The organism is Luteipulveratus halotolerans (assembly GCF_001247745.1).
In the GTDB taxonomy this organism is placed as follows: Bacteria; Actinomycetota; Actinomycetes; order Actinomycetales; family Dermatophilaceae; genus Luteipulveratus; species Luteipulveratus halotolerans.
In genome coordinates this window covers 1-54,651 of record NZ_LAIR01000001.1, presented here as the reverse complement: position 1 = coordinate 54,651, position 54,651 = coordinate 1, and the positions used below count along the sequence as shown (strand labels likewise).

Annotated in this window: 62 protein-coding genes (1 of these 62 only partly in view); 33 read left to right on the top strand and 29 right to left on the bottom strand. The window is 69.7% G+C overall.

Annotated features, from left to right (window positions below; translation table 11 throughout):
* The 4 genes from VV01_RS23095 to VV01_RS00295 all read left to right on the top strand — a co-directional run.
* Window positions 1–42: the final stretch of a hypothetical protein gene (locus tag VV01_RS23095; RefSeq protein WP_050668105.1), read on the top strand. It extends 633 nt beyond the left edge of the window; the window shows 42 of its 675 coding nt (coding positions 634–675); its start codon lies beyond the left edge, outside the window; it ends in the stop codon at window positions 40–42.
* Complete coding sequence (locus VV01_RS00305; protein ID WP_050668104.1) at window positions 39–803, top strand: lysophospholipid acyltransferase family protein; 765 nt, start codon at window positions 39–41, stop codon at window positions 801–803. The genes VV01_RS23095 and VV01_RS00305 overlap by 4 nt, the downstream gene beginning before the upstream one ends.
* A gap of 34 nt (window positions 804–837) precedes the next feature.
* Window positions 838–1,326 carry a hypothetical protein gene (locus VV01_RS00300; protein ID WP_050668103.1) on the top strand — a complete coding sequence of 163 codons (489 nt, stop codon included), beginning with the start codon at window positions 838–840 and terminating at the stop codon, window positions 1,324–1,326.
* A gap of 121 nt (window positions 1,327–1,447) precedes the next feature.
* A complete protein-coding gene (locus VV01_RS00295) occupies window positions 1,448–2,488 on the top strand; it encodes a zeta toxin family protein (protein WP_050668102.1) in 1,041 nt (346 codons plus the stop codon).
* A gap of 49 nt (window positions 2,489–2,537) precedes the next feature.
* Here the strand turns inward: VV01_RS00295 and VV01_RS23090 are convergent, their stop codons facing one another.
* Entirely contained in the window at window positions 2,538–2,870 is a 333-nt protein-coding gene (locus tag VV01_RS23090) for a hypothetical protein (RefSeq protein ID WP_157508660.1), read from the bottom strand.
* Window positions 2,871–3,329: 459 nt separating this feature from the next.
* Here VV01_RS23090 and mobC (VV01_RS23695) point away from each other — a divergent pair, with 459 nt between their 5' ends.
* Together mobC (VV01_RS23695) and VV01_RS00285 are read left to right on the top strand one after the other, a co-directional pair.
* Window positions 3,330–3,674, top strand: a complete 345-nt coding sequence (mobC, locus tag VV01_RS23695) for a plasmid mobilization relaxosome protein MobC (protein WP_197274959.1) — start codon at window positions 3,330–3,332, stop codon at window positions 3,672–3,674.
* Between the two features lie 29 nt (window positions 3,675–3,703).
* The gene (locus VV01_RS00285) at window positions 3,704–5,419 is read left to right on the top strand and encodes a relaxase/mobilization nuclease domain-containing protein (RefSeq protein ID WP_157508671.1); all 1,716 of its coding nucleotides are present in this window, start codon (window positions 3,704–3,706) and stop codon (window positions 5,417–5,419) included.
* Here VV01_RS00285 and VV01_RS00280 read toward each other — a convergent pair.
* The 17 genes from VV01_RS00280 to VV01_RS00200 all read right to left on the bottom strand — a co-directional run bounded on the left by VV01_RS00280 (window position 5,416) and on the right by VV01_RS00200 (window position 24,856).
* On the bottom strand, window positions 5,416–6,273 hold the full coding sequence (locus tag VV01_RS00280; RefSeq protein ID WP_157508670.1) for a hypothetical protein: 858 nt from the start codon (window positions 6,271–6,273) through the stop codon (window positions 5,416–5,418). The two genes, VV01_RS00285 and VV01_RS00280, sit on opposite strands and share 4 nt — an antisense overlap.
* A 32-nt stretch (window positions 6,274–6,305) precedes the next feature.
* Complete coding sequence (locus tag VV01_RS00275; protein WP_050668097.1) at window positions 6,306–6,953, bottom strand: thermonuclease family protein; 648 nt, start codon at window positions 6,951–6,953, stop codon at window positions 6,306–6,308.
* Window positions 6,954–7,068: 115 nt separating this feature from the next.
* Entirely contained in the window at window positions 7,069–7,275 is a 207-nt protein-coding gene (locus tag VV01_RS00270; RefSeq protein ID WP_050668096.1) for a hypothetical protein, read from the bottom strand.
* Entirely contained in the window at window positions 7,272–11,114 is a 3,843-nt protein-coding gene (locus VV01_RS00265) for a toprim domain-containing protein (RefSeq protein ID WP_050668146.1), read from the bottom strand. Before VV01_RS00265 ends, VV01_RS00270 begins: the two co-directional genes overlap by 4 nt.
* 29 nt (window positions 11,115–11,143) lie before the next feature.
* Window positions 11,144–11,911, bottom strand: coding sequence for a DUF4913 domain-containing protein (locus VV01_RS00260; RefSeq protein ID WP_050668145.1), 768 nt, complete (start codon window positions 11,909–11,911; stop codon window positions 11,144–11,146).
* Window positions 11,908–13,710 (bottom strand): type IV secretory system conjugative DNA transfer family protein, encoded by a 1,803-nt coding sequence (locus VV01_RS00255; RefSeq protein WP_050668144.1) that lies wholly within the window; start codon window positions 13,708–13,710, stop codon window positions 11,908–11,910. Before VV01_RS00255 ends, VV01_RS00260 begins: the two co-directional genes overlap by 4 nt.
* Entirely contained in the window at window positions 13,707–13,931 is a 225-nt protein-coding gene (locus VV01_RS00250; RefSeq protein ID WP_050668143.1) for a hypothetical protein, read from the bottom strand. The genes VV01_RS00255 and VV01_RS00250 overlap by 4 nt, the downstream gene beginning before the upstream one ends.
* Window positions 13,928–15,580, bottom strand: a complete 1,653-nt coding sequence (locus VV01_RS00245) for a hypothetical protein (protein ID WP_071606235.1) — start codon at window positions 15,578–15,580, stop codon at window positions 13,928–13,930. Before VV01_RS00245 ends, VV01_RS00250 begins: the two co-directional genes overlap by 4 nt.
* Before the next feature lie 12 nt (window positions 15,581–15,592).
* A complete protein-coding gene (locus VV01_RS00240; RefSeq protein WP_050668141.1) occupies window positions 15,593–17,116 on the bottom strand; it encodes an SCO6880 family protein in 1,524 nt (507 codons plus the stop codon).
* Window positions 17,113–18,807 carry a hypothetical protein gene (locus VV01_RS00235; protein WP_050668140.1) on the bottom strand — a complete coding sequence of 565 codons (1,695 nt, stop codon included), beginning with the start codon at window positions 18,805–18,807 and terminating at the stop codon, window positions 17,113–17,115. The genes VV01_RS00240 and VV01_RS00235 overlap by 4 nt, the downstream gene beginning before the upstream one ends.
* Window positions 18,804–19,583, bottom strand: a complete 780-nt coding sequence (locus tag VV01_RS00230; protein WP_050668139.1) for a hypothetical protein — start codon at window positions 19,581–19,583, stop codon at window positions 18,804–18,806. The genes VV01_RS00235 and VV01_RS00230 overlap by 4 nt, the downstream gene beginning before the upstream one ends.
* Window positions 19,584–19,640: 57 nt before the next feature.
* Entirely contained in the window at window positions 19,641–19,937 is a 297-nt protein-coding gene (locus VV01_RS00225) for a hypothetical protein (protein WP_050668138.1), read from the bottom strand.
* Window positions 19,938–19,950: 13 nt separating this feature from the next.
* Window positions 19,951–20,634 (bottom strand): DUF6668 family protein, encoded by a 684-nt coding sequence (locus VV01_RS00220; protein ID WP_157508669.1) that lies wholly within the window; start codon window positions 20,632–20,634, stop codon window positions 19,951–19,953.
* Window positions 20,634–21,038, bottom strand: a complete 405-nt coding sequence (locus VV01_RS24200; protein ID WP_157508668.1) for a hypothetical protein — start codon at window positions 21,036–21,038, stop codon at window positions 20,634–20,636. The genes VV01_RS00220 and VV01_RS24200 overlap by 1 nt, the downstream gene beginning before the upstream one ends.
* A 281-nt stretch (window positions 21,039–21,319) precedes the next feature.
* Window positions 21,320–22,393: a peptidoglycan DD-metalloendopeptidase family protein gene (locus tag VV01_RS00210; RefSeq protein WP_050668135.1), complete on the bottom strand. Its 1,074-nt coding sequence runs from the start codon at window positions 22,391–22,393 to the stop codon at window positions 21,320–21,322.
* Window positions 22,390–23,514: a hypothetical protein gene (locus tag VV01_RS00205; protein WP_157508667.1), complete on the bottom strand. Its 1,125-nt coding sequence runs from the start codon at window positions 23,512–23,514 to the stop codon at window positions 22,390–22,392. The genes VV01_RS00210 and VV01_RS00205 overlap by 4 nt, the downstream gene beginning before the upstream one ends.
* A gap of 583 nt (window positions 23,515–24,097) precedes the next feature.
* The gene (locus VV01_RS00200; RefSeq protein WP_050668133.1) at window positions 24,098–24,856 is read right to left on the bottom strand and encodes a hypothetical protein; all 759 of its coding nucleotides are present in this window, start codon (window positions 24,854–24,856) and stop codon (window positions 24,098–24,100) included.
* A 163-nt stretch (window positions 24,857–25,019) separates the two neighbouring features.
* Between VV01_RS00200 and VV01_RS00195 the strand changes: the two genes are divergently transcribed.
* Window positions 25,020–25,316, top strand: coding sequence for a hypothetical protein (locus tag VV01_RS00195; protein ID WP_050668132.1), 297 nt, complete (start codon window positions 25,020–25,022; stop codon window positions 25,314–25,316).
* 589 nt (window positions 25,317–25,905) lie between these two features.
* Complete coding sequence (locus tag VV01_RS00190; protein ID WP_050668131.1) at window positions 25,906–26,292, top strand: helix-turn-helix domain-containing protein; 387 nt, start codon at window positions 25,906–25,908, stop codon at window positions 26,290–26,292.
* On the opposite strand, the gene VV01_RS00185 is transcribed toward VV01_RS00190, so the two are convergent.
* From VV01_RS00185 to VV01_RS23080, 3 genes are read right to left on the bottom strand one after another with little or no spacing between them, the layout of a single operon-like run.
* Window positions 26,230–27,474: an MFS transporter gene (locus tag VV01_RS00185; protein ID WP_157508666.1), complete on the bottom strand. Its 1,245-nt coding sequence runs from the start codon at window positions 27,472–27,474 to the stop codon at window positions 26,230–26,232. The two genes, VV01_RS00190 and VV01_RS00185, sit on opposite strands and share 63 nt — an antisense overlap.
* Window positions 27,471–28,124, bottom strand: coding sequence for an ArsR/SmtB family transcription factor (locus tag VV01_RS00180; protein WP_050668129.1), 654 nt, complete (start codon window positions 28,122–28,124; stop codon window positions 27,471–27,473). The genes VV01_RS00185 and VV01_RS00180 overlap by 4 nt, the downstream gene beginning before the upstream one ends.
* Window positions 28,121–28,270, bottom strand: coding sequence for a hypothetical protein (locus VV01_RS23080; protein ID WP_157508665.1), 150 nt, complete (start codon window positions 28,268–28,270; stop codon window positions 28,121–28,123). The genes VV01_RS00180 and VV01_RS23080 overlap by 4 nt, the downstream gene beginning before the upstream one ends.
* Before the next feature lie 656 nt (window positions 28,271–28,926).
* On the opposite strand from VV01_RS23080, the gene VV01_RS00175 reads away from it, so the two are divergent.
* From VV01_RS00175 to VV01_RS00165, 3 genes are all read left to right on the top strand, one after another.
* Window positions 28,927–30,204: a hypothetical protein gene (locus tag VV01_RS00175; protein WP_050668128.1), complete on the top strand. Its 1,278-nt coding sequence runs from the start codon at window positions 28,927–28,929 to the stop codon at window positions 30,202–30,204.
* Between the two features lie 245 nt (window positions 30,205–30,449).
* The gene (locus tag VV01_RS00170) at window positions 30,450–30,878 is read left to right on the top strand and encodes a helix-turn-helix domain-containing protein (protein WP_157508664.1); all 429 of its coding nucleotides are present in this window, start codon (window positions 30,450–30,452) and stop codon (window positions 30,876–30,878) included.
* A gap of 674 nt (window positions 30,879–31,552) precedes the next feature.
* The gene (locus VV01_RS00165; protein ID WP_157508663.1) at window positions 31,553–31,765 is read left to right on the top strand and encodes a hypothetical protein; all 213 of its coding nucleotides are present in this window, start codon (window positions 31,553–31,555) and stop codon (window positions 31,763–31,765) included.
* A gap of 213 nt (window positions 31,766–31,978) precedes the next feature.
* On the opposite strand, the gene VV01_RS00160 is transcribed toward VV01_RS00165, so the two are convergent.
* Complete coding sequence (locus tag VV01_RS00160; RefSeq protein WP_050668125.1) at window positions 31,979–32,410, bottom strand: hypothetical protein; 432 nt, start codon at window positions 32,408–32,410, stop codon at window positions 31,979–31,981.
* Window positions 32,411–32,461: 51 nt separating this feature from the next.
* Here VV01_RS00160 and VV01_RS23075 point away from each other — a divergent pair, with 51 nt between their 5' ends.
* Complete coding sequence (locus VV01_RS23075; RefSeq protein WP_157508662.1) at window positions 32,462–32,608, top strand: hypothetical protein; 147 nt, start codon at window positions 32,462–32,464, stop codon at window positions 32,606–32,608.
* A gap of 69 nt (window positions 32,609–32,677) precedes the next feature.
* Here VV01_RS23075 and VV01_RS00150 read toward each other — a convergent pair whose 3' ends face one another.
* Together VV01_RS00150 and VV01_RS00145 are read right to left on the bottom strand one after the other, a co-directional pair.
* Entirely contained in the window at window positions 32,678–33,322 is a 645-nt protein-coding gene (locus VV01_RS00150) for a hypothetical protein (RefSeq protein WP_050668123.1), read from the bottom strand.
* A gap of 1 nt (window position 33,323) precedes the next feature.
* A complete protein-coding gene (locus VV01_RS00145; protein WP_050668122.1) occupies window positions 33,324–34,094 on the bottom strand; it encodes a ParA family protein in 771 nt (256 codons plus the stop codon).
* A 401-nt stretch (window positions 34,095–34,495) separates the two neighbouring features.
* On the opposite strand from VV01_RS00145, the gene VV01_RS00140 reads away from it, so the two are divergent.
* The 19 genes from VV01_RS00140 to VV01_RS00045 all read left to right on the top strand — a co-directional run bounded on the left by VV01_RS00140 (window position 34,496) and on the right by VV01_RS00045 (window position 47,790).
* Window positions 34,496–34,732 carry a hypothetical protein gene (locus tag VV01_RS00140; protein ID WP_050668121.1) on the top strand — a complete coding sequence of 79 codons (237 nt, stop codon included), beginning with the start codon at window positions 34,496–34,498 and terminating at the stop codon, window positions 34,730–34,732.
* 13 nt (window positions 34,733–34,745) lie between these two features.
* Window positions 34,746–35,009: a hypothetical protein gene (locus tag VV01_RS00135; protein ID WP_050668120.1), complete on the top strand. Its 264-nt coding sequence runs from the start codon at window positions 34,746–34,748 to the stop codon at window positions 35,007–35,009.
* A 35-nt stretch (window positions 35,010–35,044) separates the two neighbouring features.
* The gene (locus tag VV01_RS00130; protein WP_050668119.1) at window positions 35,045–35,272 is read left to right on the top strand and encodes a hypothetical protein; all 228 of its coding nucleotides are present in this window, start codon (window positions 35,045–35,047) and stop codon (window positions 35,270–35,272) included.
* A gap of 401 nt (window positions 35,273–35,673) precedes the next feature.
* Window positions 35,674–37,017, top strand: a complete 1,344-nt coding sequence (locus VV01_RS00125) for a ParB/RepB/Spo0J family partition protein (RefSeq protein ID WP_050668118.1) — start codon at window positions 35,674–35,676, stop codon at window positions 37,015–37,017.
* 141 nt (window positions 37,018–37,158) lie between these two features.
* Window positions 37,159–37,596, top strand: coding sequence for a DUF6573 family protein (locus VV01_RS00120; RefSeq protein WP_050668117.1), 438 nt, complete (start codon window positions 37,159–37,161; stop codon window positions 37,594–37,596).
* A 376-nt stretch (window positions 37,597–37,972) separates the two neighbouring features.
* Window positions 37,973–38,245, top strand: coding sequence for a hypothetical protein (locus tag VV01_RS00115; RefSeq protein WP_050668116.1), 273 nt, complete (start codon window positions 37,973–37,975; stop codon window positions 38,243–38,245).
* Between the two features lie 37 nt (window positions 38,246–38,282).
* Window positions 38,283–38,561, top strand: a complete 279-nt coding sequence (locus tag VV01_RS00110) for a hypothetical protein (RefSeq protein ID WP_050668115.1) — start codon at window positions 38,283–38,285, stop codon at window positions 38,559–38,561.
* Between the two features lie 38 nt (window positions 38,562–38,599).
* A complete protein-coding gene (locus tag VV01_RS00105) occupies window positions 38,600–39,520 on the top strand; it encodes a DUF3560 domain-containing protein (protein WP_050668114.1) in 921 nt (306 codons plus the stop codon).
* 78 nt (window positions 39,521–39,598) lie between these two features.
* Window positions 39,599–40,516: a DUF4192 family protein gene (locus tag VV01_RS00100; protein ID WP_050668113.1), complete on the top strand. Its 918-nt coding sequence runs from the start codon at window positions 39,599–39,601 to the stop codon at window positions 40,514–40,516.
* Window positions 40,517–40,888: 372 nt separating this feature from the next.
* A complete protein-coding gene (locus VV01_RS00095) occupies window positions 40,889–41,320 on the top strand; it encodes a single-stranded DNA-binding protein (RefSeq protein WP_050668112.1) in 432 nt (143 codons plus the stop codon).
* Window positions 41,321–41,352: 32 nt separating this feature from the next.
* Window positions 41,353–41,880, top strand: a complete 528-nt coding sequence (locus tag VV01_RS00090; protein WP_157508661.1) for a hypothetical protein — start codon at window positions 41,353–41,355, stop codon at window positions 41,878–41,880.
* A 425-nt stretch (window positions 41,881–42,305) separates the two neighbouring features.
* Window positions 42,306–43,139 (top strand): hypothetical protein, encoded by an 834-nt coding sequence (locus VV01_RS23685; RefSeq protein WP_050668109.1) that lies wholly within the window; start codon window positions 42,306–42,308, stop codon window positions 43,137–43,139.
* Between the two features lie 142 nt (window positions 43,140–43,281).
* The gene (locus tag VV01_RS00075) at window positions 43,282–43,875 is read left to right on the top strand and encodes a helix-turn-helix domain-containing protein (protein ID WP_231635120.1); all 594 of its coding nucleotides are present in this window, start codon (window positions 43,282–43,284) and stop codon (window positions 43,873–43,875) included.
* A gap of 96 nt (window positions 43,876–43,971) precedes the next feature.
* Window positions 43,972–44,229: a hypothetical protein gene (locus tag VV01_RS00070; protein ID WP_050668107.1), complete on the top strand. Its 258-nt coding sequence runs from the start codon at window positions 43,972–43,974 to the stop codon at window positions 44,227–44,229.
* 72 nt (window positions 44,230–44,301) lie between these two features.
* Window positions 44,302–44,673 carry a hypothetical protein gene (locus VV01_RS00065; protein WP_050668106.1) on the top strand — a complete coding sequence of 124 codons (372 nt, stop codon included), beginning with the start codon at window positions 44,302–44,304 and terminating at the stop codon, window positions 44,671–44,673.
* The gene (locus VV01_RS23065) at window positions 44,670–45,344 is read left to right on the top strand and encodes a hypothetical protein (protein WP_050668105.1); all 675 of its coding nucleotides are present in this window, start codon (window positions 44,670–44,672) and stop codon (window positions 45,342–45,344) included. Before VV01_RS00065 ends, VV01_RS23065 begins: the two co-directional genes overlap by 4 nt.
* Entirely contained in the window at window positions 45,341–46,105 is a 765-nt protein-coding gene (locus VV01_RS00055) for a lysophospholipid acyltransferase family protein (protein ID WP_050668104.1), read from the top strand. Before VV01_RS23065 ends, VV01_RS00055 begins: the two co-directional genes overlap by 4 nt.
* 34 nt (window positions 46,106–46,139) lie before the next feature.
* Window positions 46,140–46,628: a hypothetical protein gene (locus VV01_RS00050; RefSeq protein ID WP_050668103.1), complete on the top strand. Its 489-nt coding sequence runs from the start codon at window positions 46,140–46,142 to the stop codon at window positions 46,626–46,628.
* 121 nt (window positions 46,629–46,749) lie between these two features.
* Complete coding sequence (locus tag VV01_RS00045; RefSeq protein WP_050668102.1) at window positions 46,750–47,790, top strand: zeta toxin family protein; 1,041 nt, start codon at window positions 46,750–46,752, stop codon at window positions 47,788–47,790.
* Window positions 47,791–47,839: 49 nt separating this feature from the next.
* On the opposite strand, the gene VV01_RS23060 is transcribed toward VV01_RS00045, so the two are convergent.
* A complete protein-coding gene (locus VV01_RS23060; RefSeq protein ID WP_157508660.1) occupies window positions 47,840–48,172 on the bottom strand; it encodes a hypothetical protein in 333 nt (110 codons plus the stop codon).
* Between the two features lie 459 nt (window positions 48,173–48,631).
* Here VV01_RS23060 and mobC (VV01_RS23680) point away from each other — a divergent pair, with 459 nt between their 5' ends.
* On the top strand, window positions 48,632–48,976 hold the full coding sequence (gene mobC, locus VV01_RS23680) for a plasmid mobilization relaxosome protein MobC (RefSeq protein WP_197274959.1): 345 nt from the start codon (window positions 48,632–48,634) through the stop codon (window positions 48,974–48,976).
* Between the two features lie 29 nt (window positions 48,977–49,005).
* The gene (locus VV01_RS00035; RefSeq protein WP_157508658.1) at window positions 49,006–50,523 is read left to right on the top strand and encodes a relaxase/mobilization nuclease domain-containing protein; all 1,518 of its coding nucleotides are present in this window, start codon (window positions 49,006–49,008) and stop codon (window positions 50,521–50,523) included.
* Window positions 50,524–51,606: 1,083 nt separating this feature from the next.
* Here the strand turns inward: VV01_RS00035 and VV01_RS00020 are convergent.
* The 4 genes from VV01_RS00020 to VV01_RS23675 form a co-directional block, all read right to left on the bottom strand.
* Window positions 51,607–52,254 (bottom strand): thermonuclease family protein, encoded by a 648-nt coding sequence (locus VV01_RS00020; RefSeq protein WP_050668097.1) that lies wholly within the window; start codon window positions 52,252–52,254, stop codon window positions 51,607–51,609.
* A gap of 115 nt (window positions 52,255–52,369) precedes the next feature.
* Window positions 52,370–52,576, bottom strand: a complete 207-nt coding sequence (locus VV01_RS00015; protein WP_050668096.1) for a hypothetical protein — start codon at window positions 52,574–52,576, stop codon at window positions 52,370–52,372.
* The gene (locus VV01_RS00010; protein ID WP_050668095.1) at window positions 52,573–54,063 is read right to left on the bottom strand and encodes a toprim domain-containing protein; all 1,491 of its coding nucleotides are present in this window, start codon (window positions 54,061–54,063) and stop codon (window positions 52,573–52,575) included. Before VV01_RS00010 ends, VV01_RS00015 begins: the two co-directional genes overlap by 4 nt.
* Window positions 54,064–54,088: 25 nt before the next feature.
* Window positions 54,089–54,651 (bottom strand): hypothetical protein (locus VV01_RS23675; protein ID WP_197274958.1); only part of this gene is annotated, 563 nt, incomplete at its 5' end.

Sequence of the window (54,651 nt, the reverse complement as noted above, 5' to 3'; positions counted from 1 at the left end):
AAGACCTGGGCCACCGCGACACGAAGTGAGGCGCGCTCATGACCGACCGCGCCGGTACCGGTGGCTCGCCTGTTGCCGTCCGACCACCCGCGACCGGGCTGCGCCGGCACGTCAGGAACGCGGCAGGGTTCGCCCTGGTCTGGGGGGCGTCGAAGGTTCCGCACCGGGTGAGCTTCGTTCGCTCAGCAGGAATTCCACGTACTGGCCCGGTGCTGGTCGTGGCCAACCATCTGTCCATGACTGAGGCCCTCGCGCTGGCGCGGACGGTGATCGGGCACCGCCGCTTCCCGCACGCGCTGGCGATGGCGGAGGTGTTCTCCTGGCCCGTGGTTGGTTGGCTCGCCCGCCAGACCGGGCAGATCCCCGTACACCGCGGCACGGAGGCGGCCGCGCACGCGCTCGAGGTTGCGGCCGCGCGGCTGGAGCACGGGCAGGTCGTGGTGATCTACCCCGAGGGCAGGCTCACCCGCGAACCGGATCTACGCCCCGGTCCGGGCAAGACCGGCGCGGCCCGACTCGCTCTGAACCATCCACATGTGCCCGTCGTGCCCGTCGGGATGTGGGGTCCGCGCCCTGGGAGCCGGCATATCTGGCACCGCCACCGTGCCCACCTGGTCGTCGGCGACCCGATCGACCTCACCCGATGGGCTAACCGGGGCAACGACACGGCTGCAGTAGCTGAGGCGACCGCAGCAATCATGGCCGCGATCACCGCTCTGGTCGAAACCGCCCGCGGCGCACCCTTCGACACCAGCGGCGCCGGTGCTGACCTCACCCCGCCGCCGCGCTCGACATCGAATTAAGGCGGCCTTAATATGGGTAGTGAGGAGGTTTGCGATGACTGTTCATGAGACGAAGCCGGCTGATGAGGCTGTGCTGCAGGATGTTGCTCGAGCGGCCGCGCGTGAGGCGCTGGTGCCGATCGACGTCGCCCGCGCCCTGGTGGCCGCGGTTGACGGTGGTTCGGTGGCGCAGGTGAAGGTGGCCGAGCTGCTGGGTGTGTCCGCTCCGGCGGTGAACCAGCGGCTCAAGACCGCCCGCGGTGTGGCACCGGTGCGTGAGGGTTTCTCGGGTGCGCGCCCGTTGGAGATCGCGCAGCGGTACGCCGCCGGCGACATCGACCGTGAGCAGATGCTGGATGAGCTGTCGTCGTGGCCGTACCCGCCGCGTGAGCCCGACCCGGACGTGGTCGAGTGGAACGTTGCCGGTTTCGGTGACGACTGGAGCGATCTGGGCACCGCGACCCGGCGCGGGTACATCACCTACGACGACTACGGCGTGATCTTCGACCGTGTCGAGGCGCGGGAGGCGCAGGCGAGCACGTGACGTGGCGATCGGCCCCGGATCGTTGGCCCGTTGCCGATCGTGTTGCAAAAATTTCGCGAAATCTTTCCGGCACCTCTGAGCCGCCGACCGACCCGGTCGGCGGCTCAGTAGTGTCGCGGGCGTGGCCGTGGATCTTGAGCAGCACCAGCGTGTCCTGACCGAGCTCGCCGCACCGGAGGGGCCGTTGACGGCCACCGGCCGCCGCGCGACGGTGAACAACCCCGCATGGTTCGGCAACGGCCGCCCGCGGCCGCAGCGCGCGCAGCTGCACGACCGGTTCCTGGCCGAGCACCGCCAGGCCAAGCCCGACGCGAAGGCTGACCGGCAGGCGGTCGTGCTCGCCGGCCCTCCCGGCGCCGGCAAGACGTCGTCGCTGGACCGGGTCCTGGCCGAGCGTGGCTCGAGCCGCGATGAGTGGCTGGTCATCAACTCTGACGACTTCAAGGACGCGATCCTGCTCGAGGCGTTGCGCGATGGCACGTACGACGCCTGGCTGAAGGATGCCCAGGTGCGCGCGGCCGAGGCGCGCGGTCATGAGTTCCAGCCGCGCGAGTTCGCCTCACTGGTGCACGAGGAGTCAGGCCGCATCGCCAAGGACGCCCTGCAGGAAGCAGTCGGCGCCGGCATGAACGTCGTGGTCGACGGGACGCTGTCGAACCGCGCGAACGCCCAACAGCTGCTCGAGAACCTCTACCGGTCGGGATACAGCGTGACGGTCGTCGACGTCGAGTGCACCCGGCAGCAGTCCGAGGGCCGCGCGCACGGGCGCTGGCGCGACGACCGGCTCGCGATGGAAGCCGGAACCGGCAGCGACCTGGTCAACACGCTCGGCGGCCGGTGGGTGCCCTCAGAAGTCACTTCCGGGTTGTTCCCGACCGGGTCGGACCGGTCCGTCGCGGCCGACGTCGTCGACCACCTCGAGAGCACCTACGACGTCGAGGTCATCCGCTACCAGCTGCCCGAAGGCGCTGCCGTCCCTGAGCGTATGGGCGGCGAGCAAGCAAAGGACCCGGGCGCTCAGCGCGCCCGGGCCTTTCGCTCGGCGGTGTCTCCTGGTCGATCCCCAGCAGGTCCGTCCGCTACGCGCTCCTCTCCTGGAGCGACGCGGCCGTTCTCAGGACATCGTCCTAGTCCGAACCGGGGAAACGACCTCGACCGCTAGGTGCAGTGGAGATGTGCTCGTCCTGACGCCTTGATCCGGGTGGCTCCTGTCATGCGGATGGCGCCACGGTGTCCGATCTCATCGGGTCGACTGGAGTCGGCTCTGGGGACGCCGGACGTCCAACAGCTGCGGTCCCTTTCCGGCCGGCGCCCTTGGGCCGACCGCCGCTGCGGTTCGCAGGTCGGCTGAAGCCGAGGTCCTTGGTCAGTTCGCGCTCGGTCCACCCGGAGGCGCGCGCACCGCTCCATGCGTCGCCCTGCTTCTTCGCGGCTGCAGTGAGTGCCTTCTTCGCGTCCTCGAGGGCTGCGTTGGCATCTTCCAGCTCGGCGATCGCAGTCATGCGCTTCTCGAGTAGCTGACGGGCCCGGTCCTGTGTGCTCATGCGTCGTGATTCCCTTCCCCGTTCGTGCGCGGAGGCCATGTGTTCGGCTGCTCTGTCGGCGCCGACGACCTGGCCTTGCTGTTCCAGCAGGGTACCAACGGGCGCTGACGGAGAGAGGGTGAGACGCACCCACCATCTCGTGGCGTGGTCGCCGCGCGACCGAAATCGGACGCAGGTGCCATAGCGATGGTGCTTGGAGCCAGCAAGATACGCACTTATGTGCATTAAGCGGTCCTTGGGGCTGGCGCCCTGACGGACCGATGAGGCAAAATGCAAGGCATGACGACAGACGAGCCGACCCCCGGGTCCCCGGTTGGGAGGTCGGGCGAGGAGTCCCCGGAGGCGACGCAGCGGCGTCGTTTGTTCCGGGGCCGTCGTCGTGCGAATGACTCGGCGGGGCCTCGTAGTCATCGCACGGTCATCGCTCACTCGGATGCCGAGTGGGTCCGAGTGAAGGCGATGGCCGCGGCGCAGGGCGTGAGTGTGCCGCGGCTGTACGAGCGGGCGCTGTGGACTGGGGATGCTGTCGCGGCGGAGCGGATGAGCGCGATCTACTCGGAGGTCTTCGGCGCACGTCGCGGCATCGCAATGGCGCTGTCGAACGTGAACCAGATCGCGAAGGTCGCCAACTCCACCGGTGAGGTGCAGCTGGCGCAGCTGCTCGCGGTGATGGAGTACCTGGAGCGGCAGTACGAGCACTTCAACGCCGTGCTCGCGCAGCTACCCGGTGGGGAGTCGCCGATCGTGACGAAGTACGAGAACCCGCGCTACCTGATCGAGCGTGAGCAGGAGCGCGACCAGTGATCATCAGCGTCTTGGGTCAGGGGCGTGACATGTCCGGCGCGACTCGTTACCTGTACTCCGACGGCAAGGCGAACGAGCACACCGACCAGCACATGATCGCTGGGTCTCCCGGTCTGGTCGCTGAGTGGGGCGGCTACCTAGACCCGGTCGAGGCGGCCGAGCTCGGGCGGGTCATCGAGGCTTCGTGGCGTGCGCAGTACGTCGACCAGCGCGCGTACGCCGGCGCCCCCGGTGGTGGTGTCTCGCGTGAGTCGCTGCACTCATCGCAGGCGTCCGAGCGTGAGCAGGTGCACGTGTATCACGTGACGATGTCGCTGGACCCGAGCGAGGGTGAGTACACCGATGAGCAGTGGGCGACGCTCGCGCAGGAGTTCGTCCAGGGCATGGGTTTCGAGACCGGGCGCGCGGAGGACTCCGCGCGCTGGGCCGCGATGCGGCACGGCAAGTCCGCCAAGGGCAACGACCACATTCACCTTCTGGTGAACCTGGTCCGCAACAACGGTGAGCGCGTCGAGCTGTCCTACACCGACCCCGAGACCGGGCGGGCGATGCGGGACATGCCGTACACGCAGGTGCTGCGTCGGCAGATGGAGGACAAGCATGACTTCGTCGTGCCGCTGCGCGACCGTGGTCTGGACGCCAAGGGCCGCGGTGCGTCGAAGTACACGCGCGCCGAACAGCGTCGCGGCGCGGACCGTGGTGCGGTGCCGAAGGGCAAGGGCAAGGGTCCGGTTGACCCGGACCGCGTGTACTTGCAGCGCGTCGTACGCGGCGCCGCTCAGGCATCGCGCACCGAGGCGGAGTGGGTCTACAACGTGCTCGACGCCGGTATCGACATCGAACCGCGCTGGGCGCCCGGTGGTCGTGATGAGGTCACCGGCTACAGCGTCCAGCTCGACAAGCCGACCGCACCCGACAAGAGCGCCGGTGCGGATTCACGAGTGCGGTTCGCCGGCAGCAAACTCGCACCGGATCTGTCTCTGACGCAGCTGCGCAAGCGGTGGGCCGCGAACGAGACAGACGAGTCACGCGCGGCCGCGATCACGACGTGGCGCGGGGAGAACATGCCGCCGGAGCACAAGCCGGGCACGCTCAACGCGACACCCGACCTCGAGCGGGCCGCGGCGGAGCTGAGTCAGTGGAACGACGACCTCGAACGGCTCGACCCCTACGACCCGATCGCGTGGAAGGTGCAGACGGCGCACGCTGCCGGCACCGTCAGCCTGATCGCCGCGCGCGCCGGCGAGGACGAGGTCCTGCGCCCTCTGTCGGACATGGCCGACCGCTACACACGCTCGAGCCTGGCGCAGCCGTACGACGCCGAGCGCACACCGTCGTACGTCAAGGCGCAGCATGTCGCACTGGCCGCACGCCACCTGAACCTCGCACTGCGCGCCGGCGGCGTCGACTCCTCCCGTGGATGGTTGGCCGTACTGCAGCAGATGGAGCGCACCGCACGCGCGATCGAGGCCGCACGCGACGCGCACCAGCGCACCAACCTCGCGCGCGCCGAACTGTCCGCCACGCGCGTTGCGCCCGCGACGCTGACCCCGGTGATCGAGCACTTGGACCGCAGCGTCGCCACCGATGAGCAGCAGCAGAACCGGCGGACTGCGCAGGCCGCGCGGTCGGTCCTGGCGCCGCGGCGCGGCCCCGTCACCGCGCACCGGCCGACGTCTACGGCGCATGCGCCGGAGCGGGACCGCAGCGTTGAGCGAGGACAGGGCCCGGACTCCGGTCGCTAGCCGGTGGTCTTCTCGAGGAGCTTGACCAGCCGCTGCTCGAGCGCGTCCCAGGCCAGATCGGTTGTCCCGGAGATCCGGGGGAACAGGTAACCCTTGACGGCCAGCTTCCTGACGTCCCCGCGCGGGCCGCTGAACTTGTCCTCGCCGAGTGCGCGGAGATTGTCGTCGATGGCGAACGCGCGCCGGTAGGCGAGCATGCTCAGGCACCTTTCGACGCGCATGTAGTCGTCCTCGCCGTCCCAGACAGCGCGCACGTCGTCGAACCACCGCGGCGCGTTCGGCATCCCCAGGTAGTCCTCGAGCAGCAGCCGCAGCCGCTGCTCGAGCGCCTTGCCTGCCTCCTTGCCAGTCCCGGCAGCGGACCCGTGCACGTCGCGGGCCTTCTCGGCCGCGGTCACCTTCTCGGCCGCGGTCTCCGCCTTGGCCGTCGCCTTGGCCTCCTTGTCCCGAGCGGAGTCGAGCTGCCGCTCCGCTTGCGCGAGATGGCGGGCAGCGGTGTCCTTGGTCTGTCGGGTGGCGAGCAGTCCCACCGAGCCATTCGCTGCCTGCGCCTCGCGCAGTGCCCCTTCGGCTACGGCGACTCCCTCGCCACGCTTGGCAGCCTCGCGACGCAGGGTCTCGACCTCCAACGGCGAGGGCGCACTGGGGATCCGCTCGTCCGCGCGCAGGCCCACGAAGTACGCCAGCCACTGGCGCCGCTCCTGCTCGTTGACGGCCGCGAGCTCGGCCGGTGATCGCAGCTGCTGCCCCTGCAGGTTGTACGGCATCTGGCCGCAGTGCTGGCAGGGTGCCTGCGCGAGCACGTCGCGGATCTCGGTGAGGACGTCGTGGCTTTGCTGGTCGGCGTTGCTCATCTCGCTCCTGGTGTGTTCGGTCGGGTCCGTGCTCAGCTGCACGCCCGCCACCGGCCGGCCTGTCGTGCGCGGGCGGTGGTCTCGCGGGCGGTGTACTCGGCCTTGCGCTGGGTGGGGATGTCGCCGTGCTCGTGTGCTCGAGCGGACCCGTGGTCGATGAGCGCGGCGCCGACGTCGGTCGTGCCGTGCTCGACGCTGACGTAGCCGAGCAGGCGTCCGTAGACGTCGCGCTTCCACTGCGTGGGGTCGGTGGTGACGGTCACCCATCGGCCGTCGACCATTCCGCGCAGGTCGCGGGTGGCGGTCTTGGCGTAGCACTGCGCCCGCGCGCCGTCGTGCGCGAGCTCAGGTGCGTCGACACCCACGACGCGGACCTTGCCGGCGTCGCGGCCGCGGTCATCGCGTACACGGAAGGTGTCGCCGTCCAGCACCCGTGTGACGCGCAGCCGGTGCCTCTCGCCCTCGCGGATCGGGGTGTGCGCCCGTCCGGGGTTCGCGGATCCGGTCCAGGACTTCACCCGATCCCGGAACGTGGGGTTGTTCTGATAGGTGAGCGTGCCGGCAGCGCCGGTCACCAGCAGCGCCCCGGCGAGCAGACCGGCGGTGCCGCCCGCGGTTCGCCGCTCGTGCGCGCGCACCGGTGTGCCTTCCTTGAGTGTGTATCCCTTGACCCACGTCATCGCGACCTCCTCGCGGTGTTGGCACCCCTGCCGCTCCCATCGTCTCCGGCACCACTGACACCGCCGCGAGCACACGAGTAGGCGCCCACGGTGAGGTGGGCGCCTACTGGCGTGCTCAGAGCGGGTTGATCTGTCGTGGTCGCCACGGGCCGATGCGGTCCATCAGGGCACCGGACAGGCGCTGCCCCTCTCCCCCGCCGACCCGGAAGACGACCTGATCGACGATCAGCCACAGGCAGTGCCGGGTGTCCTCGATCAGGAACGTGCCACGTCTGGGGATCGGGTCGGTGCGGTAGCCGGACCCGGTCATGACCGTCGTCACCGACCCAGGTCGTTGTTGCGGCCGCGGCGTGGCGACAGGGCCGACTTCGCCGGTTTGCGGCCGCGGTTGCCGGCACGGGAGCGAGCGGCGCCGACCGACTCGGGTGTGGACCGGGAGAACGCGGCGCTGGCCTGCCTGCGGGCGTTCGCGGTGCCGGTGTCGACGTTGCTCAGGTCGGCGCCCGCGGCCCGGTCGTACACCGCCGGCCGTTCGGCCGGTCGTGACGCCGGCGGTGCCGTCGTACGCCGGGCGTCCTCGGGCTGGTCCTGGTCGACGTCGGCTGCTGGTGCCAGCGATGCGGCGGTGGCGCGCAGGTCAGCCGCGGCGGATGTGGACGCGATGGCGTTCCCGTCGTGCTGGTTGCGGGCGTACTCCTCATCCCGGATCACTCGGTCCCGGGTGTCGGGGTCCAGGTCGGCCGGGTCAGCGGCGATCGCTTGCTGCCGGCGACCCTCGTGCAGCCGGGCCCGGTCGTGCTCGAGGACGGCCCGGTTGGCTTCCCGGTCAGCCGCCTCCAGCGCCTCCGTCCGGCCCTCGCCTCGAGCGGCGTCAACGTCGCCGGCGAGATCCGCGGCGAGTGTCTGCCACGACGTCCCGGGCGCCCAGCGGCGACCGGGACGGTCGGCCGACAGCTCGGCGTTGACGTGCTCCCAGGCCGCATCACGGGGCGTTGCCGGGTCGCGGCGCATCACGGCATCGACCGCGGCCGAGACCATCTCGCGCTGGTCCTGGCGCGGCGCGGCGGCGACGTGACGTGATGCGGCCTGGACTGCCTGCCACCGCTCCGTGGAGTTCCCGAACGGTCGTTCGGCCAGCTCCTGGTCGAGCAGAGCGGCACCGACCGGCGGCAGCACGCTGGACGGCACGCTCAGCTGACCGGCCAGGCCGTCCCGGTTGCGCTGGTACGCCTCGGCCGGGTCGCCCTCGGCGAGGCTGATCTGCCGGGTCGAGACGCCGTACGGCGCGAGCTGGGCCACGTCGTGCTCGGCGGCCTTGCGGCCGGCCTCGTCGTTGTCCAGCGCCGAGCGCACCCGCCCGTTGACCGCGCGTGCGGCCAGCAGCTCGGCCTGCTGATCGGTCAGGGCGGTGCCCATCGGCGCGACGCCGACGACCTTGCCCTCACCGGCGAGGTTGACCGCGGCGACGTCCATCATCCCCTCCACTCGGGTGACCTCAGCACCTTCGGGTGCCTCGGCCAGCCCGAGCAGCAGCCGGCTCTTGTCGAACGCGGCCGTCTGCGGGGTGTTGAGGTACTTCGGTGCGCCGTGCGCGCCGTCGGACAGGTCGCGGCCGGTGAACCCGACCAGCGCGCCGTCGGCGTGGTCGCGCACGCCCATAACGACCCGGTTGCGGAACACGTCGTTCACGCGCCCGGTGGAGTTCACCCGCGCCAGGCCGGCGGCGATGACTTCCTGCTCGGTCGCGCCCTGCTGCACCAGGTGATCGGTCAGCGCGCGCCACTCCGCCGGCGCGTACCCGGGCCGCATCGGTGAGTCCGGGCCCTCGAGCCCGTCACCGAACCGCGCCCGGACGTGCTCCTGAGCGGGCGAGCCTTGGTACTGGCCTGCGTAGAAGTCCTCCGCTTGCTGGTGCAGTTGCACGATCCGCTCCCGCTGCGGGTCGTGCGCCTCTACGGACGGCTGTTCCGACGCGAGGCGTGACCGCAGGAAGGTCGCGGCCTCCTGTGATTCACCTTCGAGCACGTCGGGAAATGATGACCCGTGCACGGCGAGGTGTGCCCGCTCGAACGCCGCCGGGTCGAGGTTGCCCGCGGTATCAGCCCACTCGGGCTGATACCCCAGCCCGGGCCGGTCTGGGGTGTGCAGCTGCTCGGCGGGGACACTCGCGCCGGTCGAGGTGGGCACGAACCACTCACCCTGCTCGCCGCGGACCGCAGGCCCGGTGACCAGCACCGGCAGGTCGGCCTCTCCTGCCCGGAACACTGCCGGGACAGGCTCGTCCTCCGTTGAGTGGGCTACCCACCCGGCCGGACCACGGTCGGCGGCCGCGGCCGCAGCCGGGGCCTTGTCGACCGCGGCTGTCGTCGGGGCGAGGGCGTCGGTGGAGCCGGTCGGCTCGTTGGTGAGCTCGTCGGCCAGGTCGACGCCGAACCGTGTCTTGTACTGCTGTGCCAGCTGCTCGGCCGCAGCCTGCGCGGCCGGGTCCTGACTGGACCAGACGTGCGCGGCGAGCCATGCCCGGGATGTCTCGGCCTGGGAGGCCTCGTTGAACGTGGCCGGGTCCAGCAGCGCCGCATAGGTCTCACGGGCGTGGTCAGGATCCCCGGCGACGTCGAGGGCGTCGGGTGCCTGCTCGGCCAAGGACTGGGCGACTCGTCGCGCGGTCGCGGCCTGCTCGGTCGCGGGCGCTGCCTCGGGCTCGGGGTCCAGGGCGCCGATCTGCGCGGCGTACTCCAGCGCGGCTCGCTCGTCGTGGCCCTCGTCCCAGATCCGGGCGAGGGCGTCCGCACGGCCGGCGGTGTCGACCTGGCCGTCCACGGTCCACGCCTCCGGGGTGACCTCGGCGCCGTTGCCGGTCCAGGTGGCCCACATCTCCTGGCGGCGCTCCAACGGCAGGCTGCCCTCGTCGACGAAGTGCTGCCAGTCGGCCACGAGCGTGTCGGAGTCGGGTGCGGAGTAGTACACCGGTCCGGCCATGTCGACCAGGCTTTCGGCGCGCTCGGGCGTGACCCGGGACGACTCACCCCACACCTGCTCGAGCGCGACCCGCTGCGCGCCAGCGCGGATCTCCTCGGCTGCGGCCGGGTCGAGGTCGCCGCCACGGTCTGCCCGTGCCTGTTCCACGGCCGCCTCGCCGGCGTCAGCGATGTCCTGGTCGCGGTGCAGGTGGTGAGCCCACTCGGCCAGCACCGACGACCGGGGCAGCTGGTGGTCGTTGGTCTCCCAGAAGGACCAGTCCGCGATCAACGCACGAGCGCCGCCCTCTGCCGCGAGACGCTCTGGGTCGTGGCGCGTGTAGTACGCCGGCGCGTGCTGGGAGGCGAGCTCGACGGCACGCTGCTGACTCATCCCCTGGCCCTCGGCAGGCTGGAACTGCTCCCAGATCAGCCCCAGCTCTTGCATCTCGCTGTCGCGTCGTACCTGCTCCAGCTCCTCGGCCCGGTCGGCGGGTACGGTGCGCCGCTCGACGCCGTCGGCACCGGCCGGCTCGGCGGGGAATTGCTTCATCCACTCATCGACGCCGGCCTGGCCTGCCTGGGCGACCTGCTCGGACAGGCCGAGGTGGCGGGCATGCTCGACCAGCAGCGCAGACTTCGGCAGCTGTCCGTGCTCGCGCCAGTGCTCCCAGTCCGAGACGAGCCGCATGCCTGCTTCTCGGTTCGGCACCGGGTCAGGTCCGGTGCCGTCCTCCAGCGCGGGACCTTCACGTCGCGACCAGAGACGGTCGGCGTCGTGGCGGGTGTAGTAGTCCGGGGCGTGCTCGGTGGCCAGCTCCTGAGCCTTGAGCACGGTCAGCGGCTTCAGCTCTCCGGTGCCCGGGTCGCGGTCGGGGTGCAGCTGCTCGAACCGCTTCCCCAGGTGCTCGGCCGTCTGCTGCGCCAGCGGGTCGGTGGCCGCCCACTGCCTGGCCACGACCAGCGCCTTGGCGAGCTCGCGCGGGTCGGCCTGCTCGGCGCGGCGCCCGAACGTCATTGGCAGGTACTGCCGGCGCGCGACGTCGCGCTGGTCGACGTACGCCTGCCGTTGCTGCGCCGCGGCCTGACGGGTCTGGGACTCGGCCTGCTGCTCACGGGCGGCTTTGCGGCGTGCTGCGCGCTCGATCACCTGCCCTACGACCATCAGACCGGTTCGCAGGAATCGGTCCAGCTCGTGGCCCATTGACTCAAGGTCATGCTCACTCATCGTCATCACGCCCCTTCAGCCGCGGCCGAGCGCAGCTGCTCGTTCTCGGATGGGAAGGTTTCGAAGTAGTCCCCTGGCGCGGGCTCTGCCGACCACGCCTGCGGGTCCTTGTGCAGCGTCTGAGAGCAACCGTGGAACGGTCCGGCTTCTCGGGTCAGCCAGTCCATCGCCGGGACCAGGTGGTCGCGGAACCACACGTCCATCGCCGGCGCAGGTTCGAGCCGCATGTGCTCGAACGCCGCCCACAGCACCTCCAGGCGCACCTGGGCGCCCGGGTGCTCCCACCACTGCAGGCACCAACGGATCTCGCGGTTGCTCCGGTCGTGCCCCCACACTGGGAGGACGAAGTCGGTCACGAACTCCTCCACCGAGCCGAACCGCAGCAGCCGCCCGTCCGGGGCCAGCTCGGTCCCGGACTCTTGCGTGCGCAGCATCTGCCGCTCGATCGCCACCCGCTCGGCCACGCGCGTCTGGTAGGCCCGCTCGGCGGTCGCGGCCTGCTCGGCCGCCTCGATCACGCGGTAACGCGGGACCTTCGGGGACTCCATCAGGTCCGCGTGCTTCGCGCGGGCTGCGACCAGCTCTCCCTGCGCGTCGGCCTCCACCCGCCGGGCCGCGGCGACCTCCACCCTGGCCGCGGCCAGGTGGTCGCCGTCGCCGGCGTCGATCAGGTCATCGGACAGGTCCCGTGGGATCTGCTCGAAGGCCCGCAACGGGTGCACCGTTGCCTCGGCCTCGTCGCTGGGGGCCAGCTGCTCGTCGTTCTTCTTCATGCCGCAACCGCCTTCCTCGTGGTGCCCTCAGCGATCGCGCGTTGCTGGGCACGCACGTCTGCGGGGGCGTAGTGCTCGTTCGATGCCGCGATCGACTCGGCGTGCGGGCCCTGCCACCAGGGCACGAGCTTGATCAGCACTGGCCGGGCGCCGGCGGTGAACGCGACGGCCCGCATCCGCGGGAAGTTCGCCAGCTGGGCCGTGGAGAAGATGTCCACGCGGCGGAAGTCCTCGCCGCGGCTGCGGTGTGCCTTGCCGCGGCTGGCGGTGGTCACTCGCTCGGTGCGCTGACCGATCAGCGCCGACAGGTCTTGCAGATGCCGGGTCGAGCGCAGCCCGCCACCGACGAGCATCACCGATGCGGAGGACTCCAGCTGCTCCATGCCTTCGGCACCCCAGGCCTTCACGCCCTGGGCACGGTTCTGCAGGATCGTGACCGGGATGATGCCGTGCGAGCCGAGGTAGGAGTACTTGTCCGGCAGCTCCGGCCACGGGCAGATGTTCGCTGCCTCATCCAGCATCAGCAGCATCGGACGTGCCAGCCGGCCGCCGCCGCTGCGCTGGGCCTGCTTGATCGCGGCGTCCGTCACCGCCATCACTAGTGCGGTGACGACCGGACGCGCTGAGCCGGCCTCGTTCATCGACAGCAGGTAGAGGGTGTCGGTCGAGGTGACGAACGCGGCCGGGTCGAACGGCCGCCGCGTCGCATCGGCCACGACCCACTGGTGCACGACCGGGTCGCGCAGGAACGCCATGATCTGCCGGGCGGTGCCGACCAGGCCGTCCAGCTGCTTCGGCGTCAGGGACCGGTCGGCCTTCAGCTGGCGCGACATCTCCCCGTAGCCGTGCTCGGCGAGGATCTCGACCGGGTCACCCAGCGCAGCGGCCTCGTTGTTGGCCTTCAGGTCGGCCAACCAGTCCAGGGTGGCCAGGATCGAGTGGCCCTGCAGGGTGGCGGCAAGCATCAGGTTCGCCAGCAGCGTCTCGCCACCGGGCCCGAAGTAGGCGTCGGTCTCCTTGCGGTTGCCATCGCAGGCCTGGAACGTCCCGGCCAGCCGCTGCGCCCGAGCCACCTTGGCGTCATCGGCGGCGATGAACCCCAGCGGATCCCACGTCCATGACGGCTTCTCCTGCACGATCTGCTGCACGTCGTGCACGAATACGCGGCCCAGCCGCGACCGGACTCCGCGGGTGTGATCGCACAGGTCACGCTTGTTCGTGGCCACGACGGCAGGCCCGCCGTTGAACGCGCACACCTGCGGGATGCACAGCGCGGACGTCTTGCCGATCCGTGGGCCCATCAGCGCCAGCATCGTCAGCTCGAAGTCGGAGAACAGCGGCGCCTTGAATGCCACCGACTTCCCCAGCGGCAGGCCGGGCCCGCACTCCGGCGGCACACCCCACCGGTCGGCCTTGCGCTGGCAGGCCTTCTGCCGCAGCTCTTCCTCGTCCTCGCGGGCCGACAGGTGACGGGCCATGCGGTCGACTCGGCGGCGGCGCCGCCAGTCCAGCCACCGCGCCCACAGCCCGAACTGGCGCGCTGCCAGCGCCGTTACGACCGCGACGACGACGAGGGACACCAGGACCAGCGCGGTCGCGGAGCTCGACCAGGCGGGCCGGTCATCGAACCAGGCCCGTACCCACTGTGCCGGTGAGCCTTGGCCGGTGCCGGTGATCTGTGCCGCCAACCAGCACGCGCCGAGCAGCACCAGCAGCACCACTGCTGCCACGGCTGCCGCGACGATCCCCGCCGTCTGGACACCCTCGGCGTCGCGCCGCTCGAATGGTTCCCGCATCATCCCCGGTCTCCTTCGCTCTGGTCCTGGCTGGCGAGGCACTGCTCGCACCACCGCACGATCGGGTCACCATCGGGACCGATCCGACCGCCGCAGCCCCGGCACGGCCCGGCCTCGGCGCACGCGTGCACGCGCCGGGCCCACGTGGGTGAGTCCTGGCGGTCCGGTCGCTCCAGCGCACGTCGGTAGATCGCCGGCAGTCGCGTGCCGGTCCTGCCGGTCATGCCGCTTCCTTCCGCCCCAGCAGTTGGTCGCGCAGGCTCTCCCAGTCACTGTTGGTGTCGATGACTTCCTTCTCGATGTCAGCGATCACCCCGCGGAACGGGATGCCCGGTGACCGACCGAGCTTGAGCAGGAACTTCGCCCTCCCGGGCGGCTCCTCACGGGCGCCTGTGTCGGGGTTGACCGATCCCATGTCGGACCAGCCAGTGACGTCGTCCTGCTCCTTGTCCGACATGTCCCAGACGGTCTTGAGGTTGCCCATCTCGTTGCGTGACAAGCCGCCCATGAAGCACATGTCCGAGCGCTCCACGAACCCCCAGGCGATCTTGGTCAGGGGTCCGTCGGGGCCATCGAGGTTGAGGTCGTTCATGGTGTGGGTGCACAGCAGCAGCCCGGATCCGAGCGCTCGGATCATGCGGATCAGGTTGTCGACGCGGTGCACGATCAGCGGCAGAGCGCGCAGCGCCCGGTACAGCTCGTCACCGATCATGAGGTACCGGCGCTTCGGCAGCACGCCGGCATCGGCGAGGTACTTCGACGCCGCGAGGACCTGCACCGCCTGGGTCCAGGAGAGGAACTGCACGCACCCCATCAGCGCGGTGTCGTTCTGGTCGATGCGCGAGACGTCGAAGCAGAACGGGGCATCCAGCGGCGGCCGCTCGTCGGTCTGCCGGCCGAACGTGTCGCCGAAGATTCCGCCGACGTCGATCGTGCCCAGCGCCGACAACAGCTCTTCCACGCGCTCGTCGTACCGGTCGTCGCTGCCGCGGTCGCCGACGACCGTGCGCAGCCGCTCATCGCGGCTCTCGATCAGCGCACGCATGTCGCCCAGCACCGGCACGCCGTCGAAGTCCTCGTCGAGCACGTCCAGCGCCTTGGCCAAGATGTTCGACTGACGGCTGGAGATCGCCTCCTTGGTCGCGATCTCCAGCAGCCCCTTCAGTGCGTTGAGACGCTGGGAGCGGATCAGCGCCAGCAGCTCGGTGACCAGGTCGTCCTCGCCACGCTCGGCAAGGGCGCTGAGGTAGTCCGCAGCCGGCCCGGGGTCGAGCACGTTCATGTGCTTCTGCCCGGGGCCGAGCTCGATCACGACCCCGCCCATCGCCTTGATGACCCCGCCGTACTCAGGCCGGGTGTCGGACATGACGATCGGCAGCACTCCGTAGTCGCCGACGAACGCCATGATGTGGCGGATCAGCGAGGACTTGCCCAGCCCCATCCGGCCGAGCACGAACGCGGTCGGTGCGTTGATCAGGCCGGCCACGAACCACGCGATCGGGTCAGCGCACACGGTGTACCCGTGCTCCATGTGCGTCCCGACCGGTGTCCCGATCGGCGGTGGTGCCTGGCCGATCACCCACGGCCACAGCCCCGGCGCCTGCTTGGAGGTGGTCACCCACTCCGTCGGCGCCTCCAGCCAGCCGGCGCGGCCGCCACCGGGGCCGGTCCAGCCGCGCATGGTCGGCCCTCGGTGCCCGGCCTTGGCCAGCTGCGACCGCAGCCGTGCAAGCGCCCGGAAACGGCCCTTTTTACGACCCGCGGGATGAGTCACGCCCACGCCCCGGGCACGGTCTCGCACCCGCTGAGCGCTGCGCTGTCCTTCTGCCGACGCGGCGACGTCTCGGACGGTCCGCTCAAGCTGCTGTGTCATGTTCCCCGCCTCCTAGATCTGGTCGCGCACGTTGTCCGGCACGTTCAGGAACTCGGGGATCACCAGCCCGAGAGGCAGCGTCTGCATGAACCCGGTGTCCTGCATTCCGTTAGCGATCCGCACCGTCAGGTGTGCCCGCTTGGCCAGCTGGCGTACCGCGGTGGTTGCCCTCTTCAGCTCCTCGTCGCTGAACGCGGTGACCGTGATCATCACCGCGGTCCGCACCATCACCGCGCCCTCGTTCTCCTCACGCTCGGCCTTCTTCGCGAACTGGAAGTTCGCGTCGTGGCGGGCCTTGTCGGCCTGCGTCCAGGAGAACCGGGTCTCCTTCACGCCCTGCTCGGCCAGGTCCTGGGAGACCTCCGGTGCCAGCGGCCGGTACTGGATGCTCACGCGCTTGCGTGGGATGTGCGGGTGCGGCGCGATCAGCGCCCGCATCACGTCCTCGGTCTCCGGTGCCTTCGGCGGCCGGACCCACACCCACGTGCGCGAGACCGCGCCGTCGTGGTGGTACTCGGTGTACTCGGTCTGGGCATGCACCGGTCCGGCGTCGGTCCATGCCAGTCCGGTCCCCTCTCCAAGCAGCCGGGCCTTCTCGATGTCGAAGGCCGCCGCAGGGTCGTACGCCGAGCGGGTGTCGTCGATGACCTGCTGGGCATCGCACCAGCGGGCGGTGTCGCCGGCGCCGGTCAGCCGGGCTTCCCCCAGCAGATGCGGCAGCCGCGTCGCGAGGTCGTCCGCGACGGCCTGTGTGGGGAGCTTCTTGGTGCTGCCGTGCTCGGTTCCCTTGAACGAGAACGTCGTCCAGCCCTTCACCGACGGTGAGCCGACAGTCACCTTCGCCAAGGTGCCCTCGCGCACCGCCTGGGAGTACTCCGGCGCATCCTTGCTACGGCCGCGCTCGGTGGAGGCCTTCAGCCGCAGCCCGGTGTCCGGTGCGGTCTCCACGATGCACGCCATGCCGACGACGTCGCCCTGCTCGCCGGCGAGCTTCATCAGCCCGCCGTGGTGGGCCACCATCCGGTCGATGTCGGACTGATCCCGCCCCGTCGTGCCGGTCGGGTGAGCCTGCATCACCACGGTGTGCATCCCGCTCTTGGACTTCGGCCACGACAGCAGCGCGAACGCGTCGCCGAGCGCGGTGCGGTGCTCGCTCAGCTGGGTGGAGGCACCCAGCCCGGGCAGCCGCACGAGCCCGTCCTTGGTCTTGCCGGTGGGTCCCTGCGCGAGCACGTTGCCCTTGCTGCGGCGCAGCACCCGGAACGCGACCCAGCGGCCGATCCGCTGGTAGCGGGCACCCTCAGGAGCGGGCCACAGCAGCGGGACCTCCACGGCGAGGAGGAGTACCAGCCCCAGCATCAGGAGGTACTGGTGAACCATGATCATGAAAACCGCCAGGACCAGGGTCAAGAACACGGCTGCGCCAGGCAGCAGCCCGATCCCGTAGAGCTTGAACCCCAGCTGACGCCAGTTGCCGTACCTGCGGCGGTTGTCCTCCCCGGACCGTGTCGCCTCTGCTGCCTGAACTGTTGTCATGCGTTCGCCCCTTCCGCTGCCAGTGCCTCATCGGTCACTTCCTGTGTCTTCCGGCCCGCGCGTGCGGCCTGGCCGGCCGACTTCGCCCACGCCGGCAGCTGACGACTGCCGCCACCACTGGAGGACGTGGACCCGGACGAGGCCTGCTCTGCACCCGATGCGGTCGGCGCCGACCCGGACTCACCACCGCTGGCCGCATCGGCGGAGCCGCCGCTTGCCTGCGTGCCCGCACCGGCGCGGCTCGAGCCACCCGACCGGGCTCCGTCACCGGTGCCCGAACCACCCGAGTCCTCCTTGCCAGAGGCGGTGCCGCCGTCCGGCGCCCCGGCCGCGCCGGACTCGCTGCCGGACGGTGCGGCCGCCTCACCGCCGGTGGTGGTGCCGGACCCGCCGTCACCGCCGCCTGCATCAGCGGTGCCGGACTCGCCGCCACCACCACCAGACGGCATGCCTGCTTCGCTACCGCCTCCACTGCCGGACGGGCCCGCGCCGTCAGAGCCGCCGCCGCCGGTGTCGCCGCCACCACCACCGGGGCCGCCGCCAGGACCGGCCGCGCCACCACCTTCAGTGGCGGCAGTACCGGCCGTGCTCTGGCCAGCAGTCGTCGCCGCCGTGGTGCCGGTCGTGCCCGCACCCGCTGCCGCCGCGCCGCCACCGGCCGCCGACGCGCCACCAGTGGCAACCATCACGGCGCCTCCCGCGATCGCGCCGGCCGCGACCGCGCCGGAGAACAGGCTTGAGCCGGTGGACCCGGCGATCGGGTCGACGAACTTGATCACCGCCGGTAGCGCAATCGCGGCGAGGATCACGATGGTGAACCCGTAGAGGGTGTTCATCATCGTGTCGCTGGTCTTCTGACCGGGGTCGCCGTCAACGCCGTAGATCAGCATGAAGCCGGTGGCGTAGATGATCGCCGCGACCGCCTTGTAGATGATGAACGAAGTCAGCAGCCCCACCGCACGGGTGAGGCGCTGCTGACCCGCCTTGCCCGCTGCGGTCGCGGCCGCGACGTGGCACGCGATCACCAGCAGGATGATCAGCGGCCCGCGGAAGAGCATGAAGATCAGCTGCATCAGTGAGCCGAGGATCGCCAAGATCGCCAGCAGCAGCCACAGCGCCGGCGTGTTCGAGTTCATCGCACCGACCACGGTCAGCAGGCCGGTCAGGCCCTGATCGCTCAGGCCGGGAAGGTTGAGGATCTTCGCCGAGAAGTCATTGGTCGCCTGCAGCCCCAGCTGCACCACGGCGGCCAGCGACCCCTGCACAACGACGATGGCCAGCAGCTGACGTCCGATGCTCAGCAGCGGCTCGCCGCTCATCTTGAACACCGCCATCAAGCACTGGATCATGATGATTCCCACCGACAGAAGCGCCAGGAACGGCCCCATGCTCGTCGTGATGTGCGCCAGCGCCCCGGCGAGCTCGGTGCTGCCGACGTTGGCTGAGTTGACGTCTTGGTTGGCGACCTTCGGGTCGGGCACCTTCATCCAGAAGGTCGACAAGACCTCCAAGACCCTCACGGTCGACTCAAGGAACGACTTCACCATGCCTTCGAACGCCGACCCGGCCGCGCTCGAGGCGGCTCCCTTGATGGCGTCCTTGGCATCGCCTCCGGCTCCAACGCACCCGACCAGATTCCCGGTCGCGCAGCCGATCCAGTCCGTCCAGCCGGTGGGCGGTGCCTGCATCATCGGCCGGCCTCCCAGCGCACGAAACCATCGAGGCTGGTGCTGCGCCGCGGCTGGGTGGTGTCGGTGCCGTCGAGCTTCCAGTCACCGCCGGACCACACCATCGGCGCGGTGATGGTGACCTGGACCCCGTCCATTCCGCCGAGGTCCATCACGACCTCGGTCAGCGCCCTGGCCGGGGTGTAGCTCAGCACGCGTGCCCCGACCACCCGGAACTGTCGGGCGGTGTTGGCGTCGGTGCCGCCGGGCGCCTTGAGGTACCGGTCTCGGGCCGGGCCGGGCGTCAGCTGGTTCTGCAGCATCACCGTGGCCACCGCGGGTGTGCCGTTGATGCCCATGACGGTGTTCGTCGCCGAGGTGAACGCGCCCAACGGGGTGTGGGCGTAGCAGCGGCGCAGCGTGTCAGTGCGCACCATCGGGCCGGCATCGGTGGAGGGCACCAGCAGCGCTCCACCGCCGAACTGGTCCCACGTCGTCTTCGGTGCCGCCACGGGCAGCTCGCTGCCACCGTCGCGTCCCGTCGGCGCGTTCGGGCACGGGCCCGCCGTACCGCCTGGAGTTGCACCAGGAGCCGGAGCGGGTGCGCTCGTGGTGGTCGCCGGCTGGACCGCCTCCTGGGGGTCGTCATCCGCCAGGAAGCGAGCCACGCCGCCGCCAATGCCCATCAGCACCACCAGAGCGAGCACGCCGGCTGAGACCGTCCACGCGCGCCCGTACCCGGACGCGGCAGGCTTGGGATCCTCGTTGTCCTTCTCGTTACCGCTTCGGCCAAGTCGCATCGGCCTGTCCTTCCCTTGAGGTGTGCTGGTTTTCGCTCATGTGCGCCGTGAGGCGGATCAGTAGTCGGTGAACAGGCTCAGCACGGAGCCAGCGGCGCCGAAGATGATGGCCGCGACGATCGCGATGAAGATGAACTTCGCACCCTTGAGCTCGCCGTGGCCGAACATGCCTGCTACCAGCCAGATTGCGCCGAGCATGATGCCGCCGAGGAAGGCGTACGGGCCGATCGTGGCGAGGATCCCCAGCAGGGTGTCCAGCCCGCCGGTGACCTCCGGCAGATCGACCGGTGTCGGGTTCGGCGCCGCCGGCGCAGCAGCGGCGAGGTGGTTCGTGGTCAGTGCGTTGATGCTCATGGGTTCCTCCCTTTCAGTGGCCCGCGGCGCGGTGTGCGCTGCGGATGTTCTTGGTGGTGGCGTGCACCCGCCGGGGTGCCTTCGGTGCGTGCGGGTCGGCGAGGTCCTCGGGCTGGCAGGTGCGCCAGGCCTCCACCCACGGGATGCGCCACGTCATCGGCAGCACGCCCGCCAGCCGCTTCGCCTGGCGGAGCTGGTCCTTGGTGGGCTTCGGGCCGTCGTCGACCAGCACGACGCCCAGCAGGCGTGCGGTGTCGGTCAGGTCCCCGGCCGACCAGACCCGGGCCAGAGACTCGGTCGCCGCGAGGCCGACCGCGTGCAGGCGCGCAACCGCGACGAACGTGCCGATCTGGTCGTTCTGGCCGTCTTGGAGCCAGGTCAGCGGCGGCTGTGCCACCCGGGCCGGCTCGGTGACCTCCTCGCCCAGGAGTTGCGAGAGGGTCGAGGTCCCTGCTCCGCCGTGCAGACCGATCACGGTCAGCCCGCTGACGGGTGTCGGTGTCAGGGAGTGCTCCTGCGCGGTGCGGCCACCGTGCAGCGGGACCCGTGGGCCACGGTGTGCGGTCTGCTCGCCGAGCACCGCGTCGTGCTCAGGGTGCCCGTCCTGGTTCTGCTCTGGTTCGGCCTGGACTGCGTCGTCCTGGTCGAGGTCGGTTGCTTCCAGCCACGGGTTCGTCACTGGTGCCCTGGTTGCCATCAGTCGCTCTCCTCGTTCGTGATCAGCCAGGCCCCGCTCGGCTGGCGGTGGGCGCTCAGCGTGGTGATGACGTCCAGGTCGCGCGCGGCCTTCTTCTTGCCGTCGCCGGCCAGAACACTGGTGGTGACCTCGTATCCGCAGCTGCCCTGCTCGCCGGCCGGGGTGCTGTCGCCCTCGATCGCGTAGAGGTTGCTGACAGTGGAGTAGCCCTTGCCCGCCGCCTGCGCAGCCAGGAAGTCGCCCGCTCCCCCACCCGGCTGCGGGGACAGCAGCCCGCTGCGCAGCACGCCGGCCGTGTACTTCGCCGCACGCACACCGGCGTCATCCGGGTGTGTGTCGATACGGGTGTCCCAGGCGTTCACGGTCCGCAGGTACGCCTCGCAGACCTGCGTCAGGTTCGTCATGTCGACCTTGCCCAGCTTCAGACCGCGCGGCGCGGTCTTCGGAGGTGCCGGAGGCGGTGTGTACCGGGCCGACGGCGACCATGCGGGGCCAGAGGTCGGCAGCGTCCAGCCGCTCGCCCGACCCGAGGGAGTGGGGCTCACCGTGCTCGGTGCGCTGGTCCTGGCCGGCGTGCTGGAGGTGGTCGACGCCTGGTCATCGCCCGAACCGCACGCGCTCACCGCCAGCGCCACGACCGATGCCACAGCCATGACGCGCACGCCACGACGACTCAGATGTGTTCTCACAACTTCACTCCCTTGGTTGCCATCCACGCGACGGGGTCCTCCACGTCGCCGGAGAAGTACGACTCACCCGCGCCGCTGTGCAGCTCGAAGTGCAGGTGAGGGCCCGATGAGTTACCGGTGTTGCCGGACTTGCCGATGGGCTGCCCGGCCTTGACCGACTGGCCGGCCGTCACGCTCTGCACGGACTGGTGCCCGTAGTAGGTGCGGATCCCCCCGCCGCAGTCGACGATCGTTCCCTTACCCAGGCCGCCGAGATGGCCCGAGACGCGCAGCACGCGACCGTCGCAGCCGGAGAACACCGTCGAGCCGATCGGCAAGGCCATGTCCAGGCCCTTGTGATCGGTCGAGCAGCCCGCACACGGCGCACCGCGCTTGCCTGGCCGTGAGGTGATCCGATACGCCTGCGTCCCAAGGGGATTCGCGAAATGACCGGACACCGCACCGGCGCCACCACCGGGGTTGGCCAGCTCAGCCGCGAAGTGCGGGACTCGCGCGAGGATGTTGCGCGCGTAGTTCATCGACTCGCGGTCGCCCGGGATCGGTCCGTTGTACCGGCGCACCACTCCGGGGCCACCGTTGTAACCGGTCAGGCCGTGGCGCACCACGTCGCCGGTCACGACGCCTTGGGCCTTCCAGCGCTTGACCATGCCGATCACCTGGCACAGGTAGTCACCCTGCGAAGGGATCGAGTCCAGCGGGTTGTGCACGTCGGCGACACCGTCGCCTGAGTAGTCCTTCCCCACCGCGGCCCACGTCCCCGGCATGAACTGCGAGTACCCCTGCGCGCCCGCGGGGGATCGAACGTTGCGGAACTGGCTCTCGTTCTCGATCTGCGCCGCGATCAGAGCCGGCGAGATCTCGGGGCACATGCTCGCCGCCTTGTTGATCGCCGGGACGAGCTCCTTCGGCACGCTGCCAGCCCGCAGAGCGCCGCCCACCCCGGCGCCGACGCCGGCGCCCGCTCCGCTGAGCAGCTCCTGCTGCGGGCCGACCGCTCCACCGAAGAGGACAGCGACCAACAGCACCGGCAGCACCACCAGCCCGCCCACGACCGCCACGACCGCCTTCACTTCGTGCTCGCAGGCTTGGGCTTGGTCGGTGCGGGCGTGCTCTTCGGTGGACTCTTGGGCTTGGGCTTGGTCGGTGCGGGCGTGCTCGTCTTCCCGGTCGAGGTCGACGGCGCAGGCTTCGCCGGTGTCTTCGTCGCGCTCGAGGGCGCAGGTGTCGGCGTGGCGGCAGCGGCGGTCGCAAGAGTGACCGCGAACAGCCTGTCGCCGTCGCCACCGGGGGCTACCACCAGGCCCAGCGAGCCCAGCTGCGCCGACGGCATACCCACGTGGTCAGACGAAGCGTCCGGGATCGGATCCGTGCTGATCCCGCCATCACGAGTGACCATGCGAACCCCCGCGGTCGTGGGAGTCGCATACGCCCGGTCGGTCAGGACCGTCTCGGTCGCCCAGTCCGCAGGCAGCGTCACCACCTTGCCGGTGGCGAGGTTGACCAGGGACTGGTCCAGCACGAACCAGGTCCCATCGCCCGACCACCGCAGGGCGTCCTTTGACAGTGCACCCGAGCCGGGGCGGCCCGCCGTGACCGTCTTCACCGGTCGGGTCAGATCACCCCATGCGTACTGCTGCACCAGCTGTCGCTTCCCGTCCTTGGACGTCCACGCGAACAGCAGCCCCGACCCGGACGAGCCCAGCACGCCCCGCGGTCGCGCACCGGCAGCCGGGGACGGTAGCTGCTTGGCCGCGGGCGAGACTCGATCGGAGGTCACCCGCCACCACTGGCCCATCGCGTTCACACTCAGCAGGTCCGAGCCCCACGGAGCCACCGGTTCCGAGGCTGGAGGCACCGCGCGCGTCACCCACTGGCCGGACGGCGTACGCATCTGTGCCGAGACCTCACCACGGCGAATGACGACACCGAGCGGGGTCGAGACCGCCTCATCGCCGCGGCCCACACCACGGTCGAATACCACCGCGCCGGACGCACCGTTGACCGTGACCGCCCGCGATGACGTGATCGCCGTGACCAGGTCCTGCCCGTCTGCCGACGAGACCGACAAGTCGACCTGCCGTGAGCCGCGGCCCAGCGGCACCCGCCACACCACGCCCGACGTGCGCGCATCAACACCGACCAACGCGCCGCCGTCCAGCACCGTCACCACCCGGCCGCCAGCGGCAACCACCGGCGCCGACCGCGATACCAACGGCCCGACCGACCACGCAGCTGTGCTGACCCGGCCAGCCGGATCCAGGACCGGCAGCTGCGTTGGCGTCGGTTGCGCCGGCCGCGGTCTTGCCGTCGCCGTCGTCCGAGCCGGGGCCAGCCCGCCATCGGACTTCGGCCACGCGATCCCGATAAGCGCACCACCCGACAGCGCGAACACCACTGCAGCTCCCGCCGCGGCGAACTTCTGCCGACGCTCCAACCCAGCCCATCCAGCACCGGCGCGACTGAGTCGACCACCCGAGGCGGACTGTGACACCGGGAACGGGCGCCCCTCTGCGTCAACCACGAGCTCAGTCCGGTCGCCGTCATCCGCGATCGCCAAGACCCGGATGAGCTTCAACGACCCCTCACGCTCGGCCGCGCGCTCCCCCGCAGCGGCCAACCCAGCGCGGTACAACCCACCGTCTCCCGTAGGCCCGGCCGCGACACGCTCCCCGTCCAGCCACACAGAGCCCAGGCCGTCCTCGCCACGGCGCACCTCCAGCGACAGAACCGGAAACGGCGGCGCCTGCGCCGGGTCGAAAGGCGCCTGCTTCACCTCAGACATCAGCAGGCACCCGCCCGACTCCCAGGTCATCGAAGTCCTTGCCGCTCAACGGAACTCGCGAGTCGGACTCGGCGTACTCGACCAGCCGCGCGGCGACCGCCTCATGCGCCGACCGGTGCTGCTCGAGGACCTCGCCTGCACGCGCGCGAGCACCCTCGAACAGCGCGTCCGCGGTGAGCGGGCCGTCGTAGCCTGCAGGTCGTACGCCGCAGGAGATGACCCGCCACACCTGCGACTGCGCGGTGTTCATGTCAACCGCGGATCCGCCGTCATGAACGCCGTCACGCAGGTCCTGCACGTTCCCGGCGACCGCGCCGACGAGGTATCCCCACGCCTGCTCGACGGGTGCGAGTCCCTTGTTGTCCACCGCAACGACGCGACCCTCGCTCCCGTCGGGTCGCACCCGTACGTCGACCTCTTCCACGACGACGCCGCTGGCCAGGAAGCCGACCACGTGCGCAGCCTCATGACGCGCGCGGCGCTCCAACGACAGGGACCCGCCGGCCGACGGCATGGCCGCGGAGGCCAGCGCAGAACCAGCACGAAGCGCGGTCGCGGACGGTGCACTCAGGTGCCAGCTCACTCGACGCTGCACCCCGCGCCCACTCCGCAGCAGCACGTACACGACGAGGACGTAAGTCACCGCGGTCGCCTGCTGCGGCGCCGACCACTCACCCCACACCCGCGACAGCTCGACGAGCTGCTGCGGTCCCCACCGCAGCAGAAGCACCACCAGCGCCGCAGTGAGCATGGTCCGCAGCCCTTCCGACGCCGAGAAGCGCACATCGCGGCGCAGCGCCGCCCGAGCTGGAGCTGACCACCACTGCCCCAGACGGCGAGCCTTCGAGCGCAGGGGGATACGCGAGGCCCACCGCCTGGGAGTCATCACACGCTCGTCACCGTGGCGCTCAGACATGGGCACCACCAGCGACGAGGAAAACCACGCCGGCGCGCTCAACCGGGTGGACCTCAGCAACGCTGAGGAGCACCCGCAGCGGCGTACACGTCGAACACTCGACATGCACGATGAGGCGCGGATCCACGAATACGCAGCCGGCCATGCCGTCCACCGCGACAGGCCCTACCGGTGTCCCCATCACCGGGCACTCGCGCAGCTGGCCCACTACGAGCCGAACGGCTGCTGCGCTACCGACCGACGGCATGACCAGCGGCCGCCCGTCATTCAGATGAGCGAGGTGAGCCGCCACTGATGCCGCGAGCATGTCGTGCTCTGGGTCAAACTGGTTCCCCGGCAATGCCGTGACCTGAGCGATGTCGTGAAGGTCGGTTGGCCGCGTGGCAGGTGACGAGCCGTAGCTCGCCCCCTCTCCTGCCACGCGACCGGCGCGACGCGCAGCCGCCACGGGTCGCGGCGGCGCGATCACGGTGCCTTCGCACGGCGAGATCCCCATCCCAGTACCCCCTCGCGTACACGCGGAGGGGGACGCACGCTGCCCGCCCTCCACATGCCCTGTGGGAGACTTGGCGACGGGTGGGAATGGGCGTGTGTCCTGCCTGCCAGCAGGGCCTCACACCGTTCTCACCTGGCGGTGCGCCGGCCATCGACCGATGCTCCGCCGTGGCGGGTTCGAGTCGTGCTTGCGTGCTCTCGGACCCGCCACGCTTATGGCTGCTGCCTCGTGGAACCTGCCAGTTCCCTGAGACGCCTCATTCCTATCCGTAAATTATATTTACGGGCAAGCGTAGGAGCGGGAAATTGACCGACTCCTTACCCACCCCATAGCGGTTGCGTAGGCTCTGGCCCACAGCGCAGGGGGGCCTGACTGCGAAGGAGAGTTGATGTCGCTCGAGGCCGACGAGTGGGACGACTCAAGAGATGCGCCGTTCGTGGCCACCGGGGTCAAGGCCCACCTGACCCGGCTGCGCGAGACGTATCTGTTTCTCGTCGACGGGAACCTGATTGGCTGGAGCGATCAGGACATCGCGGACCGAGCCGGAATGACGCGGGCGTACGTGTCACGAATCATGGCCGGCCAGAGCGAGAACCTGGGCATGGTCAAGCTCGTCGGCCTGGCCAACGCGTTCGACGTGACGCCGCTGTACTTCTTCTCGGCGTCCGCGCGACGACGGGTGAACCGCCGCCTTGACGCGCGGCTGGAGCACCTACGTAAGCAACAGCTCTTTGGCTCGACCGCTCAAGAAGAGGATGCTCGCGAGGCCGAGTAGCGCGGCCAGGATGGTGATGGCGGCGGAGATGGATGACGCCGAGATCAGCGCTCCGAACACCGCGATGCCCGCTGGACCGGCCGCGACGATGGCGGCCACTCGGGCGGCCTGCATCCGGCTCTGAAGGTGGTCGGGTGTGGACTCCTTCAAGGACCCCACCAGCAGGGACGGGCCGAAGCCTGTGCTGACGCCGGCAACGGCGGCAAGAGCACACACCAGGCCCCACGAGTCGAGCCAGCCGAGCACTGCCACCGCGGCCGCGGTGGGCACGAGCGAACCAACCGCCCACTCCTCGGCGTTTGAGAGCGCATCGCCCCAGCGGGCAACGGCGATGCCGCCCACGATCGCGCCGGCGGCGTACCCGGCATCAATCAGTCCGAACGCCGCGGCTGACCAGTGGTGCGCTTTGGCCAGCAGCGGTACGCCGAGCACGATCGGCGGTGTCAGCGCGAGGTTGGCGACGACGAAGATCAGCAGCTTTGAGCGCACCGACTTCGTCCGCAGCGCAACGCTCCAGCCTTCACGCGAATCGGCGGCGAGCTTCGAGAGCAGGACCAGCAGACGTTCGGCCGCGGGCCGCGACCGAGTAGTGCCCGCGGGTACCACCAGGCGAGCAGCCAAGAGCCCAACGAGTGCAAGTGCGACGGCGGCCTCGTCCGAGCCCCACACGATGAACGCACCGACCAGCGGGCCTGCGCTCAGCATCCCCAACCGGCGCACCAGGTCCAACGCCCCCTGGATGCCCTTCTGCCCGCTGTCGGACGGCACGACCTCCGTGCTCAGGGCCTGCATGGCTGGCTCGTGCGCACCATCCACCAAGCCGTACGCGATCGCGACGACGGCTATGCCGAGCACCACGTCCGCGGCCAGCGCGGCGATTAGACCCACCAGGAGCAGCGAGCGGATGACCAGGGTGGACTTGACCACCGGAGCCGCCCCGAAGCGATCCCCGAGAGCGCCACCGACAAGCAAGAGGGTGGCGAGCTTGGCTGCTGCGGCCGCGCCGACGATCCAGATAGCGCCCAACGCGCTGGCGCCGTGCACCGCGACCCACGCGAGCAGCACGTAGACCATCGCGTCCGCTGCCTGATCAAGGCCGAAAGCGGCGAGGTATCGCCTAGCCCCGGCACTGGCGAACCAGTTCCGAGCCACTTGCTTCTCCCCCGTCATGTCTGTGCTCATCCGCGAGCAGCGTGCCCCGACTTCGCCGGTCCACCCCACGGGAAGACCGAGACGGTGCGGAAGCACGGCCGCTCCTCGGCGGGCCCCTCGGCCGCGCGCCTCGCGGCGACCTTGGCCTCGAACGCCGAGAACACTGCCGCGATGTCGCGATCCAGCTCCCGCAGTTCGTCCGCCGTGCAGTGGACCACGTTGTCTCGCCCGATTGAGCTCTCGGACCACTTACGCGGCCAGCGAGACCAACGCGCCGTCGCCCACCAGCGCATCCGGTTGATGCGCCGTTCGACCATCACCCGCTCGAACTCCTGAGCCGCTGCAACCAGCTCCTCGTCGTCCTCGGAGATGTCGGTCCAGTTGATCCCGCCGGCAAGCCCCGGTCCCTCGCGGTAGCGCACCACGCCGTCCTCATCGACGAACTTCTCGATGAGCTCGGCGCGCAGCAGCTCCTGCAGGTGGACCCGGCCCAGGTTGACCCGCGCCTGTGGTGCCAGGTCGCCGGCCGAGACCAGGGCCTCGCCCAGCTCGTGATCCGAAAGCGCACCCCACGCCTTCAGCGCGTCGATGACCGCGATCCGCGTTGGTGACGACAGCGCGAGGAAGAACGTCAGCTGACGCTCTCGAGCATCAGCCGGAACACGGGGGCCGTCAGTCACCCGGTGACGATATCCGCGGATCGTTCGACACGGTGAAAGGCCACCCATAGACTTTCGCTGCCATAGAAGAACCCATGCGGGAGGTCGAGCACGATGCGACGAATCACCATCGCCCTCATCAGCTCGGCAGCGGCCTTCACCTTCATTGCGGTGGGACCCGTTGGCGCAACCGGCTCCTCGCAAGGAGCGAAGGTCGCCACCAACTGCGGTTGGTGCTGAGCCAGAACAGCTAGTCCAAGACGACGGCCGCCCCAGGCCTAGAGGGGCGGCCGTCGTCTTGTTCTTGTACGCCTGGCCATCGACCTCCACCGTGCCAGACGGGCACGACACTCAGGCAACCAGACTTCCGCTTCCGGAAACCGACTTGCGGCCGAGTGGGTTGGGAGCGTCTCAGTAGTCACACGCGCAACACGCCGCGCTAGCCGTGTTAACCAGTTATTGGGCCGCCTGGTGGTTGGCTGTCCGTATGGCAGCAGGAGACGTCAACCGCAGCGACGAGCGTCGCGTCATGGTCGGTTTTCGCATGAGCGCCGCTGATCGAGTCGAACTGCGTCAACTCGCGAGCAGAGCAGGTATGAGCGTCCAGGCCTACCTCGAGTGGAAGGCCTTCGGCCGCGACGCTGAGGAGCGTCCCCCTGGCCGGCCCCGCCACACCCAGGAGGGCCTGCCTCTGACCGGATAGGCACTCAGGGCAGTGCCCTGACATGACAAAAGCCCCTGCGCCAACAGGAGCTTTGTCGGACGAGAAACCGAGTAGCAGCTCGGTGTCCCTATACAACCTCGTAGACGGAGAGGTGGCTTTGTGCTGCCCACTGTACCTCTGCATGCCCACACGTCCAAGGACATCTCACGCTGGACGCGCCGGGCGCAGATCTACTCCCTCACGCCCCGCGTGGCTGCGCTGACGCATCGTCGGTGCGCGCCGGAGCATGCTGCGTGGGTCGAGCGACGCTGCGGCCGGGACCGTTCGGTGCTGCCCCGGTGGCATCAGGACGACCGTGGCCACGAGCGCCGCGGTCTGCGGATGTACGCCGACGCCGGCGCCTACGCGCGGTTGCCGGTGTGGGACTCACGCGAGCACTGGCACACCGTCGTCGTCGCGGTCGCGGTGCAGCTACACGCCGACAAACTGCACCGCCGGATCTCGCCGGAGATGTTCAAGCGGATCGCCCGGGTGAAGTCGGGGTATGCCGAGCAGCGCACCGGCCGGCGGTGCATCGTGCGCCCCGACACCCTCGCCAGCGTCGTCGGCTGCTCGGAGCGGCACGTGGAGAACTACAACCGGATCGCCCGGCAGATCGGGCTGGAGAAGGTCGTCATGGTCGGCGGGATGCTCACCCGACGGCAGCGCGCGTTCTGCTACCGGCGCGGTTCCCGCCAGCGCGGGTTATCCACAGAGGTGGCCCTGCTCAACCCCTTCTCCAGGCGCCTGTTGTTGTGGGTTTTCACCCCCACTGGAGGTACCCCACGCGATCCGTCCTCTCACCTGAACACTGGGTTCCTTGACGTCGCCACAGGCGACAAGAAGGACGCGACTCCGTCGCGGCTACCCACCAGGAGAGCCCGGCACGCCCCGGGTCGCCGTCTGGCCGCTCAGATGGTCCGTATCGTGCCCTGGCTGGCCGCTGAGCGCCCAGCACGCTGCGCCGCAGCACTGACGCCGTTCGCGACCTGCGAGCCCGGGTGGAGCGCGCAGGAGCTCTCGGTCGCGCTGGCCGACGTCGTACGCCGACGCGGGCACAACCCGGGTCGGGTCACCGCGGATCACATCACGACCCGGCCGGCGGTCGTGCTCGCCTCGCTGCTGCGCGACCTGGACCCGGTCGCCGACCACCCACGCTCGAGCAACATGACCACGCCGCGGCCCGTCGAGGTCGAGCCGGTGTGCTGCGACCGGCCTGACTGCCGGGACGGCTGGCTCGGGCAGACGTTCGTCGACGTCGCCGCCGGCGACCTGGTCCTGATGTGGCCGCAGGACTACGGCCAGCCCGGCGTGCCGTGCCCGGACTGCGACCCGCGCGTACGCCGCGGACTCACCGTGGCCGAGACCGCCGAGCGCCCGGACCTGTACGCCGACTGAGGCCACCAAGCAGACGTCTCCTGTGCGGACAATGTCAGTGATCGACCCGAAGGCTTACATGGGTGGCTCCGTCGGTGAGTTCGGGCACCGTTTGTCGGTCAGTTCCGGCATCAGCCGAGGTCCAAGAGGGCGGATGTCACCGAGAGTCGGCACCACCCTCCGGGCACATTGACACCGACGTCCCGCGCTGGGACAGTCGGAACATGTCCCACCGTGGGACACTTTGTGAGAGGGGATAACCGGTGATGGTGACAACCGACGACATCGTGGCGGCGTACGAGCGTGCACGAGTCAGGGCCGAGGCCTCCACGTTGATCGAACGAAGCCTCTTGCGCTACGCGATTGCTGAGTTGCGGGAAGATGGGATGTCGACCCGGCAGATCGCCGCCCGGTTGAGGCTTCCCAAGTCGACAGTGAACCGCGTGCGCTCCACTTCGAAGGAACAACTGGCCGAGGAACTGCACTGGACTACGCCCGATGCCTATGTGGAGGCCAACAACGCCGCATGGCCCGCGACTCCTCCCATGCAGATCGCGAACGCGCCCTTCGAAGTGGAGGCCACCTCCCCGAACACTCGCCGTTGGCGGCTGCTCCAGTTCGCCGGCCACGACGAGCAAGGCCGCCAACGGTTCTCCCTCGACGGGAGGCGCGCTGGGCCAGCCGGGCGCGCGTGAATTGATGGCCACAGCTCCCGGACAAATCGCAAGCAGCTGGGACCTCGGCTGATGCCGGAACTGATCGGCCTACCCACTGGTACGGGACATCCCCGTGGCGACGGTGCGCGGTTCACGTCCGGGCGCTGCGCTCGGTGGGTGTGCTGGTGGCCGCCACGCTCCCCCGGACGCCGGTACCGCTGGAGCCGGGGGCTCTGGAGCTCCTGGCCGAGCCGCAGGCCGCGTTTACGCTGTCGGTGGCGCGTCGGCCCTTCCCACCCCAAGCGCGATCGACGCGCCGCCCTGACGGCCGGTGCAGCCCTCCCAGCCCACCGGCCGGCGCCTGGCCCTGCTGCTTCCCCCTGGTAGCGGGGCCTTCGCGCGTTCACGGGTCCTACTGCCCGGCCACCGGCTGGCGCCGTCGACCACACGTCAGGGCGTCGGCGGCCGCGCCGGTGCAGTTGCTCGAGCCCGGCGTACGTTGTGTGGGTTATTTGGTTCGCAGACCCGCCCGGTCACCTTGGAAGGGTCGTACGGGTCGCCCAGCGTGACCGATCGGGGGCCCGACCCGTCAAGGGCGTCGCTGCGCTCCGTCGCTGACGCGATCGCCTGCGGCGACCCTGGACGGCCCACCCTCGCCCGGTCCCACCGTGCTCACCCGCCCGACCCACGGGCGCAACCACGAGGAGCACGCCATGCGCTACAGCACCGCGATCGAGGCCGCCGAGCACCACACCGACAAGGCCCGGGCCCGCCACCAGGCGGCCGAGCAGGAGCTGGCCGACCTGTACGACAAGCAGGCCAGCATCTGCCAGTCGATCACCCGCGCGCTCGAACAGCGCGCCGCCACCACCCGCGAGCTCGCCGCGGCCGAGCGCCGCGAGGCCGACACCCGGCACAGCGCCTGAGCCGGAGCACGCGAAGGGCCGCACCCCGACACGGGGTGCGGCCCATCCAAGCCTGCGTCAGGTGCGCGCTACTTCTCTGTCGCCAGACGTTCGATCCGGGCGGGCACCTTCTGCCCGGTCTTCTTGCTCGCAGCGACGTACACCTTTGCCGCTGCGACACGATCCGCTCGTGTCACACCGGTGGCATTGCGCTGGGACGTGACCCGAGAACCCCTACTTGTGGTCGTCATCGTCGTCCTCCTCATCCACCTTGGACTCCAAGTCTGCCTCTTGTGGTCGTCGGTCGTCCACGACCGACGACCCGTGCACGGAGAACACCCGATCACCCTCGAGGGAGTCAGCCTCGTCGTCCTCGCCTGGTGCGTCGATGATCGGCAGCGCCACCGCCTGCAGGAAGTCGCCGGCGGCCACAGTCGGAGCGGACTCCGCCAGGTGCTGCAGCGCGCTCAACGCCATCTGCCGATCGACGGCCAGCTGCTCCACAGCCCACTTCGCCTGATCCCACCAGCGGTCCTCCACCGCCTGATCTGCCTGGGACTTCGCGTTCTTGCTGGCCGCCCGGTAGGCGATCACCGCGGCAGCGACCGCGGCCACACCACCGAAACCGGGCGAGCGAGCCCACTCCCCCAACCACTCCCAGCTCATGACCGGGCGCGCTCATCCTGCTCATGAGCCAACCGCGCTAGCTCGATCAACATGCAGTCCGGGTGCATCGTCTCCCCCGACGTCACCCCACCCGACGCCAGTGGAGTCGCGCACATCGCCTCCGCGACACCGTCGATCGACAGCACCGCATGCGTCATCCCGTCCGCGCCCGCCGCGAAGTACCGCGGCACTCCCTGAACACTCATACCGGTAGCCCCTCCTCAATTAGATAAGTAGACCCTGCTATTCAAAACATGTAGGCAGCGGCTACTTCTTCGGCGGGCGGCCCAACCGCAGCGGCTCAGGCTCGGGCAGGTCCTGCGCACCCGTGCGCTCCACGTACCGCTGACGCGCCCGTGCGGTCGCCACCCGCGCCGCGAGGACGATGAACTCCCCTCGAGAGCGCTTGATCGTCAGCTGACGCTCGTCGTCGGCCCGCGCCTGCTCGATCGCCTCCAGCGTCGCGGAGTCGATGTGGAACATTCGCGAGGACCCACGCCCGGGCTGCTCCGCGTCCGCGTCACGCACCGCGGCGATACGCCGCTCGCTCGACATGTCCGCCAGCTCTCGAGCAGCGTCGCTGAGCCACTGACGGAAGCTGTCCGGTGTCTGCTCGGGCGACGCCTTCTCATCGACCTGGTAGGCCGCCTGCGCACGCTTCAGCGTGGCCGGACGGAACCAGATCGCGATGTTCTCCGTGCCAGCCGGGGCCGACCGCGGCGACGGAGCCGCCGCCTTCTTCTCCACAGGCTTCGCCTGCTTCGGCTCCTCCACCGTGCGCCCAGGCTCAGCCGGCGCCACCGGTGCAGGCTCAGTCGACGGCGGTGCACTGACCTTGGCGAGATTCGCCGGGTCGGCGTAGTGGCCGCCGGCCAGAGCGCTCTTACGCGCTGCGGGTCGCTTGCTGCCCATCTCAGTTCTCCTTCAGGACGTTCTTCAACAGCTGCAGGTACAGGTCAGCCAGCACGTACGCGCCCGGCCAGTCATCCAGTGCGATCCCGGCATCGGCTGCGTCCGCGATCGCAACGCGCCGCGGGATCACCGGGTCAAACACCGGCACCCCGAGCTCGCGCACCTCCTGCTCTCGCTCGGCCTCCCCCACACCAGCAGCGCGCATGTTCAGGACCACCCCGTCCATGCGCAGCCGGGGGTTGTAGTGCTGGCGTACCTGCTCGATCGTGCCCAGCAGGCTGTTCAGCCCGTTCAGACTCAGCATGTGAGCCGTCGTCACCGGGAGCACCTGGTCAGCAGCCGCCAGCGCGTTCAGCGTCAGCAGGCTCAGGTCCGGCGGGCAGTCCAGCAGGATCACGTCGTACTTCTCCCGCAGCGGCTCCAGCTGCGCGCGCAGCCGGCTCTCCCGACCCACGCCAGCCACGACCAGCTCGTTACGGACACTGTTCAGCGGCGTCTCCGAGGCCGGCGCCAGATCGACACCCCACAGCCCCGGAACGATCACGTCCTCCAGCGACACGTCCGACACGTGCTCACTCAGCGCGTCCGCCACGCTGATCGAGTCCGGGTCGTGCAGCTCCGCCGCCATCCGCGTCGTCAGATTGCTCTGCGGGTCCAGATCGACGCACAGCACGCTCATCCCCAGCCGCACCGCAGCGCGGGCCAGGTTCTCCGTGGTCGTGGTCTTACCGACCCCGCCCTTCTGCTGCGCCAACGCATAAACGTTGCCCACTGCCTTCTCCTTCGCTCAACCCGCCCAACAGCGGGAAACAGTCAGGTACTACTCAGATCGGCTAGGCTCAGGCACCTGACCGAAATCCTGTGGTGTGGTTACCCGGATGACCGGTCACCGGCCTCCTACGCCCCACCGGCGTAGGAGGCCAACTACGTTCCGGCCCTTCCACAACTACAGCAGACCCTACACAATTAAGCAAGTAGGCAAGCCCTCATTACTCTAAACGTCGCGCAGAGCTCGGGGACAGGCCGCCTAGGAGGGGTGGGGGGTGGCCCGGTTTCGCGCGGAATGCTGCGGTTTTCTGGGTGCTCACCATGTGAGACAAAACAAGTATGCACTACCCACTAAGCCAGAAAACAAGTAGACTCTAACTATCAACCACACCGCAGGAGGACACCATGGCCCGCTTCGACAAGGCTCGCGGCATCGTCACCGAGTGCGACCGCTGCAGGTGGAGCGTGGAAGCTGACTCCCTCGAGGACGCGGCCGCCGCCGAGCGCAACCACGAGCAGGACAGCCACACCCCGGCGTGGTGCCCCATCTGCCAGCCGCACCAGCACGGTCCCAAGCACCTCGAGCGCCCGCACGCGGCCTGCGTCGAGGCCGCCGAAGCCGCCTACTTCGCCCGCTTCTGACCAAGGAGAGCGCATGTCCCTGCACTACGTCGGCAGCATCCAGCAGGTCCACGGCCCCGTGGACGCCGTCGAGACATGCACCTGCGGAGGCTGGCGCGGCCCGCAGTGCGCCACCCCCGGAGGCCTGCGTGTGCACACCCGCGACAGCGCCGGGCGCCGCCTCGTGCTGCGCCACGTCCGCCCGACCTCGATCCGATCCGAGCCCGACGAGCAGACGCCTGCCCCGCGGATCATCAAGGACCTGGACGAACTCCGCCGCGCCATGTGCGGCGAATGAAACAAGTAGCCACTACCTACTCACCAGGAGAACCCATGCCCGAACAGACCATCACCGTCGTCTTCGACGTCCCGGCCCCCACGCGCGAGCGGGCGGCGATGTTCGTCCGCGACCTGCTCGCCGAGCACGTCAACCCCGTGATGCACACGCCAGCAGCGGCGAGCGACGCGGTGACCTGCGAGTCATGGTGGTTCCCCGAGCGCGACCTGAAGCGCATCGACGGCAACGACCGCGACCCCATGCACCTGGCCGACGACATCTGACCGAACGGCCACCGCGCAGCAAAACAAGGAGGCAGACCCTCATTGCCGCGCGGTGGCCGCCGGCCTGCGGCCGGTGGTGGCGGCCAGCCCTGGCGGGCTGTCTGTGTGGTGTGGTGCTGTGCGCGTGCGGCTCGCCCGCCGCTGCCGCGTCGGGCGAGCCACCCGAGCCCAGCACCACGGCGTCGGCGCCCGTGGCCGGTCTCAGCTGGTCGAGCCCGCCGGTGGTGGCGTAGAGCTCGGGGGACAGGCGGCCTTGGAGGGGTGGGGGTGGCCCGGTTTCGCGCGGAATGCTGCGGTTTTCTGGGTGCTCACCATGTGAGACAAAACAAGTAGGCACTACCCACTGGACCAGAAAACAAGTAGACTCTAACTATCAACCACACCACAGGAGAGGAACCCACATGGGCACCAAGCAGGCACTTCCCACCATCGAGATGGTGAACCCGCAGGACGTGGTGATCGGAGACAACATCCGCAGCGACGCCAAGGCGACGCTGGGCGCTGAGTTCGTGGCCTCAGTGCGCGAGAACGGCGTGATCGTCCCGGTGCTGGCCTACCGCGACGACGCGGGGCAGGTCGTCGTCCTGGACGGCCAGATGCGCACGCTGGCGGCTCTCGAGGCCGGTACGCAGCAGATGCCCGCCGTCGTCGGGGACAGCCCCGACGACGCAGAGCGGGTCATGCGGCAGTGGGTCGCCAACGAGACGCGCGTGCAGATGAGTCGGGGCGACCGGTTCGAGGCGGTCAAGCAGTTGACGCTGATGGGCGTCAAGGCTGCCGATGTGGCCCGCCGCACCGGGCTGGACAAGGCCGAGGTCGAGGCGGTCAGGAAGGCCCACAAGGCCGGAGTGACGGGGGAGAAGGTCACTCAGCGCGAAGGCCTCTCGCTGACGGACCTGGCGCTGCTTGCGCCGTACGAGGACGACCCGGAGGCGATGGAGTTCCTGACCGCCTTCCGGTCGAGTGGTGACGGGCTCAAGCGTCGTATCGACTCCTGGCACAGCGCCAAGGAGGACGAGGCTCTGATGAGCCAGGCGCGCGAGTACTGGCAGGACAAGGGCGCACGGCTGACCAGGAAGGACTACGACGACCGGCGCCTGACCCCGAAGGAGGTCACCACGCGCGAGGGCAAGCCGCTGCCGCAGGACCCGGAGGTGCTGGCGCAGATGCCCGGGGTCGAGCTGGCGCTGAGCATCGACCGCCGACGCGGCAAGGACAAGGACGGCAACAACGTGACCGAGAAGTACGTCCGCGTGGAGGCCCTGGTCAGCAAGCCCTCCCAGAACGGCTACATGAAGCGCACCACCGACGCCCAGGGCAGCATCCTGGACGCCGAGCAGGCCAAGGAGCAGCGCCGCGCCGCGACTCAGGCCCGCAACGAGTGGGGCGAGGCCGAGCAGGCCCGCCGCGCCTTCATCGCTGGCCTGCTCGACGCGAAGACGCCGCCCACCGGGCACGAGAACATCGTCGCGGCCTGGCTCGCGCAGGGGAACCGGCCCAACCTGGTCCAGATCGCGCCGCTGTTCCACGCCGACGCCGCGCAGATCCTGCGGCAGATCAAGAGCCCCCGCACCACCGCCAAGCGCCGCCAGACGCTGGCCGCCGTCGTCGCCCTCATGCAATGGGAGGCCGGAACCAGCCTCACCACTCACAAGTACCCCGACAGCATCGACGGGCACATGATGCGAGCCCTCATCAAGGCAGGCCACCAGGCCACCGAGGCCGAGCGCAGCATCACCAAGTAGCAGCACCAGGGGAGTGAGCCGCCCCGCGCGGCTCACTCCCCGCAGCGATCGCCCACAGGGTGAGACAAAACAAGTAGGCACTACCCACTAGACCAGAAAACAAGTAGACTCTAACTATCAACCACACCACAGGAGGACACCATGAGCAGCAACTTCTGGGACTCGGCCGAGGTCATCGCCGCGTACTCGCGCGCCGACGCCCTGCGCGACCGCACCCTGCACGCCCTGGACCGCACCACTGCCCAGGCCGCCGGGTTCACCGTCCCGGTGGACGCCACCGACGCCGCCTGGACCGACGCGATCGAGTGGGGGCCGACCCAGGAGAAGGCCAACCCGCGCGCCTACCAGCACCAGCGCGCGCGGCTGTGGGACGTGCTCATGCTCGCCGGGATGGCCGCACGCTCCGCCGCGAGTCGGCAGGCCAGCGTCCGAGTGGGGGAGCGGTTCGCCTTCACCGTCGCCCGCGTCCCTGGCGACCGCCCCGCCGAAGAGGCCGAGGACCGCACCCTGCACCTGGTCGTCGGTGCCGACGACAGCGGCGCGATGACCTTCGTCATCATGCTCCCCGACGAGGACTGAGCGTCACCGGCGGCTCGGCCTCGGGTGGGGTCGGGCCGCCGGCCTGCGGCCGGTGGTGGCGGCCAGCCCTGGCGGGCTGTCTGTGTGGTGTGGTGCTGTGCGCGTGCGGCTCGCCCGCCGCTGCCGCGTCGGGCGAGCCACCCGAGCCCAGCACCACGGCGTCGGCGCCCGTGGCCGGTCTCAGCTGGTCGAGCCCGCCGGTGGTGGCGTAGAGCTCGGGGGACAGGCGGCCTTGGAGGGGTGGGGGTGGCCCGGTTTCGCGCGGAATGCTGCGGTTTTCTGGGTGCTCACCATGTGAGACAAAACAAGTAGGCACTACCCACTAGGCAATAAAACAAGTAGACTCTAACTATCAACCACACCACAGGAGGACACGATGAGCACGCGAGTCGAGACCACGGCCAACCCGGTGATGCTGGCCCGAGAGGCAGGCCTTGACTCGGCCCTGTGGCGTGTCCAGGACCGCCCGACCAACCACGCCGAGGCCTGCCGCATCCTCGACGCGATCCACGACGAAGCGCTCAGCAAGGCCGACCGCTGGCTGGGCGAGGTCGAGCAGGGGCGCGCGGGGGTCGCGACGTTGGACTACGTCCGCGACCTGATGGAGATCGTGCACGCCATCCAGGCCCGCCGCATCCCGCGCGCCTGACAAACAAGTAGCCACTCATCCAATAGCGGGAGGACCCATGATCGACGCGCCGCAGCTGTGCCAGCACGGCTACGAGGCCGAGCAGTGCCCCGACGAGCAGCCGCCAGAGGTGCGCCGCGCGGTCGAGTACGTCCACCGCGCCGCCTATGCCTACGCCGTTCAGTTCAGCCTGGTCAGCCGTGACGACGCGGAGCGTTTCGCGGCCGAGTGCGCACGCGACGAAGCCCGAACCGGCCGCTACCTGTGGGACGCCGACCCCGTCGCACCCGCAGGACTCGACACCGCACTTCACGCCTTCTTGGGCATCCCCGCCTGAGCACTGACACCCAGCCCACCCAACAGACAGGACACGCCATGACCCGAAGCGACACCGCAGACCTGCACATCACCCACACCAGCGCCGAAGGGACCACGATCGAGGGCACCGCGCGCGGTGACGGCACCAAGCCGGCCCTGGTCGCGAACAGGTGGCGATGGAGCCGCAACCTGGGCGCGTGGTACCTGCCGCACACCCGAGACCGTGCGCCCAAGCGCGACGCGATCGAGCAGACCGCGACCGACCTGCGGACCGCAGGGTTCACCGTGGCGGTGACCATCGACGCCACGCCCCGCGACCAGGTCGAGGCCGAGGCCGACCGGGCCGAGCGCGCAAGCGACCGAGCCGAGCGGTTCGCCCAGCGAGCCGAACGACGCCAGGCCGACAGCGACGCAGCATGGAACAGGGCGGAGCAGATCAACCAGCGGTTCGCGGGAGGTCAGCCGATCCTCGTCGGCCACCACAGCCAGCGCGGAGCCGAGCGCGACCAGGAGCGCGCCCACGCTCTGCTTGGCCGCAGCGTCGAGCAGCAGCGCCAGGCCGACGAGGCCCGGCGCCGAGCCGAGACGGCAGCCAGCGAGGCCAGCGGCCGCGAGGAGCCGCACCAGGTCGCCCGCCGCATCGACGCACTCACTGCCGATGTGCGCCGCCTCGAGCGGCAGACCAACGGCCGCCCCAGCGAAGAACTCGACCACGCACGCGCGCAGCTCGAGCACTGGCGGCACGTACGCGCCCAGCAGGTCGAGGCAGGCCAGACGCGCGCCTACACCCGTGAGGACATCGCCCCCGGCGACCTCATCCAGATCCGCCGCAACGAGTGGGAACGTGTGACCCGCGTCAACGCCAAGACCGTCACGGTCTACCGGCCCGAAGGGTGGAACGTCGCCCGAGTCAGGTACCACCAGATCCGCGACCACCGGCGCCCGAGCCAGGAGAACGCGGGGGAGTCCACCACCTGAGACAAAACAAGTAGGCACTACCCACTAGGGCAGAAAACAAGTAGACTCTAACTATCAACCACACCACAGGAGGACACCATGGCTGCAACGCCCACCATCACGCCCCAGGGTCTGGCGACCGCACTGCCGCGCATGATCGGCTACCAGCCGCGCGACATGCTCTGTGTCGTCGCGCTAGCCGAGCAGGAGGGCAAGGCCACCATCGTCGGCGTCGCCACAGTGCCCCGCGAGCCCGAGCAGGAGGCGCGGTTGGTGGCGATCAACGCAGTCCGCGACCTGGCTGCACAGCGCGCAGAGTTCTTTCACCTGGTCGGCTACGAGGACGCACCCGGGCGGGTGCTTCCGCTCATGGCAGCCGCCGAGGTCGAGGTGAGCATGAGCGACGCCGCCCTACTCGGGTCGCTCCTGGTCAGCGGCGGCATGGTGACCGACACCGTCACTCAGGAGAGCGCACCGCTTGACGAGGTCAGCGACGACCTCACCCACCTTGCGCCCGCGCCCACCCACGACCGCGACGGCATGGTCGCCGCATGGGCGGCTCGGGGCACCCTCACGCCGAAGGACACCGGCCGGCCGTGGGTGGACGCATGGGTCCACGTCCTCGAGGGCACCGCAGACGACGCCGACGTGCAGGCGGCCGCCTACGCGCTCCAGGACGTCGACGTCCGAGACGTCATCATCGGCACCGCCGCCACCTTCCCGTGGCCGATGCCGACCGACGTCGGCGCCGACGTCGAGCCCCTGCGCAAGTTCGCCGACCGGCTCAACGTGGACGCGCTGCGCCGGGCCGTCGTGCGGCTTGCCGACGGCCCCGACGCCGTGCCCTTCCTCACCGTCGCGGCCTGCCTGACCTACGCCGCGGGCAGGATCGAGACCGCCATGCTGCGCGCACGGCTTGACGCGCTCAACGCGCGTGAGCACTACCGCCTTGCCGCTCTGATCCTCGCGATCTATGACCGCGCGATCGGCCCCAAGGACCTGTTCCGCGCCCGGTGACACCACGGCGGCTCGGCCCCGTAGGGGTCGGGCCGCCGGCCCGTTGGGCCGGTGGTGGCGGCCAGCCCTGCGGGCTGTCTGTGTGGTGTGGTGCTGTGCTCGTGCGGCTCGCCCGCCGCTGCCGCGTCGGGCGAGCCACCCGAGCCCAGCACCACGGCGTCGGCGCCCGTGGCCGGCGCAGCTGGTCGAGCCCGCCGGCGGTGGCGTAGAGCTCGGGGAAAGGCGGCCTTGGAGGGGTGGGGGTGGCCCGGTTTCGCGCGGAATGCTGCGATTTTCTGGGTGCTCACCATGTGAGATAAAACAAGTAGGCACTACCCACTAGACCAGAACACAAGTAGACTCTAACTATAAACCACACCACAGGAGGACACGATGAGCACGCGAGTCGAGACCACGGCCAACCTGATCAAGATGCCCGAGCTCGAGCAGTCCAAGACGGGCAAGCCATACGCCCGAGTCCGAGCCCTGCACACCGTGCGCGCACGCAACACCTCGACGGGGGAGTGGGGCGACCTCGAGACCATCGCGTACGACCTGGTCGTCTTCGGCCAGGACGCCGAGGGCCTGTGCCGCACCGCGCCGAGCGGTCGCAAGAACCTGCGAGTCCGGTTCGCCGGCCGCCTCGAGGTCGAGGTCTGGCAGCGCGAGGACGGCACCACCGGCCGATCCAACAAGGTCGTGACCGACTACATCGCGCCCATGTGGACGCAGGACCTGCAGCTCAGCACCCGAGGGGGCGCACCGGCGCCCACCGCACCGACTCCGGTCGACGAGGACGGCTGGCCGATCCACGGCCAGGCCTGAGCCCAGAGACCACACGAGCGGAAGGATCCGTCATGGGAATGCGAGCCGTCGTCACCTGGAGCGACTACCCCGGCCTGGAGCCCGAGATGCTGTACGCGCGGTGGGGATCACCGATGTACAAACTGGCACCGCTGGCCAGGTTTCTGAACGAGTGCATCGTCTTCGGTCAGCGACCGGACGTGCACCTGTATCGCCTGTGGGCCGGCGCCCACCCCACCGAAGACACCATCACCGAGCCGTTCCACCCGGCCGAAGGCGAAGGCCTGCCCAGTGACCTCAACTGGCTGTGGACGATCGAGACGCAGGATCACTCCAGTGGCTGGAGGGTTCGCATCCGCGTCGAACCGCGCGGCGTCGGCGCCCGATGCCTAGCCCCGGAAGACCTGTCCGTCACGGAGGACAACCTCCTGCCGCTGATCGACCGAGCACACGAGTGGCTGCGACACATCGCAGATGGCGAGGCGTTCGAGGCCCAGCGCGTGATCGCACGCAACCAAGCCGACGACCTCGAGCAGCTCGCCGACTACCACCGACGAGCCCGGATCCACGCCGTCGTCTAATCGGCTCCTGTGCCCCTGACCTCCCGCGACGCACAACAGGTCGCGGGAGGTCAGGCCTCAAGCCGTGCGTCAGTGGTCCGCGAGACGCTGGGGGAGTGGTGGGACAGAACGACGGCCGGCGGCCGCAGCACCAGCTGCCGACCAATCAGGACTGGCCGTCAGACGCCAGACTCGAGCGGATCGGCTACGCGCCCCACCCGATCGACGTCACGGCCCGGGTCGAGTGGCCGGACGGAACCCACCAGCACGTCGCCGCGAAGGCCGTCAGGTGGCTGGGGGAGAGGGTGCATGTCACCTGGCGCGACTATGCCCGGTGCGGAGGCACCGTCAACGTCTGGCTGAACGCCCGAGACGTGCAGCGACGACCGCGTGTGCCTTAGCGAATCTGCACCGTGCTGCCGAGACGGCGCGCTTATCGTTCGTGCATGAGTGACTGGCGGCCAGGGGAGCGGAAGCGACGGCATGCGTTGGAAGGGCCGTTCGATGGGGTCCCGGAGCACCTTGTCGCCCCGCTGCGCGACTGGTGCCACGCGATCCTGACCGGGAACGATGACCTGCTCGAGAAAGTGTGTGTGTCCCTACGCCTACCGAGCTATGGCTACGGAGCAACTGGTCGCCACAGCTTGTTGTCCGAAGCAATCGCACCACCCCGCCACCTGCTGCTCGACATTGTCGAGTTCCTAATTGAGAGCTCGACTGAGTGGGATTCGTCGGTCGGTTATGAAGACGTCCAAGAGCTGGACAAACTGCTGGCACGGGGAAACTCGCTGTTTCGTGTGAAGCCCGATCACAGGGGGCTTCTGACGCAGGTTCTGCCCGCCGTCAAGGCCGAGGTCCAGGAGGTCGTTGACTCAGCAGGGGAGACGTCGGCTGGAGGACACCTCGCCGAGGCTTGGGGGGCGGCGTACGCACGCACCCCGGACCCAGTGAAGGCGTACAGCGAGAGCATCAAGGCGGTGGAGGCGGCGCTTGCGCCACACATCTCACCGCAGAACAGCAAGCAAACGCTCGGCACCATGATCACGAACGTGTCCGACAAGCCGACCAAGTGGACCTGCGTGCTGCCGTCGAACGATGCCGAGAGCGGCGTCCTCATGGTGCTCGCGCTGATGAGGGCGTTGTGGACTGGTCAGACCTCGCGGCACGGCGGTCTCGGCCCGACGCGTCATGAGACGCCCGACGAGGCACGCGCTGCTGTGCACCTGGCTGCCACCGTGGTGCAGCTCGCGACGAGCGGGGCATTCAGGTTGGCTGATTGACATAATCATAATTATCGGCGTTGCACGCAATAAAATTGCATTACATGCATGTTTGCCGGTCTTGACAGTGCTAATCATCGTATGATGCGCTGTGGGTATGGAAGTACACCCCGTCAAGCTCGTATGGCAGCTGCAGCGTGTGATGAGTGACCGCGAGATCCGGTACAGCGCCGAGCTGCGGCGCCGGCTGGAGCTCGTCCTGGGTGATGAGACGCCCTCGGAGGCCCAGCTGTCGCGGATGGTGCGAGCCCGGCCGGAGCGTCTGACCATGCGGACCCTTGAGGGTCTGTGCGAGGTCCTGGCCTGTGAGCCAGGCGATCTGCTCACCCGTCCTCGAACCCGTCAGGAGACGACCATGTCCACCTACGAGTCACCCGAAGAGCTCGCCGAGGCGATCGGCCTGCAGTACGACCCGGGCAGTGAAGACATCATCCCGGGCTTTCCCAGCGAGGCCGACTGGGGCTGGAACGCCTCCGGGTTGGGCACTGGTCCCGACCAGGACGGCGGCCGTTGGCTGGTGACCTTCGCCCGAGCCCGTGCGGATGCGGCCGAGGGGCACCTGATCGGGTACGAGGTCGACGGCCGCCATCAGCGGACCGGTCGGTGCGTGCTGATCCGGTCGCCGTGGACAGCCGAGCGCGATCAGACCGAGCTCCACCGCGCGATCCGAGAGGGCTGGTGGGAGCCGAACGGCCTCAGCACCCTGCACGATCTCGACGCTCGCCTGATCCGCTAGGACGGCGCGAAGTCGTGGGCTGTCACACCTGCCGACAAGGATGGCCGGGCCAGTGCAGCAACGCCGGCCCGACCCACACGAGATTGGAGCTCGAGCATGAACGATGCGAATCGGACGCGTAACTCCGTCCTGGCGGCCGCGGATCGCGCCGACGACGACCGGCTGGCGAACAAGTGCATGTTGATGGCCTCGGTCGTGTTTCTTGCGACATGGCTGCTCATGGTGGTGACCGATGACGCGATCCCGCCAGGAGTGGTCGGTGTCGCTGTCGTGGTTGGCTGGATCGCCGCAGGACTCATGTTCAGCGCGGGCGTCTACTTCTACCTGCGCAGCCGGGTTCGCAGCGGCGACTAGTCAGCACAAAGTGAATGGCCTGGCGGGTGCAGCAACACCACGCCAGGCCCTGACCGAGATTGGAGCTCGATCATGGACAAGTCTACGAACCAGAACGACATCGCTCGACTCAATGCAGAGCTGCAGATTGCGCAGCTCGCCAAAGCTCAGCACATGGACCGAGCGAAGATGGCTGCGGGCAGTGCTACTTTCGCGGCGGTGTGTCTGGTCGCTCTGCTGTCGATCCCGTGGGTGTTCGACCTCCTGGTGGACGCCCAAGTCAAGACGGAGGGCGCATTCGCTCTCACGATGTGGCTGGGCACCGTCTTCCTCGGGGTGATCTTCATCGGCTGCCTTGGCGTGACGTGGTTCCACCTTCTTCGGGTGGCCAGCGCGAGCCGTGATGCACTCGACGCGCTGCGGAGGTTGGGGCCTGAGGGATATGCCGCCGGGGCCCAGCGATGAACGATTCTGCGGACGCGATCGGCGGCCTGCTGGCTCCGTCCAGCTGGAGCGCCTGGCCGTACTACATCGTGGCTGCCGGTGTGCTTGTGGTGCTGATCGAGGTAGCGGTCAGCAGGTCCACGAGCAACGCGCGGTCGTGGGCGTGGACGACTGTCGCGGTGGTGGTGTGCTCCGGAGGGGTGCTCGCGGCTGCTGCAGGGACTCGAGCTGTGGCTGTGCGGGTCGTGCGGGATCAGGCGCACGGTAGCCCGGTCGGCGCTGCGCTGAGGGGGGCGCTGGACATCGACGGCCTCCCACCGTCGTCCGCAGCGGTCTATATCCCGTCCGTGTTCCTGCTCCTGGTGGCGCTAACGGTCTTCTTGTACGTCGCAGCCGTGATGGTCTGGGTTCTCGCCGCCGGGCTGCCCATTGTGGTCTGCGCGGACAAAGCCACCCGGGACAGGTGGCTGCCACGGTTGCAGTCAGTGAGCGCGATCGCGCTGCTGTGGCCGGTGGTGATGGGCGTGGGCGTCGGCGTACTCGTCTGGTCTCACCACGCAGACCAGACGCCGACAGTTCGTGCTGTGTGGGCGGAGGCGGTCCTCGTTTTCGAGGCGTATGCGTTCTTCATCCTGCCGCGGATGACGCGCAAGACCTGGGCCACCGCGACACGAAGTGAGGCGCGCTCATGACCGACCGCGCCGGTACCGGTGGCTCGCCTGTTGCCGTCCGACCACCCGCGACCGGGCTGCGCCGGCACGTCAGGAACGCGGCAGGGTTCGCCCTGGTCTGGGGGGCGTCGAAGGTTCCGCACCGGGTGAGCTTCGTTCGCTCAGCAGGAATTCCACGTACTGGCCCGGTGCTGGTCGTGGCCAACCATCTGTCCATGACTGAGGCCCTCGCGCTGGCGCGGACGGTGATCGGGCACCGCCGCTTCCCGCACGCGCTGGCGATGGCGGAGGTGTTCTCCTGGCCCGTGGTTGGTTGGCTCGCCCGCCAGACCGGGCAGATCCCCGTACACCGCGGCACGGAGGCGGCCGCGCACGCGCTCGAGGTTGCGGCCGCGCGGCTGGAGCACGGGCAGGTCGTGGTGATCTACCCCGAGGGCAGGCTCACCCGCGAACCGGATCTACGCCCCGGTCCGGGCAAGACCGGCGCGGCCCGACTCGCTCTGAACCATCCACATGTGCCCGTCGTGCCCGTCGGGATGTGGGGTCCGCGCCCTGGGAGCCGGCATATCTGGCACCGCCACCGTGCCCACCTGGTCGTCGGCGACCCGATCGACCTCACCCGATGGGCTAACCGGGGCAACGACACGGCTGCAGTAGCTGAGGCGACCGCAGCAATCATGGCCGCGATCACCGCTCTGGTCGAAACCGCCCGCGGCGCACCCTTCGACACCAGCGGCGCCGGTGCTGACCTCACCCCGCCGCCGCGCTCGACATCGAATTAAGGCGGCCTTAATATGGGTAGTGAGGAGGTTTGCGATGACTGTTCATGAGACGAAGCCGGCTGATGAGGCTGTGCTGCAGGATGTTGCTCGAGCGGCCGCGCGTGAGGCGCTGGTGCCGATCGACGTCGCCCGCGCCCTGGTGGCCGCGGTTGACGGTGGTTCGGTGGCGCAGGTGAAGGTGGCCGAGCTGCTGGGTGTGTCCGCTCCGGCGGTGAACCAGCGGCTCAAGACCGCCCGCGGTGTGGCACCGGTGCGTGAGGGTTTCTCGGGTGCGCGCCCGTTGGAGATCGCGCAGCGGTACGCCGCCGGCGACATCGACCGTGAGCAGATGCTGGATGAGCTGTCGTCGTGGCCGTACCCGCCGCGTGAGCCCGACCCGGACGTGGTCGAGTGGAACGTTGCCGGTTTCGGTGACGACTGGAGCGATCTGGGCACCGCGACCCGGCGCGGGTACATCACCTACGACGACTACGGCGTGATCTTCGACCGTGTCGAGGCGCGGGAGGCGCAGGCGAGCACGTGACGTGGCGATCGGCCCCGGATCGTTGGCCCGTTGCCGATCGTGTTGCAAAAATTTCGCGAAATCTTTCCGGCACCTCTGAGCCGCCGACCGACCCGGTCGGCGGCTCAGTAGTGTCGCGGGCGTGGCCGTGGATCTTGAGCAGCACCAGCGTGTCCTGACCGAGCTCGCCGCACCGGAGGGGCCGTTGACGGCCACCGGCCGCCGCGCGACGGTGAACAACCCCGCATGGTTCGGCAACGGCCGCCCGCGGCCGCAGCGCGCGCAGCTGCACGACCGGTTCCTGGCCGAGCACCGCCAGGCCAAGCCCGACGCGAAGGCTGACCGGCAGGCGGTCGTGCTCGCCGGCCCTCCCGGCGCCGGCAAGACGTCGTCGCTGGACCGGGTCCTGGCCGAGCGTGGCTCGAGCCGCGATGAGTGGCTGGTCATCAACTCTGACGACTTCAAGGACGCGATCCTGCTCGAGGCGTTGCGCGATGGCACGTACGACGCCTGGCTGAAGGATGCCCAGGTGCGCGCGGCCGAGGCGCGCGGTCATGAGTTCCAGCCGCGCGAGTTCGCCTCACTGGTGCACGAGGAGTCAGGCCGCATCGCCAAGGACGCCCTGCAGGAAGCAGTCGGCGCCGGCATGAACGTCGTGGTCGACGGGACGCTGTCGAACCGCGCGAACGCCCAACAGCTGCTCGAGAACCTCTACCGGTCGGGATACAGCGTGACGGTCGTCGACGTCGAGTGCACCCGGCAGCAGTCCGAGGGCCGCGCGCACGGGCGCTGGCGCGACGACCGGCTCGCGATGGAAGCCGGAACCGGCAGCGACCTGGTCAACACGCTCGGCGGCCGGTGGGTGCCCTCAGAAGTCACTTCCGGGTTGTTCCCGACCGGGTCGGACCGGTCCGTCGCGGCCGACGTCGTCGACCACCTCGAGAGCACCTACGACGTCGAGGTCATCCGCTACCAGCTGCCCGAAGGCGCTGCCGTCCCTGAGCGTATGGGCGGCGAGCAAGCAAAGGACCCGGGCGCTCAGCGCGCCCGGGCCTTTCGCTCGGCGGTGTCTCCTGGTCGATCCCCAGCAGGTCCGTCCGCTACGCGCTCCTCTCCTGGAGCGACGCGGCCGTTCTCAGGACATCGTCCTAGTCCGAACCGGGGAAACGACCTCGACCGCTAGGTGCAGTGGAGATGTGCTCGTCCTGACGCCTTGATCCGGGTGGCTCCTGTCATGCGGATGGCGCCACGGTGTCCGATCTCATCGGGTCGACTGGAGTCGGCTCTGGGGACGCCGGACGTCCAACAGCTGCGGTCCCTTTCCGGCCGGCGCCCTTGGGCCGACCGCCGCTGCGGTTCGCAGGTCGGCTGAAGCCGAGGTCCTTGGTCAGTTCGCGCTCGGTCCACCCGGAGGCGCGCGCACCGCTCCATGCGTCGCCCTGCTTCTTCGCGGCTGCAGTGAGTGCCTTCTTCGCGTCCTCGAGGGCTGCGTTGGCATCTTCCAGCTCGGCGATCGCAGTCATGCGCTTCTCGAGTAGCTGACGGGCCCGGTCCTGTGTGCTCATGCGTCGTGATTCCCTTCCCCGTTCGTGCGCGGAGGCCATGTGTTCGGCTGCTCTGTCGGCGCCGACGACCTGGCCTTGCTGTTCCAGCAGGGTACCAACGGGCGCTGACGGAGAGAGGGTGAGACGCACCCACCATCTCGTGGCGTGGTCGCCGCGCGACCGAAATCGGACGCAGGTGCCATAGCGATGGTGCTTGGAGCCAGCAAGATACGCACTTATGTGCATTAAGCGGTCCTTGGGGCTGGCGCCCTGACGGACCGATGAGGCAAAATGCAAGGCATGACGACAGACGAGCCGACCCCCGGGTCCCCGGTTGGGAGGTCGGGCGAGGAGTCCCCGGAGGCGACGCAGCGGCGTCGTTTGTTCCGGGGCCGTCGTCGTGCGAATGACTCGGCGGGGCCTCGTAGTCATCGCACGGTCATCGCTCACTCGGATGCCGAGTGGGTCCGAGTGAAGGCGATGGCCGCGGCGCAGGGCGTGAGTGTGCCGCGGCTGTACGAGCGGGCGCTGTGGACTGGGGATGCTGTCGCGGCGGAGCGGATGAGCGCGATCTACTCGGAGGTCTTCGGCGCACGTCGCGGCATCGCAATGGCGCTGTCGAACGTGAACCAGATCGCGAAGGTCGCCAACTCCACCGGTGAGGTGCAGCTGGCGCAGCTGCTCGCGGTGATGGAGTACCTGGAGCGGCAGTACGAGCACTTCAACGCCGTGCTCGCGCAGCTACCCGGTGGGGAGTCGCCGATCGTGACGAAGTACGAGAACCCGCGCTACCTGATCGAGCGTGAGCAGGAGCGCGACCAGTGATCATCAGCGTCTTGGGTCAGGGGCGTGACATGTCCGGCGCGACTCGTTACCTGTACTCCGACGGCAAGGCGAACGAGCACACCGACCAGCACATGATCGCTGGGTCTCCCGGTCTGGTCGCTGAGTGGGGCGGCTACCTAGACCCGGTCGAGGCGGCCGAGCTCGGGCGGGTCATCGAGGCTTCGTGGCGTGCGCAGTACGTCGACCAGCGCGCGTACGCCGGCGCCCCCGGTGGTGGTGTCTCGCGTGAGTCGCTGCACTCATCGCAGGCGTCCGAGCGTGAGCAGGTGCACGTGTATCACGTGACGATGTCGCTGGACCCGAGCGAGGGTGAGTACACCGATGAGCAGTGGGCGACGCTCGCGCAGGAGTTCGTCCAGGGCATGGGTTTCGAGACCGGGCGCGCGGAGGACTCCGCGCGCTGGGCCGCGATGCGGCACGGCAAGTCCGCCAAGGGCAACGACCACATTCACCTTCTGGTGAACCTGGTCCGCAACAACGGTGAGCGCGTCGAGCTGTCCTACACCGACCCCGAGACCGGGCGGGCGATGCGGGACATGCCGTACACGCAGGTGCTGCGTCGGCAGATGGAGGACAAGCATGACTTCGTCGTGCCGCTGCGCGACCGTGGTCTGGACGCCAAGGGCCGCGGTGCGTCGAAGTACACGCGCGCCGAACAGCGTCGCGGCGCGGACCGTGGTGCGGTGCCGAAGGGCAAGGGCAAGGGTCCGGTTGACCCGGACCGCGTGTACTTGCAGCGCGTCGTACGCGGCGCCGCTCAGGCATCGCGCACCGAGGCGGAGTGGGTCTACAACGTGCTCGACGCCGGTATCGACATCGAACCGCGCTGGGCGCCCGGTGGTCGTGATGAGGTCACCGGCTACAGCGTCCAGCTCGACAAGCCGACCGCACCCGACAAGAGCGCCGGTGCGGATTCACGAGTGCGGTTCGCCGGCAGCAAACTCGCACCGGATCTGTCTCTGACGCAGCTGCGCAAGCGGTGGGCCGCGAACGAGACAGACGAGTCACGCGCGGCCGCGATCACGACGTGGCGCGGGGAGAACATGCCGCCGGAGCACAAGCCGGGCACGCTCAACGCGACACCCGACCTCGAGCGGGCCGCGGCGGAGCTGAGTCAGTGGAACGACGACCTCGAACGGCTCGACCCCTACGACCCGATCGCGTGGAAGGTGCAGACGGCGCACGCTGCCGGCACCGTCAGCCTGATCGCCGCGCGCGCCGGCGAGGACGAGGTCCTGCGCCCTCTGTCGGACATGGCCGACCGCTACACACGCTCGAGCCTGGCGCAGCCGTACGACGCCGAGCGCACACCGTCGTACGTCAAGGCGCAGCATGTCGCACTGGCCGCACGCCACCTGAACCTCGCACTGCGCGCCGGCGGCGTCGACTCCTCCGTGGATGGTTGGCCGTACTGCAGCAGATGGAGCGCACCGCACGCGCGATCGAGGCCGCACGCGACGCGCACCAGCGCACCAACCTCGCGCGCGCCGAACTGTCCGCCACGCGCGTTGCGCCCGCGACGCTGACCCGGTGATCGAGCACTTGGACCGCAGCGTCGCCACCGATGAGCAGCAGCAGAACCGGCGGACTGCGCAGGCCGCGCGGTCGGTCCTGGCGCCGCGGCGCGGCCCCGTCACCGCGCACCGGCCGACGTCTACGGCGCATGCGCCGGAGCGGGACCGCAGCGTTGAGCGAGGACAGGGCCCGGACTCCGGTCGCTAGCCGGTGGTCTTCTCGAGGAGCTTGACCAGCCGCTGCTCGAGCGCGTCCCCAGGCCAGATCGGTTGTCCCGGAGATCCGGGGGAACAGGTAACCCTTGACGGCCAGCTTCCTGACGTCCCCGCGCGGGCCGCTGAACTTGTCCTCGCCGAGTGCGCGGAGATTGTCGTCGATGGCGAACGCGCGCCGGTAGGCGAGCATGCTCAGGCACCTTTCGACGCGCATGTAGTCGTCCTCGCCGTCCCAGACAGCGCGCACGTCGTCGAACCACCGCGGCGCGTTCGGCATCCCCAGGTAGTCCTCGAGCAGCAGCCGCAGCCGCTGCTCGAGCGCCTTGCCTGCCTCCTTGCCAGTCCCGGCAGCGGACCCGTGCACGTCGCGGGCCTTCTCGGCCGCGGTCACCTTCTCGGCCGCGGTCTCCGCCTTGGCCGTCGCCTTGGCCTCCTTGTCCCGAGCGGAGTCGAGCTGCCGCTCCGCTTGCGCGAGATGGCGGGCAGCGGTGTCCTTGGTCTGTCGGGTGGCGAGCAGTCCCACCGAGCCATTCGCTGCCTGCGCCTCGCGCAGTGCCCCTTCGGCTACGGCGACTCCCTCGCCACGCTTGGCAGCCTCGCGACGCAGGGTCTCGACCTCCAACGGCGAGGGCGCACTGGGGATCCGCTCGTCCGCGCGCAGGCCCACGAAGTACGCCAGCCACTGGCGCCGCTCCTGCTCGTTGACGGCCGCGAGCTCGGCCGGTGATCGCAGCTGCTGCCCCTGCAGGTTGTACGGCATCTGGCCGCAGTGCTGGCAGGGTGCCTGCGCGAGCACGTCGCGGATCTCGGTGAGGACGTCGTGGCTTTGCTGGTCGGCGTTGCTCATCTCGCTCCTGGTGTGTTCGGTCGGGTCCGTGCTCAGCTGCACGCCCGCCACCGGCCGGCCTGTCGTGCGCGGGCGGTGGTCTCGCGGGCGGTGTACTCGGCCTTGCGCTGGGTGGGGATGTCGCCGTGCTCGTGTGCTCGAGCGGACCCGTGGTCGATGAGCGCGGCGCCGACGTCGGTCGTGCCGTGCTCGACGCTGACGTAGCCGAGCAGGCGTCCGTAGACGTCGCGCTTCCACTGCGTGGGGTCGGTGGTGACGGTCACCCATCGGCCGTCGACCATTCCGCGCAGGTCGCGGGTGGCGGTCTTGGCGTAGCACTGCGCCCGCGCGCCGTCGTGCGCGAGCTCAGGTGCGTCGACACCCACGACGCGGACCTTGCCGGCGTCGCGGCCGCGGTCATCGCGTACACGGAAGGTGTCGCCGTCCAGCACCCGTGTGACGCGCAGCCGGTGCCTCTCGCCCTCGCGGATCGGGGTGTGCGCCCGTCCGGGGTTCGCGGATCCGGTCCAGGACTTCACCCGATCCCGGAACGTGGGGTTGTTCTGATAGGTGAGCGTGCCGGCAGCGCCGGTCACCAGCAGCGCCCCGGCGAGCAGACCGGCGGTGCCGCCCGCGGTTCGCCGCTCGTGCGCGCGCACCGGTGTGCCTTCCTTGAGTGTGTATCCCTTGACCCACGTCATCGCGACCTCCTCGCGGTGTTGGCACCCCTGCCGCTCCCATCGTCTCCGGCACCACTGACACCGCCGCGAGCACACGAGTAGGCGCCCACGGTGAGGTGGGCGCCTACTGGCGTGCTCAGAGCGGGTTGATCTGTCGTGGTCGCCACGGGCCGATGCGGTCCATCAGGGCACCGGACAGGCGCTGCCCCTCTCCCCCGCCGACCCGGAAGACGACCTGATCGACGATCAGCCACAGGCAGTGCCGGGTGTCCTCGATCAGGAACGTGCCACGTCTGGGGATCGGGTCGGTGCGGTAGCCGGACCCGGTCATGACCGTCGTCACCGACCCAGGTCGTTGTTGCGGCCGCGGCGTGGCGACAGGGCCGACTTCGCCGGTTTGCGGCCGCGGTTGCCGGCACGGGAGCGAGCGGCGCCGACCGACTCGGGTGTGGACCGGGAGAACGCGGCGCTGGCCTGCCTGCGGGCGTTCGCGGTGCCGGTGTCGACGTTGCTCAGGTCGGCGCCCGCGGCCCGGTCGTACACCGCCGGCCGTTCGGCCGGTCGTGACGCCGGCGGTGCCGTCGTACGCCGGGCGTCCTCGGGCTGGTCCTGGTCGACGTCGGCTGCTGGTGCCAGCGATGCGGCGGTGGCGCGCAGGTCAGCCGCGGCGGATGTGGACGCGATGGCGTTCCCGTCGTGCTGGTTGCGGGCGTACTCCTCATCCCGGATCACTCGGTCCCGGGTGTCGGGGTCCAGGTCGGCCGGGTCAGCGGCGATCGCTTGCTGCCGGCGACCCTCGTGCAGCCGGGCCCGGTCGTGCTCGAGGACGGCCCGGTTGGCTTCCCGGTCAGCCGCCTCCAGCGCCTCCGTCCGGCCCTCGCCTCGAGCGGCGTCAACGTCGCCGGCGAGATCCGCGGCGAGTGTCTGCCACGACGTCCCGGGCGCCCAGCGGCGACCGGGACGGTCGGCCGACAGCTCGGCGTTGACGTGCTCCCAGGCCGCATCACGGGGCGTTGCCGGGTCGCGGCGCATCACGGCATCGACCGCGGCCGAGACCATCTCGCGCTGGTCCTGGCGCGGCGCGGCGGCGACGTGACGTGATGCGGCCTGGACTGCCTGCCACCGCTCCGTGGAGTTCCCGAACGGTCGTTCGGCCAGCTCCTGGTCGAGCAGAGCGGCACCGACCGGCGGCAGCACGCTGGACGGCACGCTCAGCTGACCGGCCAGGCCGTCCCGGTTGCGCTGGTACGCCTCGGCCGGGTCGCCCTCGGCGAGGCTGATCTGCCGGGTCGAGACGCCGTACGGCGCGAGCTGGGCCACGTCGTGCTCGGCGGCCTTGCGGCCGGCCTCGTCGTTGTCCAGCGCCGAGCGCACCCGCCCGTTGACCGCGCGTGCGGCCAGCAGCTCGGCTGCTTGATCGGTCAGGGCGGTGCCCATCGGCGCGACGCCGACGACCTTGCCCTCACCGGCGAGGTTGACCGCGGCGACGTCCATCATCCCCTCCACTCGGGTGACCTCAGCACCTTCGGGTGCCTCGGCCAGCCCGAGCAGCAGCCGGCTCTTGTCGAACGCGGCCGTCTGCGGGGTGTTGAGGTACTTCGGTGCGCCGTGCGCGCCGTCGGACAGGTCGCGGCCGGTGAACCCGACCAGCGCGCCGTCGGCGTGGTCGCGCACGCCCATAACGACCCGGTTGCGGAACACGTCGTTCACGCGCCCGGTGGAGTTCACCCGCGCCAGGCCGGCGGCGATGACTTCCTGCTCGGTCGCGCCCTGCTGCACCAGGTGATCGGTCAGCGCGCGCCACTCCGCCGGCGCGTACCCGGGCCGCATCGGTGAGTCCGGGCCCTCGAGCCCGTCACCGAACCGCGCCCGGACGTGCTCCTGAGCGGGCGAGCCTTGGTACTGGCCTGCGTAGAAGTCCTCCGCTTGCTGGTGCAGTTTGCACGATCCGCTCCCGCTGCGGGTCGTGCGCCTCTACGGACGGCTGTTCCGACGCGAGGCGTGACCGCAGGAAGGTCGCGGCCTCCTGTGATTCACCTTCGAGCACGTCGGGAAATGATGACCCGTGCACGGCGAGGTGTGCCCGCTCGAACGCCGCCGGGTCGAGGTTGCCCGCGGTATCAGCCCACTCGGGCTGATACCCCAGCCCGGGCCGGTCTGGGGTGTGCAGCTGCTCGGCGGGGACACTCGCGCCGGTCGAGGTGGGCACGAACCACTCACCCTGCTCGCCGCGGACCGCAGGCCCGGTGACCAGCACCGGCAGGTCGGCCTCTCCTGCCCGGAACACTGCCGGGACAGGCTCGTCCTCCGTTGAGTGGGCTACCCACCCGGCCGGACCACGGTCGGCGGCCGCGGCCGCAGCCGGGGCCTTGTCGACCGCGGCTGTCGTCGGGGCGAGGGCGTCGGTGGAGCCGGTCG

Excerpts from the sequence above, each read along its gene's own strand:
- VV01_RS00160 (WP_050668125.1), bottom strand. The coding sequence starts at position 32,410 with ATGAGCTGGGAGTGGTTGGGGGAGTGGGCTCGCTCGCCCGGTTTCGGT.
- VV01_RS00225 (WP_050668138.1), bottom strand. The coding sequence starts at position 19,937 with ATGAGCATCAACGCACTGACCACGAACCACCTCGCCGCTGCTGCGCCG.
- VV01_RS00065 (WP_050668106.1), top strand. The coding sequence starts at position 44,302 with ATGGACAAGTCTACGAACCAGAACGACATCGCTCGACTCAATGCAGAG.
- VV01_RS00010 (WP_050668095.1), bottom strand. The coding sequence starts at position 54,063 with ATGCGGCCCGGGTACGCGCCGGCGGAGTGGCGCGCGCTGACCGATCAC.
- VV01_RS00275 (WP_050668097.1), bottom strand. The coding sequence starts at position 6,953 with ATGACGTGGGTCAAGGGATACACACTCAAGGAAGGCACACCGGTGCGC.
- VV01_RS00300 (WP_050668103.1), top strand. The coding sequence starts at position 838 with ATGACTGTTCATGAGACGAAGCCGGCTGATGAGGCTGTGCTGCAGGAT.
- VV01_RS00110 (WP_050668115.1), top strand. The coding sequence starts at position 38,283 with ATGATCGACGCGCCGCAGCTGTGCCAGCACGGCTACGAGGCCGAGCAG.
- VV01_RS00105 (WP_050668114.1), top strand. The coding sequence starts at position 38,600 with ATGACCCGAAGCGACACCGCAGACCTGCACATCACCCACACCAGCGCC.
- VV01_RS00250 (WP_050668143.1), bottom strand. The coding sequence starts at position 13,931 with ATGACCGGCAGGACCGGCACGCGACTGCCGGCGATCTACCGACGTGCG.
- VV01_RS23065 (WP_050668105.1), top strand. The coding sequence starts at position 44,670 with ATGAACGATTCTGCGGACGCGATCGGCGGCCTGCTGGCTCCGTCCAGC.
- VV01_RS23075 (WP_157508662.1), top strand. The coding sequence starts at position 32,462 with ATGCAGTCCGGGTGCATCGTCTCCCCCGACGTCACCCCACCCGACGCC.
- VV01_RS00055 (WP_050668104.1), top strand. The coding sequence starts at position 45,341 with ATGACCGACCGCGCCGGTACCGGTGGCTCGCCTGTTGCCGTCCGACCA.
- VV01_RS00130 (WP_050668119.1), top strand. The coding sequence starts at position 35,045 with ATGCCCGAACAGACCATCACCGTCGTCTTCGACGTCCCGGCCCCCACG.
- mobC (WP_197274959.1), top strand. The coding sequence starts at position 3,330 with ATGGCCGCGGCGCAGGGCGTGAGTGTGCCGCGGCTGTACGAGCGGGCG.
- VV01_RS00190 (WP_050668131.1), top strand. The coding sequence starts at position 25,906 with ATGTCGCTCGAGGCCGACGAGTGGGACGACTCAAGAGATGCGCCGTTC.
- VV01_RS00115 (WP_050668116.1), top strand. The coding sequence starts at position 37,973 with ATGAGCACGCGAGTCGAGACCACGGCCAACCCGGTGATGCTGGCCCGA.
- VV01_RS00120 (WP_050668117.1), top strand. The coding sequence starts at position 37,159 with ATGAGCAGCAACTTCTGGGACTCGGCCGAGGTCATCGCCGCGTACTCG.
- VV01_RS00125 (WP_050668118.1), top strand. The coding sequence starts at position 35,674 with ATGGGCACCAAGCAGGCACTTCCCACCATCGAGATGGTGAACCCGCAG.
- VV01_RS00135 (WP_050668120.1), top strand. The coding sequence starts at position 34,746 with ATGTCCCTGCACTACGTCGGCAGCATCCAGCAGGTCCACGGCCCCGTG.
- VV01_RS00140 (WP_050668121.1), top strand. The coding sequence starts at position 34,496 with ATGGCCCGCTTCGACAAGGCTCGCGGCATCGTCACCGAGTGCGACCGC.
- VV01_RS00150 (WP_050668123.1), bottom strand. The coding sequence starts at position 33,322 with ATGGGCAGCAAGCGACCCGCAGCGCGTAAGAGCGCTCTGGCCGGCGGC.
- mobC (WP_197274959.1), top strand. The coding sequence starts at position 48,632 with ATGGCCGCGGCGCAGGGCGTGAGTGTGCCGCGGCTGTACGAGCGGGCG.
- VV01_RS00220 (WP_157508669.1), bottom strand. The coding sequence starts at position 20,634 with ATGGCAACCAGGGCACCAGTGACGAACCCGTGGCTGGAAGCAACCGAC.
- VV01_RS00255 (WP_050668144.1), bottom strand. The coding sequence starts at position 13,710 with ATGATGCGGGAACCATTCGAGCGGCGCGACGCCGAGGGTGTCCAGACG.
- VV01_RS00240 (WP_050668141.1), bottom strand. The coding sequence starts at position 17,116 with ATGACAACAGTTCAGGCAGCAGAGGCGACACGGTCCGGGGAGGACAAC.
- VV01_RS00185 (WP_157508666.1), bottom strand. The coding sequence starts at position 27,474 with ATGAGCACAGACATGACGGGGGAGAAGCAAGTGGCTCGGAACTGGTTC.
- VV01_RS23080 (WP_157508665.1), bottom strand. The coding sequence starts at position 28,270 with ATGAAGGTGAAGGCCGCTGCCGAGCTGATGAGGGCGATGGTGATTCGT.
- VV01_RS00280 (WP_157508670.1), bottom strand. The coding sequence starts at position 6,273 with ATGAGCAACGCCGACCAGCAAAGCCACGACGTCCTCACCGAGATCCGC.
- VV01_RS00035 (WP_157508658.1), top strand. The coding sequence starts at position 49,006 with ATGTCCGGCGCGACTCGTTACCTGTACTCCGACGGCAAGGCGAACGAG.
- VV01_RS00050 (WP_050668103.1), top strand. The coding sequence starts at position 46,140 with ATGACTGTTCATGAGACGAAGCCGGCTGATGAGGCTGTGCTGCAGGAT.
- VV01_RS24200 (WP_157508668.1), bottom strand. The coding sequence starts at position 21,038 with ATGACGAACCTGACGCAGGTCTGCGAGGCGTACCTGCGGACCGTGAAC.
- VV01_RS00020 (WP_050668097.1), bottom strand. The coding sequence starts at position 52,254 with ATGACGTGGGTCAAGGGATACACACTCAAGGAAGGCACACCGGTGCGC.
- VV01_RS00095 (WP_050668112.1), top strand. The coding sequence starts at position 40,889 with ATGAGCACGCGAGTCGAGACCACGGCCAACCTGATCAAGATGCCCGAG.
- VV01_RS00235 (WP_050668140.1), bottom strand. The coding sequence starts at position 18,807 with ATGATGCAGGCACCGCCCACCGGCTGGACGGACTGGATCGGCTGCGCG.
- VV01_RS00070 (WP_050668107.1), top strand. The coding sequence starts at position 43,972 with ATGAACGATGCGAATCGGACGCGTAACTCCGTCCTGGCGGCCGCGGAT.
- VV01_RS00170 (WP_157508664.1), top strand. The coding sequence starts at position 30,450 with ATGGTGACAACCGACGACATCGTGGCGGCGTACGAGCGTGCACGAGTC.
- VV01_RS00305 (WP_050668104.1), top strand. The coding sequence starts at position 39 with ATGACCGACCGCGCCGGTACCGGTGGCTCGCCTGTTGCCGTCCGACCA.
- VV01_RS00285 (WP_157508671.1), top strand. The coding sequence starts at position 3,704 with ATGTCCGGCGCGACTCGTTACCTGTACTCCGACGGCAAGGCGAACGAG.
- VV01_RS00265 (WP_050668146.1), bottom strand. The coding sequence starts at position 11,114 with ATGGGCCACGAGCTGGACCGATTCCTGCGAACCGGTCTGATGGTCGTA.
- VV01_RS00100 (WP_050668113.1), top strand. The coding sequence starts at position 39,599 with ATGGCTGCAACGCCCACCATCACGCCCCAGGGTCTGGCGACCGCACTG.
- VV01_RS23090 (WP_157508660.1), bottom strand. The coding sequence starts at position 2,870 with ATGAGCACACAGGACCGGGCCCGTCAGCTACTCGAGAAGCGCATGACT.
- VV01_RS00075 (WP_231635120.1), top strand. The coding sequence starts at position 43,282 with ATGAGTGACCGCGAGATCCGGTACAGCGCCGAGCTGCGGCGCCGGCTG.
- VV01_RS00195 (WP_050668132.1), top strand. The coding sequence starts at position 25,020 with ATGGGCACCACCAGCGACGAGGAAAACCACGCCGGCGCGCTCAACCGG.
- VV01_RS00260 (WP_050668145.1), bottom strand. The coding sequence starts at position 11,911 with ATGAAGAAGAACGACGAGCAGCTGGCCCCCAGCGACGAGGCCGAGGCA.
- VV01_RS00245 (WP_071606235.1), bottom strand. The coding sequence starts at position 15,580 with ATGACACAGCAGCTTGAGCGGACCGTCCGAGACGTCGCCGCGTCGGCA.
- VV01_RS23685 (WP_050668109.1), top strand. The coding sequence starts at position 42,306 with ATGAGTGACTGGCGGCCAGGGGAGCGGAAGCGACGGCATGCGTTGGAA.
- VV01_RS00230 (WP_050668139.1), bottom strand. The coding sequence starts at position 19,583 with ATGCGACTTGGCCGAAGCGGTAACGAGAAGGACAACGAGGATCCCAAG.
- VV01_RS00200 (WP_050668133.1), bottom strand. The coding sequence starts at position 24,856 with ATGCTCACTGCGGCGCTGGTGGTGCTTCTGCTGCGGTGGGGACCGCAG.
- VV01_RS23060 (WP_157508660.1), bottom strand. The coding sequence starts at position 48,172 with ATGAGCACACAGGACCGGGCCCGTCAGCTACTCGAGAAGCGCATGACT.
- VV01_RS00165 (WP_157508663.1), top strand. The coding sequence starts at position 31,553 with ATGCGCTACAGCACCGCGATCGAGGCCGCCGAGCACCACACCGACAAG.
- VV01_RS00090 (WP_157508661.1), top strand. The coding sequence starts at position 41,353 with ATGGGAATGCGAGCCGTCGTCACCTGGAGCGACTACCCCGGCCTGGAG.